Origin of the sequence: Micromonospora sp. CPCC 205546 (assembly GCF_036902715.1) — a bacterium.
Taxonomy (GTDB): Bacteria; Actinomycetota; Actinomycetes; order Mycobacteriales; family Micromonosporaceae; genus Micromonospora.
On the sequence record NZ_JBAKHL010000030.1, the window covers coordinates 1 to 47486 of the forward strand.

Genomic DNA, 47486 nt, shown 5'->3' on the forward strand with positions numbered 1-47486 from the left:
CGGTGGGGCCGCGGCTGGCCACGCGGTCGCGGCACGCACCGGGCGGCCCGGCACCGGGCCAGCGGCGGGACGCACCGGCGCCCGGGTCGCGGGCCCGGGGAACTCCGCCCGGACCGCCGCTGCCAACGCCGCCCGACGCTGCCGGGCCGCGCCCAGCCGGTCGGCGAGCCGCTGGTACGCCGACCGTGCCCGCTCGACCTCGCCGACGAGCGCGACGATCTCCCGGTCGAGCCGGATCACCTCGGCGGCGGCCGGGTACGGCGGACGACCGCAGCCGGAGCAGCCGGTGCCGAGGTCGGCCGGTGCGCCGCAGGCGGGACAGGGATAGCCGGTGTTCTGCACCCGGCCATCATGGTGGCCGGGAGATCACCTGGCCAGAGTGCGGGTACTCAGGGTCGGCTGTGCTCGTGCACCCACGTGGCGTAGGCGGGGTCGCCGCTGTCCACCCGGGTGACCAGGATCTCCGGCACCTCGTACGGGTGGCTGGCGCGGATCTGCTCCACCAGCGCGGCGGCCCGGTCCGGCGCGGTCTTGAACTGCACCGACCATTCGGTGCTGGTCTCCACCCCGGAACGCCACCAGTAGGTGCTGTCCACCTGGCCGCCCACCTGAGCACAGGCGGCGAGCCGACCGGCGACGGCTGCGGCCGCCATCACATCAGCGACCGAGCGGGCGTCCACCACCGTCGTCACCACGCAGATCTGGTCCACCAGCGCACCCTACGCGGCGTCGTCCCGATTGGCGGCGATCCACTCGTCGATCCGACCCCACCAGTCGAAAAGCCAGTCGATCCGCTCCTGGCGGCCGGCCGGCACCTCCTCCGGCGGCACCGACCAGAAACGCATGATGATCCGCTTGTCCATCGGCAGTTCCCGCCACACGTCGGCGACGGTGAGCATCCGGTCCAGGCCGGTGTGCGCCACGAAGATCACCCCGGCGTCGGGCGCCGCCTCCAGGGCCGCGAGCAACCCGCCCGGCTGCGGGGCGAGCACGTGCCGCAGCCGCTCCGCGCGCCGCGCCATCCGCTCCAGGCCCAGGTCGCGCAGCTTCTCGATGGCCCGCAGCCGGCGGCCGGGGGTGAAGTTGCCGCCCTCGGGGAAGATCACGAACGCGTCGTCGTCGTCCAGGCCGTGGGCCAGGTGCCCGACCTGCTCGGCCACCGACCCGCGGCCCTCCGGTCCCGCCGCGAGGAAGCGGTTCGGCAGCCGGTTGAGCAGCACGTCGACCGCCGGATCCCACTGGAGGCTGTCCTTGAGCACGATCCGCGGCTCCCGGTTGAACCAGTTGACCAGGGCGTGGATCAGGATGAACGAGTCGCCGGGACCGGCGTGTCGGCAGAGCACGAGCTCCGGCCGGCCGGGCAGCGCGGTGTCGGGGTCGCTGCCCGCCACGTCGATGTTCAGGTGCAGCGCCCAGCGGGCGTGCCAGAAGAGGGCCCGCAGGAACCAGCCGGCGAGCACGTAGTGCGCCCGTTGGAAGCCGGGCGAGCGGACCCGCCAGCCGAATCCGGAAGCGACCCAGAGCGCGAAGAGCGCGAGCAGAGCCGTCGCGTCCCAGACCAGGTAGACGCAGCCGAGCCAGAGCAGGCGCAGCGGCCGCAGCCGGCCCGGGACCAGCGGCGACACGGCCGCCGCGAGCAGCGCCCAGATCGGCAGGGTCGTCACCACCAGGAAGGCGAGCAGCACCACGCCGGGGGCCAGGAGCAGTCGGCGTGCCCACCGCGGCGGCAGGGGCATCAGCGCTCCACCTGCGTCGCCAGGTAGCGCCGGGACGCCGTGTAGGCGCGGCTGATCCGCCGCCCCACCGCCGCCATGTCCCGGTACGCCCACGGCGTGTCGTCGCGCGGCTCCAGCCCGCCGGTGGGCAGCACGTGCACCTCCACGCCGTCGGGCAGGGCCGCCATCTCCCGGGCGAACCGGTGCCGCCGGGCGATCTCGAACGCGACCTGGGCGATCTCCCAGGGCCGCCGCGGCGGGCTCAGCTCCCGCTCGATCCGGCCCACCTGGAGTACGAAGATCCGCCTCGCGCCCACCGCGACCGCCTCGCCGATCGGGATGGAGTTCACGATCCCGCCGTCGATGTAGTGCTGGTCGTCGATCCTGGCGGGCGGCAGCAGCCCCGGCACCGAGGCGGAGGCGAGCACGGCCGGCACCAGCGGTCCACTGTCGAACCAGTGCTCGGCGGCCCGCTCGATGTTGGCCGCGCAGCAGCGGAAGGGCACCTGGAGATCGGCGAAGGTGGTCTCCGCCCCCAGCTCCGCCTCCAGCAGCTTGCGCAGGGGGCGCGGCGAGTGCAGGTGGGTACGGGCGGCGAACCGGCGCAGCTGGCGGGCCACGGAGTCGCCGTACACCTCGCTCGCCTCCGGTGAGGCCCAGAGCCGGACCAGCCGGTCGGTGACCGCCTCCGACGGCTCGGCGGCGACCAGCGCGCCGTTGACCGCTCCGATCGAGGTGCCCAGCACCACGTCGGGCCGGATGTCGGCCCGGAACAGCGCCCTCAGCATGCCCACCTCGACCGCGCCGAGGACTCCCCCGCCCCCGAGCACGAACGCCACCGGTCCCCGCGACATGGCTTCATCCTGGCACGGGCGGGAAAGGGGCCGGCCGGTGCCGGCGCCGGGGCGGTCGCGTGGGCGCCGGCGCGCGGCGGCTGCCGGTACGGGCCGTCCCCGGGCGCGCGGCCGACCGGCGACTCCCGGTCACGCACGGAAGCCGGCCGTTGACAGGCCCGACACATTCGCGCAACCTGATAGCGCTCCCACAGCGAGGCAGGTGCGTTCCGTGAAGCCAGCACTGCACCCCGGCCGGTTGCTGGCCCGCCGGTACCGGCTCGTCGACCAGATCGGGGCCGGCGGCATGTCCGTCATCTGGCGGGCGCGGGACGAGGTGCTCGACCGGGTCGTGGCCCTGAAGGTGCTCGCGCCGTCGCTCGCCGCCGACGCCCGCTTCCGCGACATGGTGCGCGAGGAGGCCCGCGCCGCCGCCCAGCTCGTCCACCCGCACGTCACCTCGGTGCACGACTACGGCGAGACCGTCGCGCCCGACGGTTCCATCACCTCGTTCGTGGTGATGGAACTGCTGACCGGCGAGGAGCTGGAGGTCCGGCTCACCGAGGGGCCACTGCCGTGGGCCGAGGCGGTCGAGGTCGGCGCGCAGGTGGCGGACGCGCTCGCCGCCGCCCACCGGCTCGGCATCGTGCACCGCGACATCACCCCGGCCAACGTGATGATGACCCGCACCGGGGTGAAGGTGCTCGACTTCGGCATCGCCACCCGGATCGGCGCGCCGGACGACGACGAGGACGGGGGCACCTTCGGCACGCCCGCGTACGTGGCGCCGGAGCGGCTCGACGGGGCGCCGGCGCAGCCGGCCACCGACGTGTACTCCCTCGGCGTGCTGCTCTACGAGGCCCTGACCGGCCGGGTGCCGTACCCGGCGGACACCTGGGAGCAGCTCAGCGAGGCACTCGCCGGGGACCACCCGCCCCCGCTGGACATGTCGGGCCTGCCGCCGGAGGTGGCCCGTACCTGCCTGCGCTGCCTGGCACGGGACCCGCTGGAGCGGCCCACCGCCCGTCAGGTCGCCACGGTGCTGCGCGACCAACTGCTCCCCGCCGACCCGCAGGCCGCGACCATGCTCGCGCCGACGGTCACCCTCCCGACGCTGCCCGCCCCGACGCCGGCGGCCGGTCCCGAACTGCCGGCGGCGGCCGGTGCCGAACTGCCGCCGACGGCTGGTCCCGAACTGCCGGCGGCGGGACCGTCAGGACCGGTCGAGCCGGCTGGCGGGGCCGAGTCGCGCGGTTCCCGCCTCGCCCGGCGGCGGCGTCGACGCCGCCTGCCGCGGCCGGTGCTGATCGTGCCGGTCGTGCTGATCGTGGGAGTGGCCCTCGCCGTGCCCGCGATCCGGCAGGAGGAGACGAGCCCGCCCCGGTCGCTGCCCACCACGGGCCCGGCCGATCCGCCGGCCTCCCCCACCCCGACGACCGACACCCCGCCGCCGGCGGCCACCTCGCCGCCACCGACGTCCGCCGCGCCGGTGGCGCCCCGACCTGGCAGGACGACCCCGGCCGGCGGCAACCTCATCGAGGCCGCCAACCGGGTCGACGGGCTGATCGGCGCCGGCCTCGACGACGGCGGGATCCGTCCCGACGTCGGCCTCGACTTCCGCAACGAGCTGCGCAACCTGACCGACGCGGCCCGCGCCCGCTCCGGTGACCTGGGCGCGCGGATCGCCCGGCTCCGCGAGAAGGTCGCCGTCCGCCGTGGCGAGGGCGCCGTCACCGACGCGTACGCCCGGCGGCTGGACAGCGCGATCAGCGCGCTCGAAGCCGCGCGGCTGTGACGGGCGGTCAGCGCGCCCGGGCCCGGACCGGCTCGCGGGCCGCCACGGTCGGGGCCGCCTCGGCGATGAAGCGGCGGTACACGTCCTCGTAGCCGGCGGCCATCCGCTCGGTGGAGAAGTTCTCGGCGACGTGCGCCACGCAGGCCGCCGGGTCGAGGTCCGCTGCCGCACGCAACGCGCCCGGCAGGTCGTCCACGTGCTCGCAGATCAGACCGGTCCCTCCGGGCCGGACGAGTTCCGGCACCGCCCCCCGGTCCAGCGCCACCACCGGCGTGCCGGTCGCCATCGCCTCCACCATCACCATGCCGAACGGTTCGTCCCATTGGATCGGCATGATCAGGCACCGTGCCTCGACCAGCAGTCGCAGCGCCTCGGCCCGGTCGGCGTCGAGCACCACCCGGACGTCCCCGCCGAGCAGGGGCCGGACCACCTGGTCGAAGTAGCGGCGCTCGGCCGGCTCGTTGCACTTGCCCGCCAGCACCAGCGGCAGGCCGGCCGCCCGGCACGCCCGGATGGCGAGGTCCGGGCCCTTGTCGGGGCTGAACCGGGCCAGCCACAGCACCGGCCCCCGGCCGGGCGCGGTCTTGTGCGGCACGCCCCGGACGTCCATCGCGTTGTGCACCGTACCGACCCAGGGCAGTGCCGGGTTGAGGCGGCGCTGGGCGTGCGAGATGGCCACCAGCCCGACCCCCCGGTCGGCCTCGCTCAGCACGTCGCCGTACTCCCCCACCGGGTTGCCGTGCACGGTGGCCACGGTGGGCACGGCGCGGTGCCCGGCGATCAGCGGGCCGATGGTGGTGTGGTCGTGGACGACGTCGAAGTCGCCCGCGTGGACCCGGTGGTTGACCCGGGCCAGGTGGGCCAGCTCGGGCAGCGCCTCGCCGAGCCGCTCGAACTGGAGTTCGGGCACCGTCGAGACGAACTCGGCCGGGGTCCCGTGCTCACGGCCGGCCCCGAAGACGGTGACCGCGTGACCCCGGTCGACCAGCGTCTCCACCAGACCGGTCACCACCTGTTCGAGCCCGCCGTAGCCGGGCGGCGGCACCGACAGCCACGGCGGCACCACCATGGCGATCCGCAACGGCCGCCTTGCCGGTCTGTCGGGCGACGGATGGTCGACGGCCACGGGTACCTCCCCCTCGGGTCACTGCTGTGGAACGCGGGCCGCCTCGCCCCGCGAGGCGATCTGCGCCGCGCGGGCGGGATCGGCGACGGTTTCCCGACGGCGACACCACTAAACGGGACGACCCGGGTGGTCATCCGCCCAGGAGGAGACGGTCCCGCACGGCCCGCACCCCCTCGGCCGACCAGGCCACCCGCTCCGCCTCGTCCCGTTCCCACCAGGAACGGACGACCCCGCGGAGCACGACGGTGTCCCCGTCCCACTCGACGGTGACCCGCTCGGTGCCGATGCCACGCCCCAGCGCCCGCTGCAGGTCGCAGCGGGTCCGCTCCGTGTCGGGACGGGTGACGGGCCGCACCTCGACCAGGTTGGTCACCCCGCGTACGCCCCGCAGCCGGCGCAGCTCCCGCTCGGCCGTACGCCGCTGCCAGCCGAACTCCACCTCGCCACGCAGCATCACCCAGCCGTTGGCCACGGTGACGTCCAGCCGCTCGGCGGGGACGAAGCTGTCCCACTCCAGCGCCCGGCTCGCCGCGATCGCGATCTCGGCGTCCGTACGCCCCGGCTCGCCGGGCAGGCGCACCTCGACGTCGTCGGCGACCGCCCGCACCCCCCGTACGCGCTGCGCGCAGCGCCGCGCCGCCCACCTGCGCGCGTAGCCGTCGACCCAGCCGGTCAGGGTCACGACTCCCCGCTCGACGGTCACGCCGACCTCGTTCGGCTGCGCCTGGGCGTCCCAGGACAGTTCGTCGAGCACGTCGCGCTGGATCCGCTCGTCCGTCCGGACGGCCGCTGCCGTGGTCATCGCACCCTCCGTAGGCCTCGCCGGTCCTGTCGACGGTGCCGGCGCGGCGGGTGACGGCGGTTCACCCACACCGGGTGAACCGCCGTCGGGAGAACCACCCGCCGGAAAGGAGAGCGGGGGGTGACGGAGCCAACCCCCTTGGCCCCGTCACCCGCCGCCGGAGGGAGGAGGAATGTCTTCGGTTACCGGTTACGACGTCTCGGCGAGCGTCACGGTTGCCCTGGCCTCGGTGCCGTTGCGCTTGTAGGCCACCTCGACCCGGTCGCCGACCTTGCCGGCCTGCACCGCGCCGACCAGGTCGTCCGAGTCGTTGACCGCCTTGTCGCCGAACCGGGTGATCACGTCGCCGCGCTGGAGCCCGGCCTTCTCGGCGGCGCTGCCCGGGGTGACGGCGGCGACCAGGGCGCCCCCGCCCTCGGCGGCGGTCACGCTGACCCCGAGCGACGGGTGGCTGACCTTCTCGCCCCGCTGGAGCTTGCCGGCGACGTCCTTGGCCTTGTTGCTGGGGATCGCGAAGCCGACGCCGATGTTGCCGGTGCTGCCCTGCCCGGCGGTGGCGATCGCGGTGTTGATGCCGATCACCTCGCCCCGGGTGTTGACCAGGGCGCCGCCGGAGTTGCCCGGGTTGATCGGCGCGTCGGTCTGGAGCAGGCCGGCGATCGAGGAGGCGCCCTGGTTGGGCTCCTGCCGCTGCCCGCCGCTGCCCGCCTGGATGGTGCGGTCCCGGGCGCTGAGGATGCCGGCGGTGACCGAGCCCTGCAGACCCAGCGGGCTGCCGAGGGCGAGCACCTGGTCACCGACCTGCATCGCGTCGCTGTCGCCGAACGTGGCGGCCTTCAGGCCGCTGACGCCGTTGGCCTTCACCACCGCCAGGTCGGTCTTCGGGTCGGTGCCGACGATCCGCGCCTGGGCGGTCTTGCCGTCGGCGAAGGTCACCACGACGCTGTCGCCGCTGCCGGAGGAGACCACGTGGTTGTTGGTGAGCACGAAGCCGTCGGCGGTCAGGATCACGCCGGAGCCCTCGCCGTTGTCCGTCGCGATCGAGACGACGCTGGGCTGCACGGAGGCGGCGATGCGGGGCAGGTCGGCGCCGTTGATGATCGGCGCGGCCGAGTAGTTGCGGGTGATGCCGGTGTCGCCGTCGACGGCGAGCGCGAGCGCCCCACCGGCGACACCCGAGCCGAGCATCAGCGCGAACACCGCGACGCCGGCGCCGGCGAACTTGGCGATCCGGCCGGGTCGGGGACCGGACTGCGCGGGCGCCCACGGCGGCACGGGCTGGCCGGGGTGGTGCGGCTGGTGGCCGTACGGCTGTCCCGGCTGTCCCCCGCCGTTCCAGCCGGACTGCTGGCCGTACCAGGGCGCGCCGGGCTGCCCGACGGCCTGCACGTGGCCGGGCTGCGGGTGACCTGGCTGCCCGGCGGCCTGCGGATAGCCGGACTGACCGGCGGCCTGCGAGTAGCCGGACTGACCGGCGGCGTGCGGATGGGACGGCTGGGGCTGGCCGGGCACCGGGTACTGCGGAACGGCCGGGGCGGGCGCGAAGGGGCCGGGCGGGGTGGGTCGGTCGACCGGACCGGCGCCCTCGGGGGCGCGGGCCGGCTCAGCGACACGCGGGCCACCGTCGCCGGCGGGCGGGCCGTCGACGGCCGGGCCCGACTCAGCGGTACGCGACGCCTCGCCGCCCACCGGGGCGGCGCCACCGGCGGCCGGGGCGGAGTCGCCGCCGGGCACAGGGACGAAACCGACGGTCTTGGTGGAGTCGCCGTCGGGGGCCGTGCTGAAGCCGACGGTCGGGGCGGAGTCACCGGCGGGGGTGGAGTCGGACTGCGCGCGCCCGGCGCGCGGCAGCTCGGCGGTGGGGAGCGACGGCTCGGCGTCGGGGTGGGCCGGCCGGCGCTGCGGGTCGGACTCGTGCTCGGTCATGCGTCCACCTTTACGCGCGGCACTGCGATCCGCCTGGAACGCACCTGAATGTTGGCTGAAAGTCACTCGCCATCGCCCTCGGTGTCCGGCACGAGCGGGAGTCGGACCCGGAAGGTCGCTCCCCCACCGGGGGTCTCGGCCACCTCGACGGTGCCGTGGTGGGCACGCACCAGCGCCGCGACGATGGCCAGGCCGAGCCCGGTGCCGGTGTTGCCGCCGGCCCGCCGGGTACGCGCCGCGTCCACCCGGTAGAAGCGCTCGAAGACCCGCTCCGCCTGCTCGGGGGTGAGCCCGGGGCCGGTGTCCGCCACCTCCGCCACGGCCAGGTTCCCGGGCTCGGCCCGCAGCCGCAGGGTCACCGAGGCCTCCGGCGGGGTGTGCGTGAGCGCGTTGGTCATCAGGTTGCCGATGACCTGGCGCAGCCGGGCGTCGTCGCCGTAGACCACCAGCGGGCCGGAGCCGGGCGCGACCTCCAGCTCGACCCGGCGCTCCGGCGCCACGGCCCGGGCGGCCTCGACCGCCTCGCTGGCCAGCACGGGCAGCTCCACCGGGGCGAGCGACAGCGGTCGCTCCCGGTCCAGCCGGGCCAGCAGCAGCAGGTCCTCCACCAGCAGCCCCATCCGGGCCGCCTCCTGCTCGATGCGGCGCAGCAGGTCGGCCGTCTGCTCCGGCGCGCTCGCCGCGCCCTGGCGGTAGAGCTCGGCGAAGCCCCGGATGGTGGTCAGCGGGGTCCGCAGCTCGTGCGAGGCGTCCGCCACGAACTGCCGCATCCGCTCCTCGGAGCGGCGGGCCCGCGCCTCGGAGGCCCGCGCCGCGCCGGCCGCGTCCCGGGCGGCGGCCTCGGCGTACCGGGCTGCGGTCTCCGAGGCGGCCCGCGCGGTGAAGGCGACCTCGATCTGCGTCAGCATCGCGTTCAGCGCCCGGGAGAGCCGGCCCAACTCCGAGGTCGGCACGGGTTGCCCCTGCTCCGGATCGGGCACCCGCCGGGTGAGGTCGCCCCCGGCGATGGCGGCGGCCGTACGCTCTATCTCCACCAGCGGTTTCAGGCTGGTCCGGACGATCGCCGCGCCGATGGAGGCGAGCAGGACCAGCACCGCCGTACCGGCGAGCACGTCGATCCAGACCAGGCGTTTGACCGCCAGGTCCACGTCGGTGAGGTGGTGTCCCACCGCGGCCATCTGCCCGTTCGGCAGCTCGGTGTAGAGCATCCGCCAGCGGCTGTGACCGTCGCGGGCACGGACGGTGAAGGGATCGCCGACCAGGTCCGCGAAGCCCTGCTCGGTGGTCGGCCACGACGGCAGATCGTCGGGGCGCAGGTTCGGGTTGAAGTAGTCGACCCGGGGCACACCGTCCACGACCGCCAGCACGACGAACTCGCTGGGCATACCGAACTCGATCTGCCGGCCCTGCATGAGCAGGTCGACCGCCCGGGACAACGTGCCCTTGGCGAGCCGCAGGTCGTCGTCGACCTGGCCTTCGAGGTAGCTGCGGAGGAAGAAGGTGGTCGACACGCTGATCACCACCAGCGCTCCGGTGACCAGGGCGAGGACGGACGCGACCAGTTTGACCCGGAGCGGGACTCCGCGCAGCTGTGCCTTCCCCTGGTCGAGCGGGTTCACGCCGCCGGCTTGCGCAGGACGTAGCCGACCCCGCGCAGCGTGTGGATCAGCCGGGGCTGGGTGTTGTCGACCTTGCGACGCAGGTAGGAGATGTAGGACTCGACGATGTTGTCGTCGCCCCGGAAGTCGTAGTTCCAGACGTGGTCGAGGATCTGCGCCTTGGACAGCACCCGGTTGGCGTTCAGCATCAGGTAGCGCAGCAGCTTGAACTCGGTCGGCGAGAGCTGCACCCGCTGCCCGGCCCGGTGCACCTCGTGGGTCTCCTCGTCCAGCTCCAGGTCGGCGAAGGTGAGCCGGGAGGGGGTCTGCTCGCCGCTGCTGGTGCGCCGCAGCACCGCCCGGATCCGGGCGGTCAGCTCCTCCAGGCTGAACGGCTTGGTGACGTAGTCGTCGCCGCCCAGGGTCAGCCCGCGGATCTTGTCGTCGGTCGCGTCGCGGGCGGTGAGGAAGACCACCGGCGTACGGGTGCCGCCCTCGCGCAGCATCCGGATGACCTCGAAGCCGTCCAGGTCGGGGAGCATCACGTCGAGCACCACCAGGTCGGGGCGGTGGTCCTTGGCGGCGTTGAGGGCGGCGCTGCCGCTCGTCGCGGTGGCCACGTCGAAGCCCGCGAAGCGCAGGCTCGCGGAGAGCAGTTCGAGGATGTTGGGATCGTCCTCGACGACGAGCAGTCGCGCCTCGGTCTGGGTAGCGGCCATGCCGCCCATCATCCGCGCTCTCGCTGCGTCCGCGCTGGACAGTCGCTGGAAAGAACCTGTGAGGCGGGCGACGCGCTCAGCGCAGCAGCCGACGCAGCCCGTCCAGCGCGCCGTCGAGCAACCGGACGGCCGTACGTAGCTGCGAGTCGCTCGGCCGACGGGCGCGGACCAGGGCGCCCACCTCGACGGCGAAGGCGGCCAGCCGCTGGTCGAACTCGTCGAGCGGCGTCGACCCGGGCCCGGGCGCCGGCGACGGACCGGCGGGGGGTGCGGGTGAGGGGCCAGGCGAGGGAGCGGGCGTCGGGCCGGAACCGGGGGGCGCCCAGCGGGTACGCCGGGTCTGCCGGGCCGCCTCGCGCAGCTCCCGCTTCAGGTCGCGGACGGAGCCGCGCACCTCGTTGCGGATCTCCCCGGCCAGGGCGGACAGGTCCTGCACCGAGGCGGCGATGTCGGACTCCAGCGCCGCCAGCTCGCCGGCCCGCTGCCGCAGCTCGGCCCGGCCGGCCTCGGTGATCTCGTAGACCTTGCGGCCGCCGACGGCGGTGTGGGTGACCAGCCCGTCGGCCTCCAGCCGCTGCAACCGGGGATAGATGGTGCCGGCGCTGGGCGCGTAGAGGCCGAGGAAGCGCTCCTCCAGCAGGCGGATCAGCTCGTAGCCGTGCTTCGGGCCGTCGTCGAGGAGTTTGAGCAGGTAGAGCCGGAGCCGCCCGTGACTGAACACGGCGGTCACGGCAACTCCTCCTCGTCGTGGCCCACCGGCCGGGCGAGCAGCGCGATGCTGCCCGAGGTGGCGGACGCGGAGAGCTTACCCTCACCCGTGCCGAGCACGCCCTCGCTGTCGCCTCCGGCTCCCGGCCCGGCGCCGCCCCGCACCTGCGGGAAGGCGCTGGTGATCCGGCCCGACGTGGTGTGCAGGCGGACGGCCAGGTCGCTGTCCTCGCGGACCCGGACGGTGACGCCGCCGGAGATCGTGCTGAGCCGGATGTCGCTGCGCCGGGGATTGTCCAGGTCGCAGGTGATGGCCCCGGAGGCCGTGTGGGCCCGGACCCGGCCCGCCGCGCTGTCGGCGAGGGTCACCTCGCCCGAGACCGTCTCCAGGTCGAGGTCGCCGGCCACGCCCAGTGCCTCGACCGGACCCGCGGTGATCTTCGCCGACGTCCGGCCGCGCAGCCCCATCAAGGTGATCTGGCCGGCGGTCACCTCCACCCGGGTCTCGCCGCGCAGGCCCGACGCGACCAGCGTGCCCTGCACCAGCTCCAGGTCGGCGAGCACGCCGGCGGGGACCGCGACGGAGACGTCGACCCTGGGCAGTCGGGACAGCGGCCCCATCCAGAAGACGAAGTCCGAGAGCCGCCAGCGTCGCTGCTGGCGTACGGAGAGCCGGCCGTCGCGGTGCTGCACCACGACCGGCCGGCGCCCGACCCTGGTGACGTCGACCCGGGGCGGGCCGTCGGTGGCCACCACGTTGAGCCGGCCGCTGAGCAGGTGGACGTCGAGTCGGGCGACCGTCCCGTCCAGGGTGATCCGCTGCGGGGCGTGCACGGTCCAGTCGGCCATCGGGTCCTCCCTCCGCGACGCACCGCGTCGTCGGCGCGCCGAATGACAGGACACTAACGCGATACATCGCGACACGACAAGCGCGGACGTGACAACCTCACGGCACCGGTTCCACGAGCGGCCGGCGGTACGGTCCCCAGGCCACGAAGCGGTCGAACATGGCCCGAGGGCTGGGACCACCGCGCGGGTCGAGGTGGTAGAGGTCGCGCATCGCCTCGTACATCAGGCCCGCCAGGTAGATCGACAGGCTGTGCTGCGCGCCCTCGTACTCGGCCTTGAGCAAGAGTCGCGCGGTCGCGCAGGGCCATGGCTGACCGCACGAGCGACAACCCCAGTGCGGTCGCAGCGGCGTGTGCGGCGGCCGGCCCTCGATGCGGTGGCGGGGCCGCCCGGGGCGCGGTCCGGGGCCGGGCTGCGGGAGCCGGGTGGAGAGCAGGGGCCTCACCAGCGCCCCCCGTTCCACCGGCGCGCCCGCCCGGCGGCGGCCAGATCGGCCGCGCCGTACCACAGGATCTCGGTCGCGTCGTTCGCCCTCGGCCCGGCCGGAGGCGGCACGAAGGGCCCGATCGGGCCGGGGATGTACGGAGCAGGCCTGCTCGGGCGGGGCGGCGGGGGCGGTGCCGGAGCGGGCTTCGGCCGCCGGCTCCGGATCTCCCGCCGCTCCGCGCAGCCCGGGCACGCGCAGTGCCGTCCGCACCGACTCCGGTGCCAGCCTCCACGGTGACCCACTTCTCCCCCACCCCGCTGTCGAGGTGGGCCGCCCCGCCACGGGGGGAGCAGGGCGGCCCCGGCAGGACCCGCCCACGTCCTCGACGACGGCGAACGGGCCCGCGTGGTGACAGTCTGGTGAGGACACCACTACGGTCGACACATGCTCGCCGCATCCGCGCAGGTCAACGAGCCGACCGAGCGGACACGGGAGACACGCCGACGGGACCGAGCAGAATTTGGGGAATCGATGGGCACCGCCACCAACTACGTGCTGGGTGAGCTACGCACGTTCCGCGCTCAGCTCGGCCTGAGCCAGGACGACTTCGGCAGGACGATCGGCTACTCCGGGTCGCACGTCAGCTCGGTCGAGACGGGCGGTCGCCCGCCGACGCGGGAGTACATGAAGGCGATCGACGACCAGCACGACACGGGCGAGCGGTTCGGCCGGATGCTCCGTGAGCTGGCCCGGCTCGACGCCACGCCGGCCTGGCTGCGGGAGTGGATCGAGTTCGAGCGGGAGGCCACGACGCTGCGCTGGTTCGAGCTGGCGTACGTGCCGGGTCTGCTCCAGACCGAACGCTACGCCCGCGCCACGCTGGCCGGGGGCCGGTTCACCGCCGACGAGGTCGAGCGGATCGTGGCCTCCAGGATGGAGCGCCAGGCGATCCTCGGCAGGGATCGGCCGCCCCAGCTCATCGCCGTCGTCGACGAGGCCGTGCTGCGCCGGCCGGTGCTCGACCAGCCGGGGCTCATGGCCGAGCAGCTCGACCACCTGGTGGCCGCCGCGACGCAGGAGCACGTCCAGCTCCACGTCGTCCCGGCCGACGCCGGCATGTACCTCGGGATGACCGGCCAGTTCATCATCGCCGAACTGCCGGACGGCACCCGGGTGGCCTACGCCGACAACCAGCTCAGCGCGCAGATCGTCGACGCATCCATCGACATTGCTAGGCTGGCCAAGACGTGGGAGATCGTGCGGAACGAGGCCCTCCCCCGCCGGCAGTCGACCGTGCTGATCAAGGAGGTGGCGAAGTCATGGACGTGACGACCCCGCAGTGGCGGAAGTCGACGAGGTCCGGCGGCAACGGCGGAGCCTGCGTCGAGGTCGCCGACAACGTGCCGGGCGTCGTGCTGGTGCGCGACACCAAGGACCGCGAAGGCGGCACCCTCCACTTCGACTCGCGGGCGTGGCAGTCGTTCGTCGGCCTGGCCAAGCGGATCGGCCCGGTCGGCTGACCCGCTTCTCCCCCCGTCCTCACGCCGCATATCCGGCCGGCGCCCGCCCGACGGCGGCAGCGGGGGCGTGCACGACCGCCTCCGCCGCCCGGGCGAGCAGCCGCCGGTCGGCGTCCCGAGCGGGATGCAGGGCGGCGGAGACGCTCACCCGCACCTCCAGGCCCCGGGCGGCGAGCACCCGTCCCGCCGAGCGCAGCAGGTCGTCGTCCCCGACGAATGCGGCGGCCGTGGTCGGCACGCCGGTCGCGGCCCACCGGTAGCCGATCCGCAGCGGCACCACCGGCGCCCCGGCGTCGATCGCCGCCTGGAACAGCGCCGGACGGAACCCCCGGCCGGGGCGGCAGGCGACCGAATCGGCGGTGCCGCACCGGGTCGTACCCTCCGGAAAGACCGCCACCGGGCTGCCGGCGCGCAGCGCGACGGTGACCCGGGCGACCGTCGCGGGCAGGGCCCGGGGGCGGGCCCGGTCGACCAGGACGGTGCCGGCCGCCGCCGCGAGCAGCCCGACCAGCGGCCATGACCGGACCTCCCGCTTGGCCACCATCCGGGCCGGCGCGACGGCCAGCAGCGCGAGCACGTCCAGCCAGGAGGCGTGGTTGGCGACCAGCAGCGCCGCCCGCCGGGGCGGCCGGCCGCGCACCACGAGGCGCACGCCGAACGCGCGCAGCGTCCACCGGGCCCAACCGCGCAGGGCCGCCGCCCGGTCCCCGGCCGGCAGCGCCGGCAGCAGCACCGCCAGCGCCGTGCCCGCCGACAGCATCCCGAGGACGGCGAGGGTCCGGCCCGCCCGCCGCGCGGGCGACACGGCCGGCACCTCGCCGGCCGCCGGGAGGCAGGTCGGCCCGCACCCCGACGCGGGCAGCCAGAGGCGACCGGCGGTGCTCACCGCTCGGCCCCGCCGAGGAAGTGCCGCAGGTAACGGGGGTTCATCCGGTCCAGGGAGAAGAGCACGTAGAAGTCGGCCACCCCGAAGTCCGGGTCGTACGCCGGCTCGCCGCAGACCCAGGCCCCGAGACGCAGGTAGCCGCGCAGCAGCGGCGGAACCGTGGCCCGCGCCGCCGGGCCGTCGGCCGCCACCGGCCCGACGATCCTGTCCGGCTCGGCGAACCAGGGGCGCCTCGGCCGTACGCGCAGCCGCGGCGGGGCCAGGTGCCGGGCGGCGACCTCGTCCCACACCCGTGCGACGGTCCCGCCCCCGTCGGCCACCGGCACCGACGCGCAGCCGCCGAGCCAACGCGACCCGCGCAGGTGCAGGTAGCGGACGATGCCGGCCCACATCAGGTTGATCACCGCGCCGGAGCGGTGATCGGGGTGCACGCAGGACCGCCCGGCCTCGACCAGGTCGTCGCGGATCGGGTCGAGCCCGGTGAGGTCGAACTCGGTCGCGGCGTACCGCCGGTCGGTGCGGCCCGGCGGGAGCAGCCGGTACGTGCCGACCACCTCGCCGGTGCCCTCCTGCCGGACGATCAGGTGGTCGCAGTACGCGTCGAAGTCGTCGACGTCGAGCCCGGCGGCCCCCGGGCGCAGGGTGGCGCCGAGTTCGGTGGCGAACACCTCGTGACGGAGGCGTTGCGCGGCCGCGACCTCGCTCGGGTCGTCGGCGATCAGCAGGGTGTAACCGCTGGTCGTCAGGGGTGCGCCAGCGGCGTGCAGAACGGCCATGGGACCTGTGTAGGCGGCCCGGGTTGCCGGCCGGCGGGGTGCGGGATGTCGATGAGGTGAACGGCCCGTGCCGGTGTCGCGGCGGCGGGGCCGGCGCTCGTCTCAACGGGTGGCGCGCAGGTCCCGGGCGAGGTGCGAACGCCGGAACCCGACCGTGGCCAGACGCCGCAGGTCGGCCCGGTTGTCGTGCATGAGCTGGACGTGGAAGTAGTTGACGTACTCGAGTACGGCGAAGAGCCCGAAGGCCAGCCCCGGGTACGACCGGGCGCCGGGCGCCCGCACGGCGGCCACGGCGCAGGCGGCGATCACGGCGGCCAGGAGGAACGGCAGGGCGGCGCGCGCGGTGACGAAGTGGCGCCGGCCGGGCAGGCGTGGCTCCCCGCGGCGCAGTTGTCGCAGCTTGAGCGCCCAGTAGGCCGCGCCCATTACGAGCAGGACCGCGACCGCCCCGAAGCCGGCGAGATTCGCCGCCGTCGGCGGCAGGCCCACCAGCTGGAACCACACCCACGCCTGCAGGGGCACGTTCAGCAGCTCCCAGCCGGCGAGGGAGCGGAGCCGACGCCGGGCCGCCTCGCGGGTCGGGCCGGCCGGCAGGGGGGTCCTGGGCACGGCCCCAACAGTGGCACAGCACCGGACGAACACCGCGGTCGACGGCGTGCGAGGCTGCCGGGGGCGCGTGCCGGCGACGGGGCCGGGCGCCCTCGCCGGAGGTGAATGATGATCATCGAGTCGCGTTTCAACGGACCACCCGGCTCGGGCAACGGTGGCTGGAGCGCCGGGGTCTTCGCCGGTGCCGCCGGCCCGGGACCGGTCGAGGTGACGCTGCGTCGCCCGCCCCCGCTGGAGATCCCGCTCACTGTCGTCGACGGCGAGGTCCGCGACCCGCAGGGCCAACTCGTCGCCCAGGTCCGCCCCACGGAGGACCCCCGGGCGGTGGTGCCGCCGGTGGACCTGCCGGCCGCGCGGGCCGCCTCGGCGGCGTACCCCGGGCTGGTCGACCACCCCTTCCCGGGCTGCTACGTCTGCGGCCCGGACCGGGCCGACGGGCTGCGGATCTTTCCGGGGCGGCTGCCGGACGGCCGTACCGCCGCGCCGTTCCGGGTGCCCGCTCCGGTCACGGCGCCCACCGTCTGGGCGGCGCTGGACTGCCCCGGCGGCTGGGCGGTGATCGCTCCCGGCCGGCCGTACGTCCTGGGCCGGATCGCGGCGGTGGTCGCGGCGCTGCCGGAGCCGGGCGACGAGTGCGTGGTGACCGGCGTCATGGTCGGCGGCGAGGGGCGCAAGGCGCTCGTGCACACCAGCCTGTACGCCCCCGACGGCACCCTGCTGGCCTGGGCCCGGGCAACCTGGATCGCGGTGGCCGACGACGTCGGATAATCGTCCCTGGGGATGAGGGCCTCCTGCCTGAGGCGGAGGTGGATCTCGGAAGTGCGCCTGATTGACCTGGTTGCGCCCGCCCGCCACGCTGTGTCACGGCGTACCCCGACGCCACCGCACGAAGGAGAGCAATGACTGACGGGCAGAGAAGCCCCACCGGTGACGGTCAGATCGTGGTGTCCGGCCTGACGAAGCAGTACAAGAACGTCCGGGCCGTCAACAACCTGTCGTTCACCGTCGAACCGGGGCGGGTGACCGGCTTCCTCGGCCCCAACGGCGCCGGTAAGACGACCACGCTGCGGATGCTGCTGAACCTGGTGACACCGACCAGCGGGACGGCGACCATCGGCGGGCGGCGCTACGTCGACCTGGCCGACCCGCTGCGGCACGTCGGTGCCGTGCTGGAGGCCTCCAGCGCGCACAAGGGCCGCACCGGCATCAACCACCTGCGGGTGATCGCGGCGGCGGCCGGGCTGCCGAAGCACCGGCCCGACGAGGCGCTGGCGCAGGTCGGGCTCACCCCGGCGGCGAAGCGGAAGTTCAAGGGCTACTCGCTGGGCATGAAGCAGCGGCTCGGCATCGCCGCCGCCATGCTGGGCGATCCCCGCGTGCTGGTCCTCGACGAGCCCGCCAACGGGCTCGACCCGGAGGGCATCCGGTGGATGCGCGGGTTCCTCAAGAACCTCGCCCACGAGGGCCGCACGGTGCTGGTCTCCAGCCACCTGCTGTCGGAGATGCAGCTGCTCGCCGACGACGTGGTGATCATCGCGGCCGGGCAGCTCGTCCGGCAGGGCACGGTCGAGCAGGTGATCGGCTCCATGGCGCAGGGCATCCGGGTCCGGGTGCGCACCCCGCAGGCCGACGCGCTGACCGCGGCCCTTAAGGAGGGGCCGGCCACCGTCGACGTCGACGAGCACGGCGTCCTGCTGGTGGGCGGGGTGGACGCCCCGACCGTGGGGCGGGTCGCCCTGACGGCGGGCGTCGAACTGCACGAACTGACCACGGAACGGCCCGACCTGGAACGGGTCTTCCTGGAGCTGACGGCCGGAAAGGCGGGCATCCGATGAACCTCGTCCGGTCCGAGCTTCTCAAGATCCGTACCACCAGCACGTGGTGGTGGCTGGCCATCGCCGCGTTCCTGTCGATCGCGCTGGCCTTCGCCTTCAACGCCTGGGTCGCCAACGAGACGTTGAAGGGCAACGCCGAGGAACTGGGCGTCACGGGCGACCAGGCCTCCGCGACGGCGCAGGCCGCGAACCTCTACACCTCCGGGCAGTACCTGGGCCTGATGTTCGTGATGCTGATCGGCATCCTGATGGTCACCAACGAGTTCTTCCACCAGACGGCGACCACGACGTTCCTGGCCACGCCGCGGCGCACGTCGGTGATCGTCAGCAAGCTGGTCGCGGCCAGCCTGCTGGGCTTCGTCTTCTGGCTGGTGACCACGCTGATCGACCTGGTCGCCGGAGCGGTGTTCCTCTCGGCCAACGGCCACGGCACCATGCTCGGCGAGTGGGCCGTGCAGCGGGCGCTGCTGCTCAACCTGCTGGCATACGCGATCTGGACGGTCCTGGGCATCGGCATCGGCACGCTGATCACCAACCAGCTCGGCGCGGTGATCACCGCCGCGGTGCTCTACCTGGTCGGCACGCAGGTCGTGGGGCTGCTCTTCCTGCTGCTGTCGAACCTGCTGAACAGCGAGGCCGTGATCAAGTGGCAGGTGATCTGGCCCGCCGTCGCCTCGACCGTCATGGTCAGTGAGGGGCAGACCGACTTCACGCCCGCGTGGTGGGTCGGCGCGCTCGTGCTGATCGGCTACGCGGTGGTGAGCGGGGTCGTCGGCGTCCTGATCACCCGGCGGCGCGACATCTCCTGACGGGTACGCGCGACGACGGGGCGGGGATGGCGACGGACACCATTCCCGCCCCGGTCGCACCGGCGTCCGCCCACATGTCGGGCCTTATCAGCACCCGACGGAACACGCAGCGTTTGGTGAACTTCTGGCATCTTCTGTGAAACCGGCCACGGGTCGGAGGCGGAAATGCCTGTGGCATCCGTACGGCGTAGCCTGGGAGCCGTCTCGTGCGCGCTCGAAGGCAGGGCGACACCGGACACCGCGTGACACACAAACCCGCGTGAAAGAGGCGATTACCGGCCGTGTCGACCCAGCAGACTTCGCAGGAGAACCCACTGGCGGGTTTCGGTCCGAACGAGTGGATCGTCGAGGAGATGTACCAGCGCTACCTCGCCGACCCCACCAGCGTCGATTCGGCCTGGCACGACTTCTTCGCGGACTACCGCCCGGCGCCCGGCGCCGGGCAGCCGCGCGGAGCTGAGCCGGCCCCGAAGCCGGCCGCCAAGCCCGAGCCCGCCGGCCAGCAGGAGGCGGCCGCCGCGGTCGCGCAGCCGGCGGAGAAGAAGCCCGAGCCCAGGCAGGAGCCGAAGCCGGAGCCCAGGCAGGAGAAGCCGGCGGCCAAGGCCGCCCCCGCCAAGCCGGCGCCCGCGAAGGCCGCCCCCGCCAAGCCCGCGGCGGCCAAGCCGACCCCCACCGGCCCGCAGCACACCCCGCTGCGCGGCGTGGCGGCGAAGATCGTCCAGAACATGGACGCCTCGCTGGCCGTGCCGACCGCCACCAGCGTGCGCGCCGTCCCGGCGAAGCTCCTGGTCGACAACCGCATCGTGATCAACAACCACCTGACCCGTGGGCGCGGCGGCAAGGTCAGCTTCACCCACCTCATCGGCTACGCGCTGGTCCGCGCCCTGGTCGCCCACCCGGAGATGAACAACTCCTTCGCCGAGGTCGACGGCAAGCCGGTCATGGTCCGGCCCCAGCACGTCAACCTGGGCATCGCGATCGACCTGGTCAAGCCCGACGGCAGCCGCAACCTGGTGGTCCCCTCCATCAAGGCCTGCGAGCAGATGGACTTCCGGCAGTTCTGGCAGGCGTACGAGGACGTGGTCCGGCGTGCCCGCCGCAACGAGCTGACCATGGACGACTACTCGGGCACCACGATCTCGCTGACCAACCCCGGCGGCATCGGCACGGTGCACTCGATGCCGCGGCTCATGCAGGGGCAGAGCGCGATCATCGGTGTCGGCGCGATGGAATACCCGGCCCCCTACCAGGGGATGTCCGAGGCGACCCTGGCCGAGCTGGCCGTCAGCAAGGTCATCACCCTCACCAGCACGTACGACCACCGGATCATCCAGGGCGCCCAGTCCGGCGAGTTCCTGAAGGTCATGCACGAGCTGCTGCTCGGCGAGCACACCTTCTACGACCAGATCTTCACCTCGCTGCGCATCCCCTACGAGCCGGTGCGCTGGATGCGCGACGTCGCGGTCAACAACGAGGGTCAGATCAACAAGACCGCCCGGGTGCACGAGCTGATCCACGCGTACCGCGTGCGCGGCCACCTGATGGCCGACACCGACCCGCTCGAGTTCAAGATCCGCAAGCACCCCGACCTGGACGTGCTCCAGCACGGGCTGACCCTCTGGGACCTCGACCGCGAGTTCCCGGTCAACGGCTTCGCCGGCAAGCAGCGCATGAAGCTGCGCGACATCCTCGGCGTGCTGCGCGACTCGTACTGCCGGCGCGTCGGCATCGAGTACATGCACATCCAGGACCCGGAGGAGCGGCGCTGGATCCAGGAGCGGATCGAGCGCAAGTACGAGAAGCCGTCGCCCGACGAGCAGAAGCACGTGCTCAACCGGCTCAACGCCGCCGAGGCGTTCGAGACCTTCCTGCAGACCAAGTACGTCGGGCAGAAGCGCTTCTCGCTGGAGGGCGGCGAGTCGCTGATCCCGCTGCTCGGCGAGGTGCTGGAGGCCTCCGCCGAGGGCGGGCTTGACGAGGTCGTCATCGGCATGGCCCACCGGGGCCGGCTCAACGTGCTGGCCAACATCGTCGGCAAGCCGTACGAGAAGATCTTCTCGGAGTTCGAGGGGCACCTGGACCCGCGCTCCACCCAGGGCTCGGGCGACGTGAAGTACCACCTGGGTCAGAACGGCAAGTTCACCACGCCCGACGGCGACCACTCGGTCAAGGTCTCGGTGGTGGCGAACCCGTCGCACCTGGAGGCCGTCGACCCGGTGCTGGAGGGCATCGTCCGGGCCAAGCAGGACCGGATAGACCTCAAGCTGGAGGGCTACACCGTGCTGCCGCTGGCGGTGCACGGTGACGCCGCCTTCGCCGGCCAGGGCGTGGTCGCCGAGACCCTCAACCTCTCGCAGCTGAGCGGCTACCGCACCGGCGGCACCGTCCACGTGGTGGTCAACAACCAGGTCGGCTTCACCACCGCCCCGGAGCACAGCCGCTCCAGCCTCTACAGCACCGACGTCGCCCGGATGATCCAGGCGCCGATCTTCCACGTCAACGGCGACGACCCCGAGGCCGTGGTCCGCGTCGCCCGGCTGGCCTTCGAGTACCGGCAGGAGTTCAACAAGGACGTCGTCATCGACATGGTCTGCTACCGCCGCCGCGGGCACAACGAGGGCGACGACCCGTCGATGTCCAACCCGCAGATGTACAAGATCATCGACTCGAAGCGCTCCGTCCGCAAGCTCTACACCGAGGAGCTGATCGGGCGCGGCGACATCACGGTGGAGGACGCCGAGGAGCTGCTGCGCGACTACCAGTCGCAGCTCGAGCGGGTCTTCAAGGCCACCCGCGACGCCGCCACCACGCCGCGGCAGCTCAGCCGCCCCAAGCGGGAGGACGAGCCGGAGCCGCAGGTGGAGACCGCCACGGACGCCGCCGTCGTCAGGGCCGTCGGCGAGGCGCACGTCAACCTGCCGGAGGGCTTCACCCCGCACAAGCGGATCCAGCAGCTGCTCGACCGGCGGGCCAAGATGGCCGTCGAGGGCAACATCGACTGGGGCTTCGGCGAGATCATCGCGTTCGGCTCGCTGCTGCACGACGGGGTCACCGTCCGGCTCGCCGGGCAGGACTCGCGCCGGGGCACCTTCGTGCAGCGGCACGCCTCGGTGGTCGACGCGAAGACCGGCAACGACCACCTGCCGTTGCAGTCGCTGACCGCCGACGGCGAGCGGTCCCGGTTCTTCGTGCACGACTCGCTGCTCAGCGAGTACGCGGCGATGGGCTTCGAGTACGGCTACTCGGTGGAGAACATCGACGCGCTGGTGTGCTGGGAGGCCCAGTTCGGCGACTTCGTCAACGGCGCCCAGTCGGTGATCGACGAGTTCATCTCGTCCGGCGAGGTGAAGTGGGGCCAGCGCTCCGCGGTCACCCTGCTGCTGCCGCACGGGCACGAGGGCCAGGGCCCGGACCACACCTCCGGCCGCCCGGAGCGGTTCCTGCAGATGTGCGCCGAGGACAACATGCGGGTCTCCATCCCGACCACCCCGGCGAACTACTTCCACCTGCTGCGCCGCCAGGCGCTGTCGCCGAAGCGCAAGCCGCTGGTGGTGTTCACGCCGAAGTCGCTGCTGCGGCACAAGCTCTGCGTCTCCCCGGTGGAGGACTTCACCACCGGCACCTTCCAGCCGGTGCTGCCCGACCCGGGCGCTGCGGCGCCGGAGCAGGTGAAGCGGGTGCTGCTCTGCTCGGGCAAGGTCTACTACGACCTGTTCCAGGCCCGCAACGACCGCGGCGTCACCGACACCGCGATCATCCGGATCGAGCAGCTCTACCCGATGCCGGTCGAGGAGATCCGGGCCGCCCTGGCGGCGTACCCGAACGCCGAGGACTTCGCCTGGGTGCAGGAGGAGCCGGCCAACCAGGGTGCCTGGTCGTTCGTCGCGCTCAACCTGCTGGAGCACCTGACGGACGTCCGGCTGCGCCGGATCTCCCGCCCGGCCGCCGCCGCCCCGGCCGTCGGCTCCGCCAAGATGCACGAGGTCGAGCAGAACGCGCTGATCGAGGCGGCCCTGCCCCGCCCGTGACCTGACGCACCGCCGAGCGCACCGGGGCGGAGCCCGTCGACCCTGACGGCTCTGCCCCGGTCGCCGTCGGGGCCCCTCCCCCACCGCCGGGCGGGCAGGGCACCCGTCACCGGGCCCGCCCGGACATCCGCACCGCACAGCGACGAACGAGGAACGGACAGCATGTACTTCACCGACCGCGGGATCGAGGAACTGGTCCAGCGCCGTGGCGACGAGCAGGTCAGCATGGAGTGGCTCGGCGAGCGCCTGCGCGACTTCGTCGACCTCAACCCGGAGTTCGAGACCCCGATCGAGCGCTTCGCCACCTGGCTGGCCCGCCTCGACGACCCCGACGACGAGTAGCCCGGCCGCGGACAGGGCCATGGTCCCGTGACCGACGGGTACCACGACCCGAGCCGGCGGCCCGAAGATCTTCTAGGGTGGGTGCGTGGCCCGCAGCGTGTACGTGACCAGCGTCGGATCCGGCGGCGGAAAGTCGACCATCGCCCTCGGCCTGGCGGAGTTGTTGTCCCGGCAGGTCGAGCGGATCGGCGCGTTCCGGCCGCTGGTGCGCGGACACGGCCCCGACCCGATCCTCGCCCTGCTCGGTGACCGCTACCGCATCGAACTGCCGCTGGCCGACCTGAGCGGCACCAGCTACGCCGAGGCGACCGCGCTGGTCGCCGACGGGCGGCGCGAGGAACTCGTCAGCGGCATCGTCGAGCGCTACCGGGAGGTCGAACGGCGCTGCCCCGCCGTGGTCGTGGTGGGCAGCGACTTCGCCGACGGCGGCGACGGCGCCGGCCCCCGCGAGCTGGCGTTCAACGCCCGGCTGGCCACCGAGTTCGGCAGCGTGGTGGTGCCCGTCGTCGACGGCTTCGGGCAGGAGCCGGCGGCGATCGCGGCCGCCGCGCGCGGGGCGTACCACGATCTGGCGGACCTCGGGGCGACGGTGCTGGCGGTGATCGCCAACCGGGTCCCCGGCCCGATGACGCTTCCCGAGCTGCCGGTGCCGACGTACGCCATCCCGGAGGTGCCGACCGTGTCGGCGCCGACGGTGGCCGAGGTGGCGGCGGCGCTCGGCGCCACCCTGCTCGCCGGCGACGACGCCGCGCTCAGCCGCGACGTGCTCGACTACGTGGTGGGGGCGGCGCACGTGCCGACGCTGCTGGACCACCTGACCGAGGGCGCGCTGGTGATCACCCCGGGCGACCGGGCCGACCTGCTGGTGGCGGCGAGCGCCGCGCACGTGGCCGGGCAGGTCTCGGTCTCGGGGGTGGTGCTGACCCTCGGCGAGCAACCCGACCCGCGCGCGATGCGGCTGGTGGAGGGGCTCAACACCGGGCTCGCGGTGCTCTCCGTGCCCAGCGACAGCTACGACACCGTCGCCGCGTCCAGCCGGATCGAGGGACGGCCGAGCGCGGCCAACCCGCGCAAGGTGGAGGCCGCGCTCGGCGCGTTCGAGCGCTGCGTGGACACCGACGACCTGGCCCGCCGGCTGCGGGTCAGCCGCTCCGAGCGGGTCACCCCGCTGATGTTCGAGTACGACCTGATCGACCGCGCCCGGGCCCGACGCCGGCGCCTCGTGCTGCCCGAGGGGGCGGAGGAGCGGATCCTGCGGGCGACGGAGATCCTGCTGCGCCGCGGCGTCGCCGACATCACGCTGCTCGGCCGCCCGGACGACATCGCCCGGCGCACCCGCGAGCTGGGCATCGACATCACCGGTGCCCAGGTGGTCGACCCCGTCGCCAGCGAGTGGCGCGACGAGTTCGCCGCCACGTACGCCGGGCTGCGCGCCCACCGCGGCGTCACCCTAGAACTGGCCCACGACATCGTCGCCCAGCCGAACTACTTCGGCACGCTCATGGTGCAGACGGGGCACGCCGACGGGATGGTCTCCGGCGCGACCCACACCACCGCCGCCACCATCCGCCCCGCGTTCGAGATCATCCGCAACGTGCCGGGCGTCTCGGTCGCGTCCAGCGTCTTCTTCATGCTGCTCGCCGACCGGGTGCTGGTCTACGGCGACTGCGCGGTCAACCCCGACCCGGACGCCGCCCAGCTCGCCGACATCGCCATCTCCTCGGCGGACACCGCCGCCCGGTTCGGCATCGAGCCACGGGTCGCGATGCTGTCCTACTCCACCGGCAGCTCCGGGGCGGGCGTCGACGTGGAGAAGGTCGCGGCGGCCACCAAGCTGGTCCGCGAGCGCCGGCCCGACCTGCTCGTCGAGGGACCCATCCAGTACGACGCGGCCATCGACCCGGCGGTGGCGGCGACGAAGCTGCCCGGCAGCGAGGTCGCCGGCCGGGCCACGGTCTTCATCTTCCCGGACCTGAACACGGGCAACAACACGTACAAGGCGGTGCAGCGCTCCGCCGGGGCGATGGCCGTCGGGCCGGTCATGCAGGGCCTGCGCCGGCCGGTCAACGACCTGTCCCGGGGCGCCACCGTGCCGGACATCGTCAGCACCGTGGCGATCACCGCCATCCAGGCCGCCACCACCGAGGAGTCGTCATGACCGGTCCCGCCCCCCAGGAGTCGACGGCGGGCCGCGTCCTCGTCCTCAACTGCGGGTCGTCGTCGGTGAAGTTCCGACTCTTCGACGGCGACCGGGTCCTCGACAAGGGCACCGTGGAGCGGGTCGGCGAGGCCGGCGGCGGCCCGGCCGACCACGGGACGGCCGTCCGGGGCATCCTCGACGACCTCGACCTGACCGGTCTGCGCGCCGTCGGGCACCGGGTGGTGCACGGCGGGAAGCGGTTCGGCGAGCCGGTGCTGATCGACGACGCGGTGCTGACCGCGATCCGCGACCTGGTTCCCCTCGCGCCGCTGCACAACCCCGCCAACCTGGTCGGCATCGAGGTCGCCCTGGCGGCGCTGCCGCAGGTGCCGCAGGTCGCCGTCTTCGACACCGCGTTCCACCACACCCTGCCCGAGGCCGCCGCGACGTACGCGATCGAGCGGGACACCGCCGAGCGGTACGGCATCCGGCGGTACGGGTTCCACGGCACCTCGCACGCGTACGTGTCGCGGCGCACCGCCGAACTGCTCGGCCGCCCGTACGCCGAGGTGAACACGATCACCCTGCACCTCGGCAACGGCGCGAGCGCCTGTGCGGTGGCCGGCGGCCGGAGCGTGGCCACCTCGATGGGCATGTCCCCGCTGGAGGGCCTGGTCATGGGCACCCGCAGCGGCGACCTGGACCCGGCCGTGATCTTCCACCTGCGCCGCGAGGGCGGGCTCTCCGTCGACGAGATCGACGACCTGCTCAACCACCGCAGCGGCCTGCTCGGGCTGACCGGCGCCAACGACATGCGCGAGGTGCTCGCGCGCCGGGCGGACGGCGATCCGGCGGCGGCGCTCGCCTTCGACGTCTACTGCCGGCGCGTCACCGGCTACGTCGGCGCGTACTACGCCCTGCTCGGCCGGGTGGACGCGGTCACCTTCACCGCCGGCGTCGGCGAGCACGCCGCGCCGGTGCGCGCCGCCGCCCTGGCCGGCCTCGAGCGGCTCGGCATCGCGGTGGACCCGGGGCGCAACGACGGCACCGGCGACCGGGTCATCTCGCCGGCGGACGCCGAGGTGACCGTCTGCGTCGTCGGCACCGACGAGGAGCGCGAGATCGCCCTCCAGACCCGCGCGGTGGTCGACGCGGCTGGCTGACCCGTGACCCGGGCGGTCCGGGTCACCGGGCCCGACGGACCCGCGCGGTCAGCCCAGCGCGAGCCAGGCGAGCAGGGCGACCAGCACGACCGCGACCGCCGCCGCGCCGACGAGCAGCGGCGTCCGGGACGCGCCGGCCGGCGCCTCGGGCTCGGGAGTGTGGGCGTAGGCGCGGAACGCCTCGGTGTTGCCGCTCGGGTCGGCGCGGTTCTCAGGCATGGCGGTGACCCTAGCCAAGCCGGTCACATGCCACCGTCCCCCGCGCCCGCGTCGGGGTCAGGTCGAGCCGGCCGGTGGAGACGATCCGGCCCGGGTGGCGGGGGCGTCCGGTCCGGACGGCGGGGCCGGCGCGGGCCGCCGGGCACCTACCGTGAAACGGTGGGGATCAAGCGGCTGGTCGCCGTACTGATGACGACGCTGCTGGCCGGTTGCGCCCCGGCGGCCACCGCCGCGCCCGGCGCACCGCCGCCGGCCCGTCCGTCGCCCGTGACGGCCTACTCCGTCGGCGTACGCACCTTCACCGTCGACCCGGCCTCGGCGCGTCCCCTGCCGGTGACCGTCTGGTACCCGGCGGAGCGCGGCGCGGTGGCCGCCGGACGCTTCCCCGTGGTGGTCTACAGCCACGGGCTGCACAGCCTGCCCGAGCTGCACGCCGGGCTGACCTCCCGCTGGGCCGCCGCCGGGTTCGTGGTGGCCGCCCCGGCCTACCCGCACACCCGGCGCGGCGCCGCCCGGTTCAGCCGTGCCGACGTACGCCATCAGCCGGCCGACGGCTGGCGGCTGATCCGGCACCTGGTGCGGCTCGACGCCCGGGCCGGGGACCCGCTCGCCGGGCATCTCGACGTCGGCCGGGTCGCCGCCGCCGGCCACTCCGCGGGCGGCTTCACCACGGCGGGCATGTTCACCTCCGGGCGGTCGGGGCGGCTGCGCGCGGGCATCGTGATCGCCGGTGGCGGAATGGCCGGCGGCTTCGCCGGGCCGGCGGCCCCGCTGCTCTTCGTGCACGGTACGGCGGACCGGATCGTGCCGGCGACGGTCGGGCGCGCCGCGTACCGCCGCACGACCGGCCCGACCGCCTTCCTGAGCCTGCTCGGGCAGGGCCACGGCGAATACCTGACCCCGGGACTGCCGGGCTTCGACCAGGTTCTCGCCACCACCACCGACTTCCTCCGCTGGACCCTCTACGGCGACCAGGCGGCCGGCAGCCGCCTGCCCGGCGACGCCCGCCGTCCCGGGGTGACGGCGTTCGAGATCCGCCCCGCCCGGTGACCCGCCCGTCGCCGGCGCGGAGTCGGTGCAGAACCGGGCGTCGCGGTCGGCGGGCTGAGCGTGCAAAGGCGCGTGCGCGGGGAGGGACCATCCGGCTACCGTGCCGTCGTGGACGATCTCACGGGGCGGCAACTGGACGGCATCGCGGAGCTGGCCGGGCTGGCGTCGGCGGCCGGCATCGAGGTGTGGCTGCGGGGCGGCTGGGCGATGGACTTCCACCTGGGTGAGGTGACCCGGCCGCACGTCGACGTCGACTGGTACTGCTGGCGCGCCGACGCCGACCGGTTGGCCGGCCTGCTGCGCGGGCACGGCTGGCGGCCCGACCCCCGGATGCCCCCGGACGTGCAGCTCGACCTCGTCCGCGAGGACGTCGAGATGAGCGTCGCGTACCTGGCGCGGGACGCGACGGGGCAGGTGGTGGTGGGTGCCGGGCCGTGGGCGGGGACGGCGCTGCCCGAGGGGATGCTGGCCGGCCCGCCCGGTCGCATCGGCGCGCTGACCGTCCCGATGATCTCCGTGGCCGCCCAGGTCGAGTTCAAGGAGATGTTCCCCGTCTGGATGCCGGACCGGCCGCGCCGCCCCAAGGACGCCGCCGACCTGACCCGCCTCCGCGCCACCACCCGCCACCGACCACCGCCCACGGTCGGCTGACGCTCCCGTCCCCTCCCCCGCCCCACCCGGGCAACGGGCCCCTGAGGAGGCACCGCCGGACCAACCAGCGGTGATCAGGACGTCATGTACCTGAAACGGGCCGGGATACGTCCATGCCGTCCTGATCACCCGGGGGCGCTACGGGTGCGGGCGGAGTGTGGCGCGTCGATCCCCGGCGGGCGGGGGCGAGTCGCGAGGCACAATCGATCCATGCCGCGTCGTGTCACCCCCGCCCTGCTCGCCTCCGCACTGCTCACCGCCGGTCTGGTCGGCTGTTCCGACGACGCCGGGCCGGCCCCGCGGGCGGCGGCCCCGCAGGTGACGGCCCCGGTGCCGCCCGCGCCGACGGTCGCCCCCACCCCGCAGGTGCCCGCCGGCACCGCGCCCGACAAGACCTTCGCGGTCGGCGTACGGCAGATGAAGCTGAACCGCGACGGGAAGCGGCCGCTGCCGGTGACCGTCTGGTACCCGGCGGCCGGGAAGCCCGGTGGGCAGCCGGAGCGGTCGGCGGACGCGGCCGGGGGGAAGTTCCCCGTCGTCATGTTCAGCCACGGGTTGAACGGCCGGCCGGCCGACTACGCGACGCTGCTGACCCGCTGGGCGGCGGCCGGGTTCGTGGTGGCCGCGCCGACCTTCCCGCACACCGCCCGGGGCGGCGACGGCAACGTGCTCGACGTGCTCAACCAGCCGGCCGACGTGTCGTACGTGCTGACCCAGGTCCTCGCCCTCGACGCCCGCGCCGGCGACCCGCTGCGCGGCCGGCTGGCCACGGACCGGGTGGCGGCGGCCGGGCACTCGGCCGGCGGGGTGACCACCATCGGCCTGTTCACCGCCGGCCGGGACGAGCGGCTGGACGCGGGGGTCGTCTTCGCCGGCACGGCGCTCGGCGTCGGCACCGCCTTCGCGGGTGCCGCCGCCCCGCAGCTCTTCGTGCACGGCGAGGCCGACGAGGTGGTCGAGTACGCCGCCGGCAAGGCCGTCTACGACAGGGTGCCCTGGCCGAAGGCGATGCTGAGCCTGCCGAAGGGCGACCACGGCCGGGCGCTGCTCGGCGACGGCGCCGCGCTGCGGGTGGTCTCGGACACCACTGTCGAGTTCCTGCGCTGGTCGCTCTACGGCGACCGGTCCGCCAAGGACCGGATCCCCACCGACGCCGCCCGCGACGACGTCGCCACCCTCGACAACCGCCTCTGACGCCGGCGGAGGGGTGACCCGCGCACGCCGGCCACCCGGGCAACGACCGTCGGAGCGCGCCGACCGCCCGGGCACCGACCGTCGAAGCGTCGACGACCGCCCGGGCACGACGAGACCCGGCCCGGGCGGCCAGCCGCTCCGCCGGTCAGGCGGTGTGGTCGACGACGACCTTGCCGAAGACGTCGCCGGAGTGCAGGCGGGCGAAGGCGTCGGCGACCTCACTGAACGGGACCACGGTGTCCACCACCGGGCGCACGCCGCGCCCGGCGCAGAACGCGAGCAGCGCGGCCAGCTCGTCGGGGGTGCCCATCGAGGTGCCCAGGATCTCCAGTTGCATGGCGAAGACCCGGCGCAGGTTGACCTTCGGCTCGTGCCCGGCGGTGGCGCCGGAGACCACGATCCGGGCCATCGGCGCGGCGGACTTCAGCGAGTGGTCGAAGGTGGCCGCGCCGACCGTCTCGATGACCACGTCGACCCGCTCCGGCAGCCGGGCGCCGGGCTCGACGGCGGTGGCCCCCAGCTCGGCGATCCGCTCCCGTTTGGCGGCGTCGCGGCTGGTCGCGTACACCCGCTTGCCCATCGCGGTGGCCAGCGCGACGGCCGCGGTGGCCACGCCCCCGCCGGCGCCCTGCACCAGCACGGCGTCGGCGTCGTCGGCCCGGCCCACGGTGGTCAGCATCCGCCAGGCGGTCAGCCAGGCGGTCGGCAGGCAGGCCGCGTCCGCCGCCGCCAGGCCCGCCGGCAGGGCCAGCAGGTTCGACCGGGGTACGGCGACCCGCTCGGCCAGCGTGCCGGGGAAGTGCTCCGAGAGGATGGAGACGCCGCGCGGGTCACCCGGGGTGGGGACGACCGGGTAGACGACGACCTCGTTGCCGTCCGGGTCCACCCCGACGGCGTCGCAGCCGAGGATCATCGGCAGCTGCTCCGCGCGCAGCCCGACCCCCCGCAGGGACCAGAGGTCGTGGTGGTTGAGGGAGCTGGCCCGCACCTGCACGGTCACCCAGTCGTCGGCCGGGTGGGTCGGCTCGGGCTGCTCGCCGACGGTGAGCGCGGCGAGCGGGTTGGCGTCGTCGAAGCGGGAGACGAAGGCGGCACGCATGATCGGCACGGTAACAAGCCGAGCCTCCGACAAGAAGGGCACCGACGCGAGGAGGGGCTCTTTCCCGCCGCCGGGCGGCGGGGAAGAGCCCCTCCTCACACGGTCAACGGGTGACGCCGTCGCGGCGCGCGGCCTCGGCGACCGCCGCGGCCACCGCGGGGGCTACCCGGGGGTCGAGCGGGGACGGGACGATCGCCTCGGCGGTGAGCGACTCGGCCACCACGCCGGCGATGGCGTCGGCGGCGGCGACCTTCATCCCCTCGGTGATCCGGGTGGCCCGGGCGTCCAGCGCGCCCCGGAACACCCCCGGGAAGGCCAGCACATTGTTGATCTGGTTGGGGTAGTCGCTGCGGCCGGTGGCGACGACCGCCACGTGCCGGGCGGCCACCTCCGGGTGCACCTCGGGCGTCGGGTTGGCCAGCGCGAAGACGATGCCGCCGGGGGCCATGCCGGCGACCGCCGCCTCGGGGATCTGCCCGCCCGAGACGCCGATCAGCACGTCCGCCCCGCGCAGCGCCTCGGTGACGTCGCCCTCGCGACCGCCGGCGTTCGTGCACGCCGCCAGTTCCGCCTTGGTGCCGGTCAGTTCGGGCCGGTGCCGGCCGATGATCCCCTTGGAGTCGCAGACCACCACCTGTTCGGGGTTCACGCCGCCGGCGATGAGCATCTTCGTCACCGCGACCCCCGCCGCGCCGGCGCCGCTGACCGTCACCCGCAGGTCGCCGAGCTTGCGGTCGAGCAGCCTGGCGGCGTTGCGCAGGGCGGCGAGCACGACGATCGCGGTGCCGTGCTGGTCGTCGTGGAAGACCGGGATGTCCAGGGCCTCGTCGAGGCGGCGCTCCACCTCGAAGCAGCGCGGGGCGCTGATGTCCTCCAGGTTGATCCCGCCGAACGACGGGGCCAGCGCGCGCACCACGGCCACGATCTCGTCCACGTCCTGGGTGTCCAGACAGACCGGCACCGCGTCGACCCCGGCGAACTGCTTGAACAGCACCGCCTTGCCCTCCATCACCGGCAGCGCCGCGCGCGGGCCGATGTTGCCCAGCCCGAGTACGGCCGACCCGTCGGTGACGACCGCGACGGCGTGTGACGCCCAGGTGTAGTCGTCGGCGAGCGTCGGATCGGCGGCGATGGCCTCACAGACCCGGGCCACGCCCGGGGTGTACGCGAGGGAGAGGTCCTCGCGGCTGGTCAACGGGACGGTCGAGGCGACGGCCATCTTGCCGCCACGGTGCAGCCGGAAGACGGGATCGGCGGGGTCCAGAGTGGACGATGACATTGGTGACTCCAGGATCTGTCGAGCAGACGGGGCGGCCGGCGTGGACGCGAGGTGAGGCGCCGAGCGGCGGCACGCGGTGCGGGGGTCACCCGGGCACGTTTCGAGCATAGTGTCGCCACCGTCACACCGATGTGAGCGGGGTCATACCCGACGCGGGCGCACCCGGGCGGGCCGGGGCCAGTAGCGGGCCACCACGCGACCCCGCACGTCGGCCACGCCGTACGCCCGGGAGTCGTCGGTGACCAGGTCGTTGTCGCCGCGCAGCCACCAGCCGCCGTCCTGCGGGCGGACCGCACGCTTGACCACGAGCAGGTCGGGGCGGCCACGGAAGACCGCGACCACGACGTCGCCGGGGCGGACGGCCCGTCCACCCGGGCGGACCAGCACCGCGTCGCCGTGCCGCAACGTGGGCGACATGGAGGGACCGGTCACCAGCACGGCGGTCAGCGGCCACCGCAGGCGGGGCGCCGCCGGGCGATCGGTACCCATCGGTTTCCCCTCCACCCGGCCTCCTCGGAGCGCCTCCAGGAGTAATGTCGTCTTGGATCATCGCAAACTTCCCATGGAGGATCCTGATGCGACTTCCGCGCATCCTTACGCCCCGCGTGACCGCGAGCGCCCACTGCGACCTGCCCTGCGGCGTCTACGACCCGGCCCAGGCCCGGATCGAGGCCGAGTCGGTGAAGGCCATCTGCGAGAAGTACCAGGCCAACACCGACCCCGAGTTCCGCACCCGCGCGATCCTGATCAAGGAGCAGCGCGCCGACCTGGTGAAGCACCACCTGTGGGTGCTCTGGACCGACTACTTCAAGCCGGCCCACTTCGAGAAGTACCCGCACCTGCACCAGCTGTTCAACGAGGCCACGAAGCTGGCCGGGGCCGCCGGCGCGAAGGGCGGCACCGACCCGTCCAAGGCCGACGAGCTGCTCCAGAAGATCGACGAGATCTCCAAGATCTTCTGGGAGACCAAGCAGGCGTGACCCCCACCGGTCCGCCGACGATCCGGCCGGCACGCCCCGAGGGTGTGCCGGCCGTCGTCGTCATGGCGCACGGATCGGCCGGCCACGAACCCGTCCCCACCGCCTCGGCGGGGACGCGCTGACGGGTCCGTCGCGCGGGCACGTGGCGGTCCCCACACGTCCGGGCGGCCGAGCGGGTAGAGTCCCCGACCGGGGGGATGAGTGGTGACTCAACTGACCGGGCAGCCGACGACCGACGACGACGTCGTGCACCTCACCGTGCCCGCGGACGGGGGCTACCTCGGGGTGCTACGTACCGCCACCGCGGGGCTCGCGGCGCGGCTCCAGTTCGCCCTCGACGAGATCGAGGACCTGCGCATCGCCGTCGACGAGGCGTGCGCGATGCTGCTCGCCATCGCCACCCGCGACGCGGAGCTCGACTGCCGCTTCGCGGTCACCGAGGACGCGCTCACCGTCGAGGTGACCGTGCCGACCGTGCGCGGAGCCACGCTCCCCGCCGAGTCGTCCTTCGCGTGGAAGGTGCTCACCGCGCTGACCACGTCGGCGGCCGCGACCGCCGCCGACGGTCGGGCCACGATCTCGTTGCTCACCCGCCGCGCCTCCGGCTACTGACCGTCCGCCCGCCGACTGCGGGCGGGGGCGTCACTCGAAGCCGAGGGCCCGGGTGGTGGGGGTGCTCACCAGCAGAGCGGTCACCCCGAGGCCGAGCGCCATCAGCGGTACGCCGAGCCACGCCATGCCGCCCTGGATCATGAACCACCCGATCGGCAGCAGCATCAGCTCGAGCACGATCGCCGGCGCCCGGACCCCCGCCCTCCGGCGCGTCAGCGCGCCGCCCAGCGCCCACAGGGCCGCCGCCGCGCCGATGGCGAACGCGGTCACCAGCAACGCCGACGTGAGGTCGGTGGTGGTGGCGGTGAGGTCGGCCCAGAGCAGCCACGCGGCGACCAGTCCCACGGCGACCGCCTCGGCCCGCAGCAACCGGACCGCCCAGCGGAGGGTGACGGGGATCGGGTCGGAGTCGATGGTCACGCGCGCCACGATACCTGTGGTCGCGCGCGGTACAGTGCCGCGCATGCGGGCCGTCCTGGTGGTCAATCCGAAGGCCACCACCACCAGCGAACGCAGCCGGGACGTCCTGGTCCGGGCACTGCGCAGCGAAGTCGACCTCTCCGTGCGCTACACCCGCCGACGGGGACACGCGACCGACCTGGCGCGCGAGGCGGCCGAGGAGGGCGTCGACGTCGTCGTCACGCTGGGTGGCGACGGGACAGTCAACGAGGTCGTCAACGGGTTGATGACGGCGCAGCCGCCGACCCTGCCGAACGGCGCCACGCCGGCCGAGCGGCTGCCCGCCCTGGCGACCGTGCCGGGAGGCTCGACCAACGTCTTCGCGCGGGCGTTGGGCCTGCCACGGGACTGGCCGGACGGGACCAGCATGATCCTGGAGGGTCTGCGGCTGGGCCGGTACCGGACGATCGGGCTCGGCCGGGCCGACGACCGCTACTTCACGTTCTGCGCGGGCTTCGGCCTCGACGCGGCCGTCATCCACCGGGTCGAGCAGGCCCGCCGGCGGGGCCGGGTCTCGACGCCCGCGCTCTACTTCCGGTCCACCGCGGCCCAGTACTTCCTCAACTCCGACCGGCGTCATCCGGCGATCAGCCTGGAGCGCCCGGGTGAGCTGGCCGAGGGCGAGCTGGCGACGGTCATCATCCAGAACACCGCGCCGTGGACGTACCTGGGCGACCGCGAGGTCAACCCCAACCCGGAGGCGTCCTTCGATCTCGGCCTGGACGTGCTGGCCCTACGTCAGCTCCGGGTGGCCAGTACGACACGGACGGTGACGCAGTTCTTCTCGCGGACACCCGATCCACACGGCCGCCAGGTGCTGCGGCTGCACGATGTCGCCGAGTTCTCCCTGCTCTCGGCGCGGCCGCAGGCGTTCCAGCTCGACGGCGACTACCTTGGCGAGCGGGAGAAAGTCAGATTCACATCCATTCCCGCCGCACTGAGAGTAATCTGCTAGGTCTCGGGTACTGCCCTTGGTCGACGCGGCCGCGACACCGGACCGATGCGACGGCCGCCACACCGAGGGGTTGTGCCGGAAATGTCAGCAATGTCACGCGGACTGTACTATATTGATCCTCGACAGTGGTACGCCGGGTAACCAGGAACGCGCTGGAATCCGGACAAAGGGGTTGTGGGCTTGCTCACCGCCCGGAGTTTTTCCGAGCGTCACCCTTGACATCCCGGGCGTTCGTGAAAGTATTCACAAGCGAACTTGAGTTGCCGGGACATTGTTTGGATAGGCTCGTCAGGTTGAGCTGTTCCAGCAGGTCCGCGGGGCCGACACAGCCTGCTCACGCACTGCCGAATAGGCGTACGCGAACCGTCACCATTCGGCGCTGCGGATGCATATAGGAAAAGCAACAGAAGCAATCTCTGCCACCCACCCAGAATGAGGAGTGTTGCCGCCATGGACTGGCGTCACCATGCTGTCTGCCGCGACGAGGACCCGGAACTGTTCTTCCCGATCGGGACGTCCGGGCCGGCTCTCCTGCAGGTCGAGCAGGCCAAGGCCGTCTGCCGGCGCTGCTCCGTGACCGACCAGTGCCTGCAGTGGGCGCTGGAGTCCGGTCAGGACGCTGGCGTCTGGGGCGGGATGAGCGAGGAGGAGCGGCGGGCTGTCAAGCGCCGCGGTGGCCTCCGGGTGCTGCGCGCTCACTCCGCCTGATCCCCCACAAGCACCGCCAGTACGCCCCGGCCGGGTACGCCCGCCGGGGCGTACTGCTGTCCGCAGCGCCGCCGGTACGCGGGCTGGCCCGCCCATGGTCCTCCTCGTACCCGCCGGGGACCGTCGACGATCATGAGCGGGGCGTGACCCCCGCCACCCGGCCGACGGCGTCCACCCGGCGCAGGACCAGGTCGGCCAGCTCCGGCGCGTCGGTCAGCGGGGCGGAGACGGCCACCGCCCCGGCACCCCGCGCCGCTGCCGCGACGGCGTCGTGGAAGAGCCCCGGCGCCAGGAAGTACGCCGACACCGCCACCCGTCCGGCGCCCCGCGCCCGCAGCCGCGCCACCGCAGCCGACACGGCCGGCGGGGCCGCCGAGGCGTACGACACCCGGGTCGGCACACCGAGACCGGCGCGCAGCGCGGCGGCCACCCGCCCCACCGAGCCGCGCGCCCGGGCGTCCCTCGTGCCCGCCGCCGCCAGCACCAGCCCGTCGAAGCGCCCCGGCGCCGCCTCGCCCAACCGTCGGCGCAGGCCCGCCAGCAGACCGGCGTCCACCTCCCCGTCCGCCGGGCCGAGCACGTCGGTCACCCGTACCGCGATCGGCGCCCCCGCCTCGTGGGCGGCCGCGACCGCCGCCGGCACGTCCACCCGCCGGTGGTAGGCCGCGGTGAGCAGCAGCGGCACCAGCACCGCCCGGGGATGCCCGGCGGCGGCGAGGTCGCGCAGCACCGCCGTCGGTCCCGGGGCGGTGTGGTCCAGCCAGCTCGCCAGCACCGGCGTGCCCGGCCGGGCAGCCGACACGGCCCGGGCCAGCGCCCGGGTCGCCTCGGCGGCCCTCGGGTCGCGACTGCCGTGGGCGACCAGGACCACCGGGTCGGCCGCCCCCGACGGCCCGGGCGCCGCCCACACGGGCGGGCCCGGGACCGGTCGGGTCAGAGGTGCAGGCCGCACTCGGTCTTCTCGAACATGGCCCAGCGGCCGGACCGGGGGTCCTCCCCCGCCTTCGTGCGGCGGGTGCAGGGCCAGCAGCCGATCGAGCCGTAGCCCTGCCGGAACAGCTCGTTGACCGGCACGTTCCAGCGGGCGACGTAGGCGTCCACGTCGGCCTGCCGCCAGGCCGCGATCGGATTGACCTTGACCTTGCCCCGGCGGGCGTCGAAGGTCACCACCGGCGTGTTCGCCCTGGTCGGCGACTCGTCCCGGCGGAGCCCGGCGGCCCACGCGTCGTAGCCGCCGAGCGCCCGCTCCAGCGGCTCCACCTTGCGCAGCTGGCAGCAGTCGTCCGGGGCCTTGTTGAACAGGCGCGGGCCGTACTGGCCGTCCTGCTGCCCCACGGTCAGGCGCGGCCGGATGGACCGCACGTTCACCGGCAGCGTACGGGCCACCTCGTCGCGGACCCGGAGCGTCTCCGGGAAGTGCAGCCCGGTGTCGAGGAAGACCACGTCCACGCCCGGGGCGACCCGGGAGACCAGGTGGGCCAGCACGGCGTCGGCCATCGAGCTGGTGACGCAGAACCGGTCGCCGAAGGTCTCGGCCGCCCAGCGGGCGATCTCCAGCGCGGGTGCGCCCTCCAGCTCCCGGCCGGCCTCCTCGGCCAGCGCGCGCAACTCGTCGGGATCGCGCCGGGCCTCGCCGACCGGTGCCGGGGCGCCCGGGCCGACCAGGCCGAGGCCGGTCGCCGAGACGAGGCCGGGCCGGCCGTCCGTGCCCCCGCTCACCGGGCCACCGCCCGGCCGAGCAGGCCGGTGAACTTCACCGTGAACACCCGGGCGCACGCGTGGCACTCCCAGGCGCCGTGGCCTGCCTCGCTCGGCCGCAGGTCCTCCTCGCCGCAGTACGGGCAGTACAGCGGCGCGGAACGGGTCTCGCTCATCTGAGTTCCTCCTCGTCGACCCTGATCACCCAGTTGGCGAACGTCTCGTCCGCCTCCCGGCCGGCCAGGTAGCGCCGGGCCAGCCGTTCCACGTACGCCGGAAGCTCCTCGGCAGTGGTCTTCAGGCCGCGCAGCTTGCGGCCGAACCCGGCCGTCTGCCCCTCGGCCATGCCGAGCCCGCCGCCGAGATGGACCTGGAAGCCCTCCACCTGCTGGCCGTCCGGACCCATCACCAGCTGGCCCTTGAGGCCGATGTCGGCGACCTGGGTGCGGGCGCAGGCGTTGGGGCAGCCGTTGAGGTGGATGGAGATGTCGGCGTCGAAGTCGCGCAGCCGCTCCTCCAGCCGGGCCACCAGTTCCTCGCCGCGCGCCTTGGTCTCGACGATGGCCAGCTTGCAGTACTCGATGCCGGTGCAGGCCATGGTGCCGCGCCGCCAGGCCGACGGCCGCGCCTCCAGACCGATCCCGCGCAGCTCGCGCACCAGCGAGTCGGTCCGCTCCGGCGCCACGTCCAGCACCAGCAGCTTCTGGTACGGGGTGAGCCGCACCCGCCCGCTGCCGTGTGCCTCGATGACGTCGGCCAGGCGGGCGAGCTGCCCGCCGGAGACGCGGCCCACCACCGGGGCGACGCCCACGTAGTGACGGCCGTCGCGCTGCGGGTGCACCCCGATGTGGTCCACCGGCCGGTCGGGCAGCTGCGGGGCCGGTCCGTCGAGCAGAGCCCGGCCCAGGTACTCCTTCTCCAGCACCTCGCGGAACTTCTCCACGCCCCAGTCGGCGACCAGGAACTTCAGCCGGGCCCGGTTGCGCAGCCGGCGGTATCCGTAGTCGCGGAAGATGCCGACCACCCCCGCCCAGACATCCGGGACCTCGTCCAGCGACACCCAGACGCCGAGCCGCTGGGCCAGCATCGGGTTCGTCGCCAGGCCGCCGCCGACCCAGACGTCGAAGCCCGGCCCGTGGTCCGGGTGGTCCACCCCGAGGAAGGAGACGTCGTTCGTCTCGTAGGGCGTGTCGACCAGCCAGGAGATGGAGGTCTTGAACTTGCGCGGCAGGTTGGAGTACGCCTTGTCGCCCACGTACCGGCGGACGATCTCGTCGACCGCCGGCGTCGGGTCGAGCAGCTCCTCACGGGCCACCCCGGCGACCGGGCTGCCCAGCACGACCCGGGGGCAGTCGCCGCACGCCTCGGTGGTCTGCAGGCCGACGGACTCCAGGCGGCGCCAGATCTCCGGCATGTCCTCGACCCGGATCCAGTGGTACTGGATGTTCTGCCGGTCGGTGATGTCGGCGGTGTCCCGGGCGAACTCGCGGGAGATGTCCGCGACCACCCGCAGTTGCGCCAGCGTGAGCTCGCCCCCGTCCACCCGTACGCGGAGCATGAAGAACTCGTCCTCAAGCTCGTGCGGCTCCAGCACGGCGGTGCGACCGCCGTCGATGCCCGCCTTGCGCTGGGTGTAGAGCCCCCACCAGCGGAACCGGCCACGCAGGTCCTGCGGGTCGATCGAGGCGAACCCCTGGTGGGCATAGATGTTCTCGATTCGGGCCCGCACGTTCAGCGGGTCGTCGTCCTTCTTGATCCGTTCGTTGGGGTTGAGCGGCTCGCGATGACCGAGCGCCCACTGACCTTCCCCGCGGGGCCGGCGGGGGGCCCGGGCCGGTCGGGGGGACGTCGGGTCCCCGGCCCGGGCCGGGATGCTGCTGACCGCCATGGCGGCGTCCTCCGTTGTCTGCGGTGCCTCTTGAGACGCAGGGCGCGCGGCCGGCCCGTCGGAACGGGCTGGCGACAACGGTGTCGGAACAGCCGGCGCGCGGCGCGCCCGAGACAGAATGGTCGGGCGTCGTCAGTGGGCCGGACAGATCGCGCTGCGCACACGGCCGTAGTCGACGTGGCGGCGGGCCACGAGACGGCGGACGACAGCGGCGGTCATGAAAGTCATGCTGCCACACCTGGTGGGGGCCGGCCAACGAGCGCGTGCGGGATCCCACATCACGGGCCACCCGACCTCGCGGCAGGTGGCCCAGAAGCTCATGGAACGCTGCCACCTGGAACGCTGATACCTCTGCGGCATGAAGATGCCTCTGGGGTATCGGGGCGAACGAACTACACCCCTGGCGGTCGAGGTCCGATGCGGCCGGTCACGGTTGATGAGGCAGACCGTCGTCCCGGACTTGTCCAGCCGCACCCGATCGCCGGATCGGCGCAACGTGAGGTCCGGCCTGTGTGACGCTGCGGTGTGTGACCGGTTCCGTCGACCCGCCCGGCGACCGCGTCCCGCCGGTGCGCGAGGCGACGGCCGGGCCGGATCGTGCGGGCCCGCTGGTCTGGATCGCGCCGAGCCTGGTCACCCTGACCGTCGTACTGACCGGGATCGACCACGCCCAGCCGTGGCGCGACGAGTTGGCCACCTGGAGCGCGGCGGGCCGGTCACCCGGGGACCTCGTCCGGCTCGCCGGCACCATCGACGCCGCCACCAGCCCCTACTACCTGTTCATGCACGCCTGGATCGCCGTCCTCGGCGACTCGGTGACCGCGCTGCGGCTGCCCGCCGCCCTGGCCATGGCCGCCACGGCCGGGCTGACGGCGGTCCTGGGTCGGCGGCTGGTCGGCACCCGGGCCGGGCTGCTCGCCGGGCTGCTCCTCGCGGTGCTCCCGGGCACGTCGCGATACGGCCAGGAGGCCCGCCCGTACGCGCTGGCCACCCTCCTGGCGGTGCTGGCGACCCTGCTGCTGGTCGAGGCGATGGCCCGCCCCCGGTGGACACGCTGGGCCGGGTACGCCGCCGCCGTGGCCGCGCTCGGGCTCACCCACCTGGTCGCGCTCACCCTGCTCGCCGCGCACGCGGTGACGGTGCTCACCACCCGCCGTACGGGACCGCCGAACCGCGTGCTGCGCTGGGCGCTCGCCCTGCTGCCGACCGTGCTGCTGCTGGCGCCGCTGGTGCTGCTCGCCAGGGCACAGCGCTCCCGGCAGCTCGGCTGGGTGGACACCGCCCGACCCGACGACCTGGCCGCGCTGGCGGGCGGCGTGGCGCAGAGCGGGGTGGTGGGCGGGGTGCTGGTGGGGCTCGCGGCGCTGGGCGCGGCACGGCTGGGCCGACGCGCGCTGCTCCCCGGGCTGGCCGTGCTGCTGCCCGTGCTGCTGCTCTTCGCCGCAGGGCTGGTCGTGGCGCTCTGGGTACCCCGGTATCTCGTCTTCGTGGTGCCCTTCGGCTGCCTGCTGGCCGGCGCGGCGCTCGCCTCGGTACCGCTGCCGCCCGCGCTGGCCGTCGTCGCCCTGGCCGGCCTGCTCGGGCTGCCGGACCAGGCGGCGTTGCGGCGCACCCACGAGTGGCCGCGCAGCGCGACGGTGGACTACCGGGGCGCGGCCCGGATCGTCGCCGACGGTCAGCGGCCGGGCGACGCGGTCGTCTACTCCCCCCGCCGGAGCTGGCTCTTCCTCGACCTGGGTCTGGCGTACCACCTGGGCGACCGCCGGCCCCGCGACGTGCTGGTGACCGAGGACCAGGCCCGCCGGGGCGACCTGTGGGCCGCCGAGTGCGCCCGGCCCGCCGAATGTCTGGCCGGTGCGCAGCGGGTCTGGCTGGTCGTGGCCGGCCGCCCCGACGATCCGCTGGCCGCGGTCGCCGGCGCCAAGGGCGACGCGCTGCGCGCCGGCTTCACCGTCGAGCGGGTCTGGCCGCGCCCGGGACTCACCGTCGCCCTGCTCACCCGCTGATCCACCGGCCCCGGCTCCCGCCCGGCTCCGCCCCGGGTGCCCGTGCTTCGGCTCGATCGGCGCTGGCCGAGGATGTCGGTGACCGTCCGGCGCCGGGCGGCTCGCGGGTCAGCCGGCGGAGCGGCCCTCGGCGGCGCTGCGGGCCAGCGGGACGACGAGCGTCGCCTCGGTGCCGCCCTTCGCGCCGTCGCGCAGCTCGATGGTGCCGCGCAGCTCGCCGGTGACCAGCGCCCGGACGATCTGCAACCCGAGGTTGCCGCCCCGTTCGGCGTCGAAGTCGGGCGGCAGCCCGCGCCCGTTGTCGGTGACCGAGACGTGCAGCATCCTGCGGAACCGGTGCGCCGACAGCACCACCTCGGGAGCGGCCTGGGCGGCCGCCTCCGCCACGGCCGGGCCAGGACCGGTGGGCGCCTCGGCGTCCGGCGGGAAGCCGTGCTCGACGGCGTTGAGCAGCAGCTCGTTGAGCACCATCACCAGCGAGGTGGCGACCTCGGCGGGCAGCACGCCGAAGCTGCCCTCGCGCCGCATGCCGACCGTGGCCTCCGTGGCGGCCACCTCCGTCGCGGCGCTGGCCACCCGGTCGACGATGCCGTCGAACTCGACCGCCTCGTCGCTGGACATGGAGAGGGTCTCGTGCACCAGCGCGATGGAGGCGACCCGGCGTACCGACTCCTCCAGGGCGACCCGGGCCTCCGGCATGGAGACCCGGCGGGCCTGAAGCCGCAGCAGGGCGGCGACGGTCTGGAGGTTGTTCTTCACCCGGTGGTGGATCTCCCGGATGGTGGCGTCCTTGGTGATCAGGGCGCGGTCGCGGCGGCGTACCTCGGTGATGTCTCGGACCAGCACGAGCGCGCCGATCGGCACCCCGGCGGGCATCAGCGGCAGCGCCCGGGTGAGCATCGTCGCGCCGCGCGCGTCGATCTCCCGGCGGGGTGGCGCCTCGCCGCGCAGCGCGGCGAGGATCCCGTTCGCCGCGTCCGTGCCCTCCAGCGGGTCGCTCGCCAGCCGGCGGTGCAGCGCCGCCAGGTCCTCGCCCACCAGGTGGGAGGCGTAGCCCAGCCGCCGGTACGCCGACTGCGCGTTCGGGCTGGCGTAGGTGACCTTGCCGCCGGCGTCGAGCCGGACCAGCCCGTCGCCGACGCGCGGGGCCGACGTGGTCTCCCCCGGGTGGCGCGGCGGCGGGAAGGTCCCGTCGGCGATCATCTGGGCCAGGTCGTCGGCGGTGGTCAGGTAGTTCAGCTCGAGCTGGCTCGGCGTACGCGCCGTGGAGAGGTTGGTGTCCCGCCCCACCACGGCGATCACCTCGCCGGCCTCCCCGTCGGTGGTGCGCAGCCGGACCGGGATCGCCTCGTGCCGGGCGGGCACGTCGCCGTACCAGACCGGGTCGCCCTCGCGCCAGATCCGGCCCTGCCGGTGGGCCACCTCCAGGTGTGCCACCTCAGGCCCGCCGACGATCCGGCCCACCTGGTCGTCCAGGTACGCGGTGGGTGCGGTCGTCGGCCGGACCTGGGCGACGCAGAGGAACGTCCCGTCGCCGTCCACGGGCACCCAGAGCAGCAGGTCGGCGAAGGACAGATCGGACAGCAACTGCCAGTCGCCGGCGATCCGGTGCAGGTGGTCGATGTCGGCCGGACGGAGGCGGGTGTGCTCCTCGGCGAGGTCGCGCAGCGTGGACACGTCGACCAGCGTGCCACGACGGGGGTCACATCGTCGCGGTGACCTTCTTCAGCCCGCGCGGCGCGTCCGGGTCCTCGCCCCGGGCGAGCGCCAGGGCCAGCGCCAGGCGCTGCATCGGCAGGATGTCCAGCAGCGGCGCGTACCGCTCGTCGACCTCGGGAACGGCCATCCGGGTGACACCCTCGACGTCGGCGGAGCCGACCACCACCACGTCGGCGCGGCGCTCGCCGAGGCGGGGCAGCACCTCGCCCATGGACCGGCCGCCCGGCCCGGAGCCGACCACCGCGAGCACCGGCACGTCCGGGTCGGTCATGGCGAGGGGGCCGTGCAGCAGGTCCGCGCCGGAGAACGCGAGGGCCGGCAGGTACGAGGTCTCCATCAGCTTCAGCGCGGCCTCGCGGGCGGTCGGGTACGCGTAGCCGCGACCGGTGGTGACGAGCTGGCCGGCAAACCGGTAGCGGGGCGCGAGCTGGGCCGGGGTGGGGTCTTCCAAGGTGCGGGCGGCCAGCTCGGGCAGGGCGGCGAGCGCCTCGCGCTCCTCGGCGGGCAGCGCGCCGTCGCCGGCCCGGATGCCCTCGACGAGCATCAGCAGGGCGAGCAGCTCGGCGGTGTAGGTCTTGGTGGCGGCCACCGCGCGCTCGTGCCCGGCGGCGATGTCGACACTGAGCTCGGCGACCCCGGTCAGCCGGGAGTCGGGCGCGTTGGTGACCGCGAGGGTCAGCGCGCCGGAGGCGCGGGCGGCCCGCAGCACCTCGGCGAGGTCGGGCGAGCCGCCGCTCTGGCTGACGCCGACGACCAGCGCGTCGGAGAGGTCGGGCCGGGCGCCGTAGAGGGTGACGACGCTGGGCGAGGCGAGGCCGGCGGGCAGGCCGAGCCGGATCTCGGTCAGGTACGCCCCGTAGAGGGCGGCGTGGTCGGAGGTGCCCCGGGCGGTGAAGACCACGTGCCGTGGGCGACGCTCGGCGATGACGGCCGCCACCCGGGCGATCGCCCCGGCGTGCTCGGCGGAGAGCAGTCGCTCGTAGCCCGCCGGCTGCTCGTCGATGTCGGCGGCCATGCCAGCCCCTGCACGCGTCACGGAAACTCCCCCCACTGCGCGATTGCCGCGCGTTTGCTGCTCAGTCTTGCACGTTTGCTCCGAGCCGGGCAATCGAACGAGCAGGAGTGCGCAGATGATCACCATGTCGGCGCAACATCACCTAGGCTTGCCCGACCCCACCGGAGCCCCGACGAGCGAGAGGACCACGTGCCCGAGGACGACAGGTCGCCGACCGCGGCGGAGGAGCTCGCCCTGGCCCGCCTGGCCATCGACGAGGGCGACCTGGCGCACGCCGCCGCCCACGTCGCCGCCGCGCTGGCCCAGGCCCCGACCCTGCCCGAGGTGCACGAGATCCTCGCCCGGCTCGCCGCCGCCGACGGCGGGGGCGGCGTCGATCTCTTCCCGCTGCGGGGCCAGGCCTTCATCGGTGCCGTCGTGGCCCGCGCCCACCTGCTCGCCGCCGTCGGCCGGCCCGCGGAAGGGCTGGACCTGCTGGTCGCGGCCACCGGTCACGCGCCCGGGACGGACTGGGCCGGCGTGCCGTGGGTGACCACCCCGCAACTCGCCGAGCGCCTCGACCCCGACCGGACCGCCCGGATCCTGATGCAGGTCTGCGCCGCCGTGGCCGACCCGGTGCCGCGGGCCGGCCGGGCCGCCCTCGTCCCCTACCTGACGCTGGCCCGCAACGCGGTCACCGTCCACCCCGAGCACGGCCTGCTGCTCGGCGCGGCGTCCGCGCTGGCCAGGCGGGTCGGCGAGGTCGACCTGGCGATCCGCTGGGCCGCCCGGGGCGTACGCGCGGAGCCGTCGAAGATCGGCGAGGTGTGGCTCGGGTACGCGTACCGCAGCGCCGGGCGCACCCGCGAGGCGCTGGCGGCACTCGGTCGCGCCGTCGCACACGACCCCGACGACCTCACCGTCTACGCCGACATCGCCGGCACCCTCGCCGACAACGGGCGGCTCGACGAGGCGCTCGACTGGATCGACCGGGCGCTGGCCCGGGACCCCTCCTTCGAGTGCGCCGTGCACACCGCGCACCGGCTGCGCCACCAGCGCGACGGCGACGTGGCCCACCTGGTCGCGCTCGCCGACTTCGTCCGCGACCACCCCGACGACACGCACGAGCACGGCGACCTGGCCGAGAGCTGCCGGGGCCGGCCCTGGCTCGGGCAGGTCACGCCGGCGACCGGGCCGGTGGTGGACGCGCTGCGCCGGGCCGTCACCGACGAGCACGTCGGCCTCGGCGCCGTACGGCTGGACTCGCCCGCGCCGCCCAGCGCGCTGCGTACCGCCGCGACGGCCGCACCCGGGTTGCGCATCGAGGTGGCCGGCGTGCCCGACCCGGACCCGCGCGAACCCCGGCGGGCGACCACCCGGCAGCTCTGGCGCCACGAGTCGGCGACGGTCGTGCCCGCCGTGCCGGCGCCCTCGGCGGAGGCGGTCGCGCGGCTGCGGCAGCTCGCCCATCCGGCGTGGCCGCACCCGCCGGCGGCGTACGACGCGGCGGTGGGCCTGGCCACCCTGGAACTGGCCGACCTGCTCGGCCTGCTGGCGCACCCCCCGCAGGCGCCGCCCACCGCGCTGGGCCGGGTACTCGGGCAGGACCCGTCGCTCTGGGTGCGCTGCGTGCAGGTGTGGGCGTGCCTCGGCCTGCTGCACCACCGCACGGACGAGCCGTGGGCGGAGTCGACCCGGCGCCGGGTGCTGCTGGACCTGGTCTGGGGTGTCGAGGACTGGGTCACCGAGGCGGCCATGTTCGCGCTGGTCACCGCCGCCTGGGTCGATCCCGCGGTACGCCCCGACGTGGCCCGGGTGGTGACCGAACGGCTGGCCGACGTGGCAGCGGTCGCCCGGACCCGCCCGGTGCCGATCGCGCCGTCCCTGGCACACCTGGCCCTGGCCAGCCCCGCCCTGGCCCCGGAGACGGCGGCCCTGGCCACGCGGCTGGCCGCCACCCGTGCGGTGCCCCGGCCCCGGGACTCCCGGCTCCGTCGCCTCTGGCACCGCCTCACCGCGCTCGCCCGCTCCGGCGGCACGGACCCGCACGGGAGACGGTAGGGGTGCCGTCCCGGCACGAGAGGCGGCAGGGGTGCGGGCCCGGCACGAGAGGCGGCAGGGGTGCGGGCCCGAGGGCGGAGAAAGTCGGTGGGGCGTCCCGGCCTACAGCGGGCGGCGGAGGGCGAGCAGGTCCACGCCGGGCAGGGGCGTCCAGTCCAGCTCGGGCGCGCGGACGAAGCCGCGACGGCGGTAGAGCCGCTGGGCGGAGGCGGCGTAGCCGCTGCGCACACAGATGACCACGGCGGAGCAGCCCAGCTCGGCCGCCCGCGACAGGCAGGCGTCGACCAGTGTGCCGCCGACGCCCCGCCCCTGCGCGGCCGGGTCCACCGCCAGCATCCGGAACTCCGCCTCACCCGCCCGGGACAGCTCGGCGTAGCGGGTGCCGGGCAGGACGAAGGTCACCGAGCCGAGCAGCTCGCCGGTGGCGTCGTCGGCGGCCACCAGCACCTCGCCGTCCTCGGCCCGGGACGCCACGTCGGCGAGCACGGTGGCGTAGCCGTGCTCGTTCTTGAGCTGGCCGTCCGCCTCGTACGCGGCGACCGTCAGCCGGGCCACCGCCGCGAAGTCGTCCGGCCCGGCCCGACGGACCGAGAGGCCGGTCAATCGATCACCGCGATCAGGTCACCGTCCTGCACGACGTCACCCTCGTTGACCGCGAGCTGCCTGACGACGCCGTCGGACTCGGCGACGACCGGGATCTCCATCTTCATCGACTCCAGGATCACCAGCGTGTCCCCCTCGGACACGGTGTCCCCGGCCGACGCGACGACCTTCCAGACGTTCGCCACCATCTCGGCGCGGATCTCCTCGGCCATGTCCAGGGCCCTCCCTCTCGCGGTTGCCTGCCGACGTATCCAATCATGCGGGCGACCTCCGGCGGGCGTGGAGCGGCCGGGAGCGGACGGGTGATCCACTCCGGGCCCGGCCACCCGGGCGTACCGGCCGATGGTGGGGGCGGCCGGCCCGACGGTGGGGTGGGGGCTCCGGCGTGTCGCGCGGCGCGGCGCACGGCCGGCGGCCCCGGCGGACGACGGCGCAGACCGGCCGCACTAGCATCAGCGGGTCGGACCCCGGCGCCGGGAGGACCGGTGCGTGCACCGGCGCCGAGCTCGTGCGCAGGCGGATCCGACCATCACGAGGAGGTCACCATGGCGAAGAAGGCCCGGAAGAAGAAGGCCCGGAAGAAGAGCAGCGCGAACCACGGCAAGCGCCCCAACTCCTGACCGGCGGCCGGGCCCCACGGCCCGGTGCGGACCAGTCAGCGCGTACGCCGGCGGGGCTGGCGCCCACGTCGCCAGGCCCCCCGGT

Annotated in this window: 48 protein-coding genes; 20 read left to right on the forward strand and 28 right to left on the reverse strand. The window is 74.3% G+C overall.

What is annotated here, in order from left to right; translation table 11 throughout:
* From V6U77_RS16120 to V6U77_RS16135, 4 genes are all read right to left on the reverse strand, one after another.
* On the reverse strand, positions 1–342 hold a 342-nt coding region (locus tag V6U77_RS16120), incomplete at its 3' end, for a hypothetical protein (RefSeq protein ID WP_334607149.1).
* A gap of 47 nt (positions 343–389) precedes the next feature.
* Positions 390–710: a divalent-cation tolerance protein CutA gene (cutA, locus tag V6U77_RS16125; RefSeq protein WP_334607150.1), complete on the reverse strand. Its 321-nt coding sequence runs from the start codon at positions 708–710 to the stop codon at positions 390–392.
* Between the two features lie 9 nt (positions 711–719).
* A complete protein-coding gene (locus tag V6U77_RS16130; protein WP_334607151.1) occupies positions 720–1736 on the reverse strand; it encodes a 1-acyl-sn-glycerol-3-phosphate acyltransferase in 1017 nt (338 codons plus the stop codon).
* A complete protein-coding gene (locus tag V6U77_RS16135) occupies positions 1736–2569 on the reverse strand; it encodes a patatin-like phospholipase family protein (protein ID WP_334607152.1) in 834 nt (277 codons plus the stop codon). Before V6U77_RS16135 ends, V6U77_RS16130 begins: the two co-directional genes overlap by 1 nt.
* A gap of 211 nt (positions 2570–2780) precedes the next feature.
* Here V6U77_RS16135 and V6U77_RS16140 point away from each other — a divergent pair, with 211 nt between their 5' ends.
* On the forward strand, positions 2781–4343 hold the full coding sequence (locus V6U77_RS16140; protein WP_334607153.1) for a serine/threonine-protein kinase: 1563 nt from the start codon (positions 2781–2783) through the stop codon (positions 4341–4343).
* A 7-nt stretch (positions 4344–4350) separates the two neighbouring features.
* On the opposite strand, the gene V6U77_RS16145 is transcribed toward V6U77_RS16140, so the two are convergent.
* The 8 genes from V6U77_RS16145 to V6U77_RS16180 all read right to left on the reverse strand — a co-directional run bounded on the left by V6U77_RS16145 (position 4351) and on the right by V6U77_RS16180 (position 12507).
* The gene (locus V6U77_RS16145) at positions 4351–5412 is read right to left on the reverse strand and encodes a glycosyltransferase family 4 protein (RefSeq protein WP_334607185.1); all 1062 of its coding nucleotides are present in this window, start codon (positions 5410–5412) and stop codon (positions 4351–4353) included.
* Positions 5413–5599: 187 nt separating this feature from the next.
* Positions 5600–6271, reverse strand: a complete 672-nt coding sequence (locus V6U77_RS16150; protein ID WP_334607154.1) for a BON domain-containing protein — start codon at positions 6269–6271, stop codon at positions 5600–5602.
* Between the two features lie 189 nt (positions 6272–6460).
* Positions 6461–8197: a trypsin-like peptidase domain-containing protein gene (locus tag V6U77_RS16155; RefSeq protein WP_334607155.1), complete on the reverse strand. Its 1737-nt coding sequence runs from the start codon at positions 8195–8197 to the stop codon at positions 6461–6463.
* Between the two features lie 62 nt (positions 8198–8259).
* The gene (locus V6U77_RS16160; RefSeq protein WP_334607156.1) at positions 8260–9816 is read right to left on the reverse strand and encodes a HAMP domain-containing sensor histidine kinase; all 1557 of its coding nucleotides are present in this window, start codon (positions 9814–9816) and stop codon (positions 8260–8262) included.
* A complete protein-coding gene (locus tag V6U77_RS16165; RefSeq protein ID WP_151457730.1) occupies positions 9813–10514 on the reverse strand; it encodes a response regulator transcription factor in 702 nt (233 codons plus the stop codon). Before V6U77_RS16165 ends, V6U77_RS16160 begins: the two co-directional genes overlap by 4 nt.
* Positions 10515–10590: 76 nt before the next feature.
* On the reverse strand, positions 10591–11244 hold the full coding sequence (locus V6U77_RS16170; protein ID WP_334607157.1) for a PadR family transcriptional regulator: 654 nt from the start codon (positions 11242–11244) through the stop codon (positions 10591–10593).
* A complete protein-coding gene (locus tag V6U77_RS16175) occupies positions 11241–12071 on the reverse strand; it encodes a DUF4097 family beta strand repeat-containing protein (RefSeq protein ID WP_334607158.1) in 831 nt (276 codons plus the stop codon). Before V6U77_RS16175 ends, V6U77_RS16170 begins: the two co-directional genes overlap by 4 nt.
* 97 nt (positions 12072–12168) lie before the next feature.
* Positions 12169–12507, reverse strand: coding sequence for a hypothetical protein (locus V6U77_RS16180; protein WP_334607186.1), 339 nt, complete (start codon positions 12505–12507; stop codon positions 12169–12171).
* 522 nt (positions 12508–13029) lie between these two features.
* On the opposite strand from V6U77_RS16180, the gene V6U77_RS16185 reads away from it, so the two are divergent.
* Together V6U77_RS16185 and V6U77_RS16190 are read left to right on the forward strand one after the other, a co-directional pair.
* Positions 13030–13827: a helix-turn-helix domain-containing protein gene (locus V6U77_RS16185; protein WP_334607187.1), complete on the forward strand. Its 798-nt coding sequence runs from the start codon at positions 13030–13032 to the stop codon at positions 13825–13827.
* Positions 13818–14018, forward strand: a complete 201-nt coding sequence (locus V6U77_RS16190; protein WP_334607159.1) for a DUF397 domain-containing protein — start codon at positions 13818–13820, stop codon at positions 14016–14018. The genes V6U77_RS16185 and V6U77_RS16190 overlap by 10 nt, the downstream gene beginning before the upstream one ends.
* A gap of 19 nt (positions 14019–14037) precedes the next feature.
* Here the strand turns inward: V6U77_RS16190 and V6U77_RS16195 are convergent, their stop codons facing one another.
* From V6U77_RS16195 to V6U77_RS16205, 3 genes are all read right to left on the reverse strand, one after another.
* Positions 14038–14823 carry a lysophospholipid acyltransferase family protein gene (locus V6U77_RS16195; RefSeq protein WP_334607160.1) on the reverse strand — a complete coding sequence of 262 codons (786 nt, stop codon included), beginning with the start codon at positions 14821–14823 and terminating at the stop codon, positions 14038–14040.
* Positions 14824–14900: 77 nt separating this feature from the next.
* A complete protein-coding gene (locus tag V6U77_RS16200; RefSeq protein ID WP_334607161.1) occupies positions 14901–15680 on the reverse strand; it encodes a GNAT family N-acetyltransferase in 780 nt (259 codons plus the stop codon).
* Positions 15681–15782: 102 nt separating this feature from the next.
* Positions 15783–16289, reverse strand: coding sequence for a hypothetical protein (locus tag V6U77_RS16205; protein ID WP_334607162.1), 507 nt, complete (start codon positions 16287–16289; stop codon positions 15783–15785).
* A 108-nt stretch (positions 16290–16397) separates the two neighbouring features.
* On the opposite strand from V6U77_RS16205, the gene V6U77_RS16210 reads away from it, so the two are divergent.
* The 7 genes from V6U77_RS16210 to V6U77_RS16240 all read left to right on the forward strand — a co-directional run bounded on the left by V6U77_RS16210 (position 16398) and on the right by V6U77_RS16240 (position 26606).
* Positions 16398–17057, forward strand: coding sequence for a hypothetical protein (locus V6U77_RS16210; protein WP_334607163.1), 660 nt, complete (start codon positions 16398–16400; stop codon positions 17055–17057).
* Positions 17058–17188: 131 nt separating this feature from the next.
* Complete coding sequence (locus V6U77_RS16215) at positions 17189–18124, forward strand: ABC transporter ATP-binding protein (protein ID WP_334607164.1); 936 nt, start codon at positions 17189–17191, stop codon at positions 18122–18124.
* Positions 18121–18933 carry an ABC transporter permease gene (locus tag V6U77_RS16220; protein ID WP_334607165.1) on the forward strand — a complete coding sequence of 271 codons (813 nt, stop codon included), beginning with the start codon at positions 18121–18123 and terminating at the stop codon, positions 18931–18933. Before V6U77_RS16215 ends, V6U77_RS16220 begins: the two co-directional genes overlap by 4 nt.
* 281 nt (positions 18934–19214) lie before the next feature.
* The gene (locus V6U77_RS16225) at positions 19215–22961 is read left to right on the forward strand and encodes a multifunctional oxoglutarate decarboxylase/oxoglutarate dehydrogenase thiamine pyrophosphate-binding subunit/dihydrolipoyllysine-residue succinyltransferase subunit (RefSeq protein ID WP_334607166.1); all 3747 of its coding nucleotides are present in this window, start codon (positions 19215–19217) and stop codon (positions 22959–22961) included.
* A gap of 162 nt (positions 22962–23123) precedes the next feature.
* Positions 23124–23303, forward strand: coding sequence for a DUF6104 family protein (locus V6U77_RS16230; protein WP_121399674.1), 180 nt, complete (start codon positions 23124–23126; stop codon positions 23301–23303).
* A gap of 85 nt (positions 23304–23388) precedes the next feature.
* The gene (gene pta / locus V6U77_RS16235) at positions 23389–25461 is read left to right on the forward strand and encodes a phosphate acetyltransferase (protein WP_334607167.1); all 2073 of its coding nucleotides are present in this window, start codon (positions 23389–23391) and stop codon (positions 25459–25461) included.
* Positions 25458–26606 carry an acetate/propionate family kinase gene (locus tag V6U77_RS16240; RefSeq protein WP_334607168.1) on the forward strand — a complete coding sequence of 383 codons (1149 nt, stop codon included), beginning with the start codon at positions 25458–25460 and terminating at the stop codon, positions 26604–26606. Before pta ends, V6U77_RS16240 begins: the two co-directional genes overlap by 4 nt.
* A 48-nt stretch (positions 26607–26654) precedes the next feature.
* Here V6U77_RS16240 and V6U77_RS16245 read toward each other — a convergent pair whose 3' ends face one another.
* The gene (locus V6U77_RS16245; RefSeq protein WP_199729505.1) at positions 26655–26825 is read right to left on the reverse strand and encodes a hypothetical protein; all 171 of its coding nucleotides are present in this window, start codon (positions 26823–26825) and stop codon (positions 26655–26657) included.
* A 189-nt stretch (positions 26826–27014) separates the two neighbouring features.
* On the opposite strand from V6U77_RS16245, the gene V6U77_RS16250 reads away from it, so the two are divergent.
* The 3 genes from V6U77_RS16250 (at position 27015) to V6U77_RS16260 (ending at position 29720) form a co-directional block, all read left to right on the forward strand.
* Positions 27015–27875, forward strand: coding sequence for an alpha/beta hydrolase family protein (locus V6U77_RS16250; protein ID WP_442934441.1), 861 nt, complete (start codon positions 27015–27017; stop codon positions 27873–27875).
* Between the two features lie 108 nt (positions 27876–27983).
* A complete protein-coding gene (locus tag V6U77_RS16255) occupies positions 27984–28526 on the forward strand; it encodes a nucleotidyltransferase domain-containing protein (RefSeq protein WP_334607170.1) in 543 nt (180 codons plus the stop codon).
* Between the two features lie 210 nt (positions 28527–28736).
* Positions 28737–29720 (forward strand): alpha/beta hydrolase family protein, encoded by a 984-nt coding sequence (locus V6U77_RS16260; RefSeq protein ID WP_334607171.1) that lies wholly within the window; start codon positions 28737–28739, stop codon positions 29718–29720.
* Between the two features lie 145 nt (positions 29721–29865).
* On the opposite strand, the gene V6U77_RS16265 is transcribed toward V6U77_RS16260, so the two are convergent.
* The 3 genes from V6U77_RS16265 to V6U77_RS16275 form a co-directional block, all read right to left on the reverse strand.
* Positions 29866–30828: a zinc-binding dehydrogenase gene (locus V6U77_RS16265; protein ID WP_334607172.1), complete on the reverse strand. Its 963-nt coding sequence runs from the start codon at positions 30826–30828 to the stop codon at positions 29866–29868.
* A gap of 94 nt (positions 30829–30922) precedes the next feature.
* On the reverse strand, positions 30923–32098 hold the full coding sequence (locus V6U77_RS16270) for an NAD(P)-dependent malic enzyme (protein WP_334607173.1): 1176 nt from the start codon (positions 32096–32098) through the stop codon (positions 30923–30925).
* Between the two features lie 141 nt (positions 32099–32239).
* Positions 32240–32587 (reverse strand): S24/S26 family peptidase, encoded by a 348-nt coding sequence (locus tag V6U77_RS16275; protein ID WP_334607174.1) that lies wholly within the window; start codon positions 32585–32587, stop codon positions 32240–32242.
* Positions 32588–32673: 86 nt separating this feature from the next.
* On the opposite strand from V6U77_RS16275, the gene sodN reads away from it, so the two are divergent.
* On the forward strand, positions 32674–33078 hold the full coding sequence (gene sodN / locus V6U77_RS16280; RefSeq protein ID WP_088998581.1) for a superoxide dismutase, Ni: 405 nt from the start codon (positions 32674–32676) through the stop codon (positions 33076–33078).
* Between the two features lie 204 nt (positions 33079–33282).
* Positions 33283–33690, forward strand: coding sequence for an ATP-binding protein (locus tag V6U77_RS16285; protein ID WP_334607175.1), 408 nt, complete (start codon positions 33283–33285; stop codon positions 33688–33690).
* A gap of 30 nt (positions 33691–33720) precedes the next feature.
* Here the strand turns inward: V6U77_RS16285 and V6U77_RS16290 are convergent, their stop codons facing one another.
* Entirely contained in the window at positions 33721–34110 is a 390-nt protein-coding gene (locus V6U77_RS16290) for a hypothetical protein (RefSeq protein WP_334607176.1), read from the reverse strand.
* Positions 34111–34153: 43 nt separating this feature from the next.
* Between V6U77_RS16290 and V6U77_RS16295 the strand changes: the two genes are divergently transcribed.
* Complete coding sequence (locus tag V6U77_RS16295; protein ID WP_334607177.1) at positions 34154–35104, forward strand: diacylglycerol/lipid kinase family protein; 951 nt, start codon at positions 34154–34156, stop codon at positions 35102–35104.
* 450 nt (positions 35105–35554) lie between these two features.
* Positions 35555–35812: a WhiB family transcriptional regulator gene (locus V6U77_RS16300; protein WP_007072794.1), complete on the forward strand. Its 258-nt coding sequence runs from the start codon at positions 35555–35557 to the stop codon at positions 35810–35812.
* 130 nt (positions 35813–35942) lie between these two features.
* Here V6U77_RS16300 and V6U77_RS16305 read toward each other — a convergent pair whose 3' ends face one another.
* Genes V6U77_RS16305 through V6U77_RS16320 form a run of 4 tightly spaced genes read right to left on the reverse strand, consistent with a single transcriptional unit; the run spans position 35943 to position 39398 of the window.
* The gene (locus V6U77_RS16305; RefSeq protein ID WP_334607188.1) at positions 35943–36722 is read right to left on the reverse strand and encodes a sirohydrochlorin chelatase; all 780 of its coding nucleotides are present in this window, start codon (positions 36720–36722) and stop codon (positions 35943–35945) included.
* A gap of 23 nt (positions 36723–36745) precedes the next feature.
* Positions 36746–37531 carry a phosphoadenylyl-sulfate reductase gene (locus V6U77_RS16310; RefSeq protein ID WP_334607178.1) on the reverse strand — a complete coding sequence of 262 codons (786 nt, stop codon included), beginning with the start codon at positions 37529–37531 and terminating at the stop codon, positions 36746–36748.
* On the reverse strand, positions 37528–37686 hold the full coding sequence (locus V6U77_RS16315; protein WP_121399684.1) for an IS1 family transposase: 159 nt from the start codon (positions 37684–37686) through the stop codon (positions 37528–37530). The genes V6U77_RS16310 and V6U77_RS16315 overlap by 4 nt, the downstream gene beginning before the upstream one ends.
* Positions 37683–39398: a nitrite/sulfite reductase gene (locus V6U77_RS16320; protein WP_334607179.1), complete on the reverse strand. Its 1716-nt coding sequence runs from the start codon at positions 39396–39398 to the stop codon at positions 37683–37685. Before V6U77_RS16320 ends, V6U77_RS16315 begins: the two co-directional genes overlap by 4 nt.
* Positions 39399–40006: 608 nt before the next feature.
* Between V6U77_RS16320 and V6U77_RS16325 the strand changes: the two genes are divergently transcribed.
* Positions 40007–41404 (forward strand): glycosyltransferase family 39 protein, encoded by a 1398-nt coding sequence (locus V6U77_RS16325; protein WP_442934442.1) that lies wholly within the window; start codon positions 40007–40009, stop codon positions 41402–41404.
* A 108-nt stretch (positions 41405–41512) separates the two neighbouring features.
* Here the strand turns inward: V6U77_RS16325 and V6U77_RS16330 are convergent, their stop codons facing one another.
* Positions 41513–43081, reverse strand: coding sequence for a histidine kinase N-terminal domain-containing protein (locus V6U77_RS16330; protein ID WP_334607180.1), 1569 nt, complete (start codon positions 43079–43081; stop codon positions 41513–41515).
* Positions 43082–43106: 25 nt separating this feature from the next.
* Positions 43107–44138, reverse strand: a complete 1032-nt coding sequence (locus V6U77_RS16335; protein WP_334607181.1) for an SIS domain-containing protein — start codon at positions 44136–44138, stop codon at positions 43107–43109.
* Between the two features lie 189 nt (positions 44139–44327).
* Here V6U77_RS16335 and V6U77_RS16340 point away from each other — a divergent pair, with 189 nt between their 5' ends.
* The gene (locus V6U77_RS16340) at positions 44328–46178 is read left to right on the forward strand and encodes a tetratricopeptide repeat protein (protein WP_334607182.1); all 1851 of its coding nucleotides are present in this window, start codon (positions 44328–44330) and stop codon (positions 46176–46178) included.
* A gap of 102 nt (positions 46179–46280) precedes the next feature.
* On the opposite strand, the gene V6U77_RS16345 is transcribed toward V6U77_RS16340, so the two are convergent.
* The gene (locus V6U77_RS16345; RefSeq protein ID WP_334607183.1) at positions 46281–46781 is read right to left on the reverse strand and encodes a GNAT family N-acetyltransferase; all 501 of its coding nucleotides are present in this window, start codon (positions 46779–46781) and stop codon (positions 46281–46283) included.
* On the reverse strand, positions 46778–46999 hold the full coding sequence (locus V6U77_RS16350; RefSeq protein WP_334607190.1) for a biotin/lipoyl-binding carrier protein: 222 nt from the start codon (positions 46997–46999) through the stop codon (positions 46778–46780). Before V6U77_RS16350 ends, V6U77_RS16345 begins: the two co-directional genes overlap by 4 nt.
* Before the next feature lie 327 nt (positions 47000–47326).
* Between V6U77_RS16350 and V6U77_RS30065 the strand changes: the two genes are divergently transcribed.
* Positions 47327–47401, forward strand: a complete 75-nt coding sequence (locus V6U77_RS30065) for a 50S ribosomal protein bL37 (protein WP_369752275.1) — start codon at positions 47327–47329, stop codon at positions 47399–47401.
* Positions 47402–47486 lie beyond the last annotated feature (85 nt).

Bases quoted from the DNA above. Each gene is read 5' to 3' on its own strand.
- V6U77_RS16130 (WP_334607151.1), bottom strand. From the start codon at position 1,736: ATGCCCCTGCCGCCGCGGTGGGCACGCCGACTGCTCCTGGCCCCCGGC.
- V6U77_RS16135 (WP_334607152.1), bottom strand. From the start codon at position 2,569: ATGTCGCGGGGACCGGTGGCGTTCGTGCTCGGGGGCGGGGGAGTCCTC.
- V6U77_RS16145 (WP_334607185.1), bottom strand. From the start codon at position 5,412: ATGGTGGTGCCGCCGTGGCTGTCGGTGCCGCCGCCCGGCTACGGCGGG.
- V6U77_RS16150 (WP_334607154.1), bottom strand. From the start codon at position 6,271: ATGACCACGGCAGCGGCCGTCCGGACGGACGAGCGGATCCAGCGCGAC.
- V6U77_RS16155 (WP_334607155.1), bottom strand. From the start codon at position 8,197: ATGACCGAGCACGAGTCCGACCCGCAGCGCCGGCCGGCCCACCCCGAC.
- V6U77_RS16165 (WP_151457730.1), bottom strand. From the start codon at position 10,514: ATGGCCGCTACCCAGACCGAGGCGCGACTGCTCGTCGTCGAGGACGAT.
- V6U77_RS16175 (WP_334607158.1), bottom strand. From the start codon at position 12,071: ATGGCCGACTGGACCGTGCACGCCCCGCAGCGGATCACCCTGGACGGG.
- V6U77_RS16185 (WP_334607187.1), top strand. From the start codon at position 13,030: ATGGGCACCGCCACCAACTACGTGCTGGGTGAGCTACGCACGTTCCGC.
- V6U77_RS16190 (WP_334607159.1), top strand. From the start codon at position 13,818: ATGGACGTGACGACCCCGCAGTGGCGGAAGTCGACGAGGTCCGGCGGC.
- V6U77_RS16200 (WP_334607161.1), bottom strand. From the start codon at position 15,680: ATGGCCGTTCTGCACGCCGCTGGCGCACCCCTGACGACCAGCGGTTAC.
- V6U77_RS16210 (WP_334607163.1), top strand. From the start codon at position 16,398: ATGATCATCGAGTCGCGTTTCAACGGACCACCCGGCTCGGGCAACGGT.
- V6U77_RS16215 (WP_334607164.1), top strand. From the start codon at position 17,189: ATGACTGACGGGCAGAGAAGCCCCACCGGTGACGGTCAGATCGTGGTG.
- V6U77_RS16220 (WP_334607165.1), top strand. From the start codon at position 18,121: ATGAACCTCGTCCGGTCCGAGCTTCTCAAGATCCGTACCACCAGCACG.
- V6U77_RS16230 (WP_121399674.1), top strand. From the start codon at position 23,124: ATGTACTTCACCGACCGCGGGATCGAGGAACTGGTCCAGCGCCGTGGC.
- V6U77_RS16240 (WP_334607168.1), top strand. From the start codon at position 25,458: ATGACCGGTCCCGCCCCCCAGGAGTCGACGGCGGGCCGCGTCCTCGTC.
- V6U77_RS16245 (WP_199729505.1), bottom strand. From the start codon at position 26,825: ATGCCTGAGAACCGCGCCGACCCGAGCGGCAACACCGAGGCGTTCCGC.
- V6U77_RS16250 (WP_442934441.1), top strand. From the start codon at position 27,015: ATGACGACGCTGCTGGCCGGTTGCGCCCCGGCGGCCACCGCCGCGCCC.
- V6U77_RS16260 (WP_334607171.1), top strand. From the start codon at position 28,737: ATGCCGCGTCGTGTCACCCCCGCCCTGCTCGCCTCCGCACTGCTCACC.
- V6U77_RS16270 (WP_334607173.1), bottom strand. From the start codon at position 32,098: ATGTCATCGTCCACTCTGGACCCCGCCGATCCCGTCTTCCGGCTGCAC.
- V6U77_RS16275 (WP_334607174.1), bottom strand. From the start codon at position 32,587: ATGGGTACCGATCGCCCGGCGGCGCCCCGCCTGCGGTGGCCGCTGACC.
- sodN (WP_088998581.1), top strand. From the start codon at position 32,674: ATGCGACTTCCGCGCATCCTTACGCCCCGCGTGACCGCGAGCGCCCAC.
- V6U77_RS16295 (WP_334607177.1), top strand. From the start codon at position 34,154: ATGCGGGCCGTCCTGGTGGTCAATCCGAAGGCCACCACCACCAGCGAA.
- V6U77_RS16300 (WP_007072794.1), top strand. From the start codon at position 35,555: ATGGACTGGCGTCACCATGCTGTCTGCCGCGACGAGGACCCGGAACTG.
- V6U77_RS16315 (WP_121399684.1), bottom strand. From the start codon at position 37,686: ATGAGCGAGACCCGTTCCGCGCCGCTGTACTGCCCGTACTGCGGCGAG.
- V6U77_RS16320 (WP_334607179.1), bottom strand. From the start codon at position 39,398: ATGGCGGTCAGCAGCATCCCGGCCCGGGCCGGGGACCCGACGTCCCCC.
- V6U77_RS16335 (WP_334607181.1), bottom strand. From the start codon at position 44,138: ATGGCCGCCGACATCGACGAGCAGCCGGCGGGCTACGAGCGACTGCTC.